General features: G+C 53.6%; 53 protein-coding genes and 1 pseudogene (1 of these 54 running past the window's edge). 17 read left to right on the top strand and 37 right to left on the bottom strand.

Annotated features, from left to right (window positions below):
• Positions 1 to 62 precede the first annotated feature (62 nt).
• The 3 genes from ACILP4_RS05890 to ACILP4_RS05900 all read left to right on the top strand — a co-directional run bounded on the left by ACILP4_RS05890 (position 63) and on the right by ACILP4_RS05900 (position 2,236).
• Positions 63 to 1,268 (top strand): type III PLP-dependent enzyme, encoded by a 1,206-nt coding sequence (locus tag ACILP4_RS05890; protein ID WP_395619879.1) that lies wholly within the window; start codon positions 63 to 65, stop codon positions 1,266 to 1,268.
• An 82-nt stretch (positions 1,269 to 1,350) separates the two neighbouring features.
• Positions 1,351 to 1,779: an MAPEG family protein gene (locus ACILP4_RS05895; protein ID WP_395619815.1), complete on the top strand. Its 429-nt coding sequence runs from the start codon at positions 1,351 to 1,353 to the stop codon at positions 1,777 to 1,779.
• 13 nt (positions 1,780 to 1,792) lie between these two features.
• Positions 1,793 to 2,236, top strand: coding sequence for an MAPEG family protein (locus tag ACILP4_RS05900; protein ID WP_395619816.1), 444 nt, complete (start codon positions 1,793 to 1,795; stop codon positions 2,234 to 2,236).
• Here ACILP4_RS05900 and ACILP4_RS05905 read toward each other — a convergent pair.
• From ACILP4_RS05905 to ACILP4_RS05925, 5 genes are read right to left on the bottom strand one after another with little or no spacing between them, the layout of a single operon-like run.
• A complete protein-coding gene (locus tag ACILP4_RS05905) occupies positions 2,233 to 3,432 on the bottom strand; it encodes a class I SAM-dependent RNA methyltransferase (protein WP_395619817.1) in 1,200 nt (399 codons plus the stop codon). The two genes, ACILP4_RS05900 and ACILP4_RS05905, sit on opposite strands and share 4 nt — an antisense overlap.
• A gap of 42 nt (positions 3,433 to 3,474) precedes the next feature.
• Positions 3,475 to 5,196, bottom strand: coding sequence for a dihydroxy-acid dehydratase (gene ilvD / locus ACILP4_RS05910; protein ID WP_395619818.1), 1,722 nt, complete (start codon positions 5,194 to 5,196; stop codon positions 3,475 to 3,477).
• Positions 5,197 to 5,231: 35 nt separating this feature from the next.
• Positions 5,232 to 5,969, bottom strand: coding sequence for an N-formylglutamate amidohydrolase (locus ACILP4_RS05915; RefSeq protein ID WP_395619819.1), 738 nt, complete (start codon positions 5,967 to 5,969; stop codon positions 5,232 to 5,234).
• Entirely contained in the window at positions 5,966 to 6,793 is an 828-nt protein-coding gene (locus ACILP4_RS05920) for a 4-(cytidine 5'-diphospho)-2-C-methyl-D-erythritol kinase (RefSeq protein ID WP_395619820.1), read from the bottom strand. The genes ACILP4_RS05915 and ACILP4_RS05920 overlap by 4 nt, the downstream gene beginning before the upstream one ends.
• 44 nt (positions 6,794 to 6,837) lie before the next feature.
• Positions 6,838 to 8,478, bottom strand: a complete 1,641-nt coding sequence (locus ACILP4_RS05925) for a 4Fe-4S dicluster domain-containing protein (protein ID WP_395619821.1) — start codon at positions 8,476 to 8,478, stop codon at positions 6,838 to 6,840.
• A gap of 114 nt (positions 8,479 to 8,592) precedes the next feature.
• Between ACILP4_RS05925 and ACILP4_RS05930 the strand changes: the two genes are divergently transcribed.
• The 3 genes from ACILP4_RS05930 to moaB are packed head-to-tail and all read left to right on the top strand — an operon-like array spanning position 8,593 to position 11,610.
• Entirely contained in the window at positions 8,593 to 9,351 is a 759-nt protein-coding gene (locus ACILP4_RS05930; protein WP_395619822.1) for a uracil-DNA glycosylase family protein, read from the top strand.
• Positions 9,348 to 11,096 (top strand): lytic transglycosylase domain-containing protein, encoded by a 1,749-nt coding sequence (locus ACILP4_RS05935; protein ID WP_395619823.1) that lies wholly within the window; start codon positions 9,348 to 9,350, stop codon positions 11,094 to 11,096. The genes ACILP4_RS05930 and ACILP4_RS05935 overlap by 4 nt, the downstream gene beginning before the upstream one ends.
• Entirely contained in the window at positions 11,083 to 11,610 is a 528-nt protein-coding gene (moaB, locus tag ACILP4_RS05940) for a molybdenum cofactor biosynthesis protein B (protein WP_395619824.1), read from the top strand. Before ACILP4_RS05935 ends, moaB begins: the two co-directional genes overlap by 14 nt.
• 50 nt (positions 11,611 to 11,660) lie before the next feature.
• Here moaB and ACILP4_RS05945 read toward each other — a convergent pair whose 3' ends face one another.
• The 5 genes from ACILP4_RS05945 to ACILP4_RS05965 all read right to left on the bottom strand — a co-directional run bounded on the left by ACILP4_RS05945 (position 11,661) and on the right by ACILP4_RS05965 (position 19,284).
• Positions 11,661 to 13,259 carry a long-chain fatty acid--CoA ligase gene (locus tag ACILP4_RS05945; RefSeq protein WP_395619825.1) on the bottom strand — a complete coding sequence of 533 codons (1,599 nt, stop codon included), beginning with the start codon at positions 13,257 to 13,259 and terminating at the stop codon, positions 11,661 to 11,663.
• Positions 13,260 to 13,326: 67 nt separating this feature from the next.
• On the bottom strand, positions 13,327 to 16,803 hold the full coding sequence (gene dnaE, locus ACILP4_RS05950; protein WP_395619826.1) for a DNA polymerase III subunit alpha: 3,477 nt from the start codon (positions 16,801 to 16,803) through the stop codon (positions 13,327 to 13,329).
• A 62-nt stretch (positions 16,804 to 16,865) separates the two neighbouring features.
• Positions 16,866 to 17,354 carry a glutathione peroxidase gene (locus tag ACILP4_RS05955; RefSeq protein WP_395619827.1) on the bottom strand — a complete coding sequence of 163 codons (489 nt, stop codon included), beginning with the start codon at positions 17,352 to 17,354 and terminating at the stop codon, positions 16,866 to 16,868.
• 15 nt (positions 17,355 to 17,369) lie between these two features.
• A complete protein-coding gene (locus tag ACILP4_RS05960; RefSeq protein ID WP_395619828.1) occupies positions 17,370 to 18,041 on the bottom strand; it encodes an ABC transporter ATP-binding protein in 672 nt (223 codons plus the stop codon).
• The gene (locus ACILP4_RS05965) at positions 18,034 to 19,284 is read right to left on the bottom strand and encodes a lipoprotein-releasing ABC transporter permease subunit (RefSeq protein ID WP_395619829.1); all 1,251 of its coding nucleotides are present in this window, start codon (positions 19,282 to 19,284) and stop codon (positions 18,034 to 18,036) included. The genes ACILP4_RS05960 and ACILP4_RS05965 overlap by 8 nt, the downstream gene beginning before the upstream one ends.
• A 450-nt stretch (positions 19,285 to 19,734) precedes the next feature.
• Between ACILP4_RS05965 and ACILP4_RS05970 the strand changes: the two genes are divergently transcribed.
• Entirely contained in the window at positions 19,735 to 20,220 is a 486-nt protein-coding gene (locus ACILP4_RS05970) for an Hsp20 family protein (RefSeq protein WP_395619830.1), read from the top strand.
• An 82-nt stretch (positions 20,221 to 20,302) separates the two neighbouring features.
• On the opposite strand, the gene ACILP4_RS05975 is transcribed toward ACILP4_RS05970, so the two are convergent.
• The 3 genes from ACILP4_RS05975 to tpiA form a co-directional block, all read right to left on the bottom strand.
• Positions 20,303 to 21,937 (bottom strand): CTP synthase, encoded by a 1,635-nt coding sequence (locus ACILP4_RS05975; protein WP_395619831.1) that lies wholly within the window; start codon positions 21,935 to 21,937, stop codon positions 20,303 to 20,305.
• Between the two features lie 99 nt (positions 21,938 to 22,036).
• Complete coding sequence (secG, locus tag ACILP4_RS05980; protein WP_395619880.1) at positions 22,037 to 22,396, bottom strand: preprotein translocase subunit SecG; 360 nt, start codon at positions 22,394 to 22,396, stop codon at positions 22,037 to 22,039.
• Positions 22,397 to 22,481: 85 nt separating this feature from the next.
• Positions 22,482 to 23,228 (bottom strand): triose-phosphate isomerase, encoded by a 747-nt coding sequence (gene tpiA, locus ACILP4_RS05985; RefSeq protein WP_395619832.1) that lies wholly within the window; start codon positions 23,226 to 23,228, stop codon positions 22,482 to 22,484.
• A gap of 153 nt (positions 23,229 to 23,381) precedes the next feature.
• Here tpiA and ACILP4_RS05990 point away from each other — a divergent pair, with 153 nt between their 5' ends.
• The 8 genes from ACILP4_RS05990 to lexA all read left to right on the top strand — a co-directional run bounded on the left by ACILP4_RS05990 (position 23,382) and on the right by lexA (position 31,612).
• Positions 23,382 to 25,322: a peptidylprolyl isomerase gene (locus ACILP4_RS05990; RefSeq protein WP_395619833.1), complete on the top strand. Its 1,941-nt coding sequence runs from the start codon at positions 23,382 to 23,384 to the stop codon at positions 25,320 to 25,322.
• Positions 25,309 to 26,784 carry an anthranilate synthase component I gene (gene trpE / locus ACILP4_RS05995; protein WP_395619834.1) on the top strand — a complete coding sequence of 492 codons (1,476 nt, stop codon included), beginning with the start codon at positions 25,309 to 25,311 and terminating at the stop codon, positions 26,782 to 26,784. The genes ACILP4_RS05990 and trpE overlap by 14 nt, the downstream gene beginning before the upstream one ends.
• A gap of 41 nt (positions 26,785 to 26,825) precedes the next feature.
• On the top strand, positions 26,826 to 27,425 hold the full coding sequence (locus tag ACILP4_RS06000) for an anthranilate synthase component II (RefSeq protein ID WP_395619835.1): 600 nt from the start codon (positions 26,826 to 26,828) through the stop codon (positions 27,423 to 27,425).
• The gene (gene trpD, locus ACILP4_RS06005; RefSeq protein ID WP_395619836.1) at positions 27,422 to 28,417 is read left to right on the top strand and encodes an anthranilate phosphoribosyltransferase; all 996 of its coding nucleotides are present in this window, start codon (positions 27,422 to 27,424) and stop codon (positions 28,415 to 28,417) included. The genes ACILP4_RS06000 and trpD overlap by 4 nt, the downstream gene beginning before the upstream one ends.
• Complete coding sequence (gene trpC / locus ACILP4_RS06010) at positions 28,417 to 29,199, top strand: indole-3-glycerol phosphate synthase TrpC (RefSeq protein WP_395619837.1); 783 nt, start codon at positions 28,417 to 28,419, stop codon at positions 29,197 to 29,199. Before trpD ends, trpC begins: the two co-directional genes overlap by 1 nt.
• Positions 29,192 to 29,659 carry a cyclic pyranopterin monophosphate synthase MoaC gene (moaC, locus tag ACILP4_RS06015; protein ID WP_395619838.1) on the top strand — a complete coding sequence of 156 codons (468 nt, stop codon included), beginning with the start codon at positions 29,192 to 29,194 and terminating at the stop codon, positions 29,657 to 29,659. The genes trpC and moaC overlap by 8 nt, the downstream gene beginning before the upstream one ends.
• Positions 29,656 to 30,837 carry a molybdopterin molybdotransferase MoeA gene (locus ACILP4_RS06020; protein ID WP_395619839.1) on the top strand — a complete coding sequence of 394 codons (1,182 nt, stop codon included), beginning with the start codon at positions 29,656 to 29,658 and terminating at the stop codon, positions 30,835 to 30,837. The genes moaC and ACILP4_RS06020 overlap by 4 nt, the downstream gene beginning before the upstream one ends.
• A 91-nt stretch (positions 30,838 to 30,928) precedes the next feature.
• Positions 30,929 to 31,612, top strand: coding sequence for a transcriptional repressor LexA (lexA, locus tag ACILP4_RS06025; RefSeq protein ID WP_395619840.1), 684 nt, complete (start codon positions 30,929 to 30,931; stop codon positions 31,610 to 31,612).
• Here the strand turns inward: lexA and ACILP4_RS06030 are convergent.
• Together ACILP4_RS06030 and ACILP4_RS06035 are read right to left on the bottom strand one after the other, a co-directional pair.
• Entirely contained in the window at positions 31,606 to 32,085 is a 480-nt protein-coding gene (locus ACILP4_RS06030; protein ID WP_395619841.1) for a hypothetical protein, read from the bottom strand. The two genes, lexA and ACILP4_RS06030, sit on opposite strands and share 7 nt — an antisense overlap.
• Positions 32,086 to 33,687, bottom strand: a complete 1,602-nt coding sequence (locus ACILP4_RS06035) for a ComEC/Rec2 family competence protein (protein ID WP_395619842.1) — start codon at positions 33,685 to 33,687, stop codon at positions 32,086 to 32,088.
• A 321-nt stretch (positions 33,688 to 34,008) separates the two neighbouring features.
• Between ACILP4_RS06035 and ACILP4_RS06040 the strand changes: the two genes are divergently transcribed.
• Positions 34,009 to 35,295, top strand: a complete 1,287-nt coding sequence (locus ACILP4_RS06040; RefSeq protein ID WP_395619843.1) for a citrate synthase — start codon at positions 34,009 to 34,011, stop codon at positions 35,293 to 35,295.
• Positions 35,296 to 35,382: 87 nt separating this feature from the next.
• On the opposite strand, the gene ACILP4_RS06045 is transcribed toward ACILP4_RS06040, so the two are convergent.
• Positions 35,383 to 36,606 (bottom strand): hypothetical protein, encoded by a 1,224-nt coding sequence (locus ACILP4_RS06045; RefSeq protein ID WP_395619844.1) that lies wholly within the window; start codon positions 36,604 to 36,606, stop codon positions 35,383 to 35,385.
• Between the two features lie 204 nt (positions 36,607 to 36,810).
• On the opposite strand from ACILP4_RS06045, the gene ACILP4_RS06050 reads away from it, so the two are divergent.
• The gene (locus ACILP4_RS06050; RefSeq protein WP_395619845.1) at positions 36,811 to 39,096 is read left to right on the top strand and encodes a hypothetical protein; all 2,286 of its coding nucleotides are present in this window, start codon (positions 36,811 to 36,813) and stop codon (positions 39,094 to 39,096) included.
• 9 nt (positions 39,097 to 39,105) lie between these two features.
• Here ACILP4_RS06050 and ACILP4_RS06055 read toward each other — a convergent pair whose 3' ends face one another.
• The 21 genes and pseudogenes from ACILP4_RS06055 to ACILP4_RS06155 form a co-directional block, all read right to left on the bottom strand.
• The gene (locus ACILP4_RS06055; protein ID WP_395619846.1) at positions 39,106 to 39,378 is read right to left on the bottom strand and encodes a DUF1467 family protein; all 273 of its coding nucleotides are present in this window, start codon (positions 39,376 to 39,378) and stop codon (positions 39,106 to 39,108) included.
• On the bottom strand, positions 39,375 to 41,018 hold the full coding sequence (locus tag ACILP4_RS06060; RefSeq protein WP_395619847.1) for a ribonuclease J: 1,644 nt from the start codon (positions 41,016 to 41,018) through the stop codon (positions 39,375 to 39,377). Before ACILP4_RS06060 ends, ACILP4_RS06055 begins: the two co-directional genes overlap by 4 nt.
• Positions 41,015 to 41,800, bottom strand: a complete 786-nt coding sequence (locus tag ACILP4_RS06065) for a type III pantothenate kinase (protein WP_395619848.1) — start codon at positions 41,798 to 41,800, stop codon at positions 41,015 to 41,017. The genes ACILP4_RS06060 and ACILP4_RS06065 overlap by 4 nt, the downstream gene beginning before the upstream one ends.
• 12 nt (positions 41,801 to 41,812) lie before the next feature.
• Positions 41,813 to 42,628, bottom strand: coding sequence for a biotin--[acetyl-CoA-carboxylase] ligase (locus ACILP4_RS06070; RefSeq protein WP_395619881.1), 816 nt, complete (start codon positions 42,626 to 42,628; stop codon positions 41,813 to 41,815).
• Positions 42,526 to 43,968, bottom strand: coding sequence for an NADH-quinone oxidoreductase subunit NuoN (nuoN, locus tag ACILP4_RS06075; RefSeq protein WP_395619849.1), 1,443 nt, complete (start codon positions 43,966 to 43,968; stop codon positions 42,526 to 42,528). The genes ACILP4_RS06070 and nuoN overlap by 103 nt, the downstream gene beginning before the upstream one ends.
• A 2-nt stretch (positions 43,969 to 43,970) precedes the next feature.
• Positions 43,971 to 45,533: an NADH-quinone oxidoreductase subunit M gene (locus ACILP4_RS06080; protein ID WP_395619850.1), complete on the bottom strand. Its 1,563-nt coding sequence runs from the start codon at positions 45,531 to 45,533 to the stop codon at positions 43,971 to 43,973.
• Positions 45,530 to 47,560: an NADH-quinone oxidoreductase subunit L gene (gene nuoL, locus ACILP4_RS06085; RefSeq protein ID WP_395619851.1), complete on the bottom strand. Its 2,031-nt coding sequence runs from the start codon at positions 47,558 to 47,560 to the stop codon at positions 45,530 to 45,532. The genes ACILP4_RS06080 and nuoL overlap by 4 nt, the downstream gene beginning before the upstream one ends.
• Positions 47,561 to 47,566: 6 nt before the next feature.
• Positions 47,567 to 47,872, bottom strand: coding sequence for an NADH-quinone oxidoreductase subunit NuoK (gene nuoK / locus ACILP4_RS06090; protein WP_125230259.1), 306 nt, complete (start codon positions 47,870 to 47,872; stop codon positions 47,567 to 47,569).
• The gene (locus ACILP4_RS06095) at positions 47,869 to 48,489 is read right to left on the bottom strand and encodes an NADH-quinone oxidoreductase subunit J (protein WP_395619852.1); all 621 of its coding nucleotides are present in this window, start codon (positions 48,487 to 48,489) and stop codon (positions 47,869 to 47,871) included. Before ACILP4_RS06095 ends, nuoK begins: the two co-directional genes overlap by 4 nt.
• 156 nt (positions 48,490 to 48,645) lie before the next feature.
• Positions 48,646 to 49,134, bottom strand: coding sequence for an NADH-quinone oxidoreductase subunit NuoI (gene nuoI, locus ACILP4_RS06100; protein ID WP_395619853.1), 489 nt, complete (start codon positions 49,132 to 49,134; stop codon positions 48,646 to 48,648).
• Positions 49,131 to 50,177, bottom strand: coding sequence for an NADH-quinone oxidoreductase subunit NuoH (gene nuoH, locus ACILP4_RS06105; RefSeq protein WP_395619854.1), 1,047 nt, complete (start codon positions 50,175 to 50,177; stop codon positions 49,131 to 49,133). The genes nuoI and nuoH overlap by 4 nt, the downstream gene beginning before the upstream one ends.
• A complete protein-coding gene (gene nuoG / locus ACILP4_RS06110) occupies positions 50,174 to 52,186 on the bottom strand; it encodes an NADH-quinone oxidoreductase subunit NuoG (protein WP_395619855.1) in 2,013 nt (670 codons plus the stop codon). The genes nuoH and nuoG overlap by 4 nt, the downstream gene beginning before the upstream one ends.
• 2 nt (positions 52,187 to 52,188) lie before the next feature.
• Positions 52,189 to 53,484, bottom strand: coding sequence for an NADH-quinone oxidoreductase subunit NuoF (gene nuoF / locus ACILP4_RS06115; protein ID WP_395619856.1), 1,296 nt, complete (start codon positions 53,482 to 53,484; stop codon positions 52,189 to 52,191).
• Positions 53,484 to 53,621, bottom strand: coding sequence for a hypothetical protein (locus tag ACILP4_RS06120; protein WP_185739784.1), 138 nt, complete (start codon positions 53,619 to 53,621; stop codon positions 53,484 to 53,486). Before ACILP4_RS06120 ends, nuoF begins: the two co-directional genes overlap by 1 nt.
• A 145-nt stretch (positions 53,622 to 53,766) precedes the next feature.
• Positions 53,767 to 54,435 (bottom strand): complex I 24 kDa subunit family protein, encoded by a 669-nt coding sequence (locus ACILP4_RS06125; RefSeq protein ID WP_395619857.1) that lies wholly within the window; start codon positions 54,433 to 54,435, stop codon positions 53,767 to 53,769.
• The gene (locus ACILP4_RS06130; protein WP_395619858.1) at positions 54,428 to 54,607 is read right to left on the bottom strand and encodes a hypothetical protein; all 180 of its coding nucleotides are present in this window, start codon (positions 54,605 to 54,607) and stop codon (positions 54,428 to 54,430) included. The genes ACILP4_RS06125 and ACILP4_RS06130 overlap by 8 nt, the downstream gene beginning before the upstream one ends.
• Positions 54,607 to 55,812 carry an NADH-quinone oxidoreductase subunit D gene (locus ACILP4_RS06135; protein WP_395619882.1) on the bottom strand — a complete coding sequence of 402 codons (1,206 nt, stop codon included), beginning with the start codon at positions 55,810 to 55,812 and terminating at the stop codon, positions 54,607 to 54,609. The genes ACILP4_RS06130 and ACILP4_RS06135 overlap by 1 nt, the downstream gene beginning before the upstream one ends.
• A 5-nt stretch (positions 55,813 to 55,817) precedes the next feature.
• Positions 55,818 to 56,507: pseudogene (locus ACILP4_RS06140) on the bottom strand (NADH-quinone oxidoreductase subunit C); the annotation flags it as partial.
• On the bottom strand, positions 56,504 to 57,040 hold the full coding sequence (locus ACILP4_RS06145) for a NuoB/complex I 20 kDa subunit family protein (RefSeq protein ID WP_395619859.1): 537 nt from the start codon (positions 57,038 to 57,040) through the stop codon (positions 56,504 to 56,506). The gene ACILP4_RS06145 and the pseudogene ACILP4_RS06140, both read right to left, overlap by 4 nt.
• Positions 57,031 to 57,405 (bottom strand): NADH-quinone oxidoreductase subunit A, encoded by a 375-nt coding sequence (gene ndhC / locus ACILP4_RS06150; RefSeq protein ID WP_296197889.1) that lies wholly within the window; start codon positions 57,403 to 57,405, stop codon positions 57,031 to 57,033. The genes ACILP4_RS06145 and ndhC overlap by 10 nt, the downstream gene beginning before the upstream one ends.
• A gap of 102 nt (positions 57,406 to 57,507) precedes the next feature.
• Positions 57,508 to 57,671, bottom strand: the 3' end of a protein-coding gene (locus ACILP4_RS06155) for an inositol monophosphatase family protein (RefSeq protein ID WP_395619860.1). Its footprint extends 655 nt past the window's final position; only the last 164 of its 819 coding nucleotides appear in the window; the start codon falls outside the window, past its right edge — the gene reads right to left on this strand; its stop codon occupies positions 57,508 to 57,510.

A 57,671-nucleotide genomic window follows, 5' to 3' on the forward strand; every position in this document is an offset into this window, starting at 1 on the left:
GGACTTCCAATAACCGCAAGGCAGCCTTGTTGTTTCATGTTATCTTTTGGGGGTCCCTTGAATTGTACGAGAACACTGACGCACTTGCTGTAGTCCGCGCCCTCCGCCCGGACGAACCAATCACGCTACTCCGCCCACATGCTGCTGCGCGCGCGGCCCGTTTCTTCGTTGAGAAGTTTCAGGGTAAATCTTTGTACGCCGTGAAAGCGAACCCATCACCTGCGTTGCTTGAAACCCTTTGGGAGGCTGGCATCACGCATTATGATGTTGCATCCTTGGGTGAAGTTCGGCTGGTCCACAAATTCCTTCCGGACGCAAAGCTTTGCTTCATGCACCCGGTGAAGAGCGAGCGCGCTATCGCGCAGGCCTATCACAATCATAATGTCCGCACATTCAGCCTCGATAGCCATGAAGAGCTTGAGAAGATCGTGCGCGCAACACATGGCGCGACGGATCTTGAACTGTGCGTTCGCATTCGGGTATCATCAGAACATGCAAAGTTAAGCCTCGCGTCGAAATTCGGCGCGGATCCGTTGGAGGTTGCTGACCTGTTGGTTGCAACGCGTCAAGTTGCAGACAGTCTCGGCATTTGTTTCCACGTTGGCAGCCAAGCCATGACGCCGGCGGCTTATGCAGAAGCCATGGAACATGTCCGCGCCGCGATTGTCGAGGCGTCTGTCACGGTGGACATTGTGGACATTGGTGGTGGCTTTCCTTCGGTTTATCCGGGCATGGAGCCTCCAGCGTTAGAAGGCTATTTCGACGTCATACATGATTGCTTCGAGGATTTGCCGATCAGCTATTCAGCCGAGCTTTGGTGCGAACCTGGCCGTGCATTATGCGCGGAATATACATCGCTGCTTGTGAAGGTCGAAAAGCGTCGTGGAAGCGAGTTGTTTATCAACGACGGTGCTTATGGTTCGTTATTCGACGCGGCCCACATCGGCTGGCGCTTCCCTGTGGCCCTTCAGCGGTCGGAAACATCAATTGGCACCCAGATGGCTGAATTCAGCTTCTACGGGCCTACCTGCGACGATATGGACCATATGGCGGGGCCTTTTATCTTGCCGGATGATGTCAAGGCTGGCGATTATATCGAAGTTGGCATGCTCGGCGCTTATGGCTGTGCGATGCGGACCGAATTTAACGGTTTTGGCGAGACGGAAACAGTGGTCGTAGAGGATCAGCCGATGGCAACGCTTTATGGTTGGGCTCCGGCCAATGATACAGGCGTTCGCGCAACGCGTTCGCAAAGCTCAAAGGTTTAAGTGGTCCTGACCCTAGGTTACATTTGACAATTTGTCTGAGGTGCCTCACCCTCCCCGTCTACATAGAGGGGGGGATTTATATATGAATATACCTATTTTGGCGCCAGCAGCTGCGTTGGTGGTCTGGTCACTTTTAATGCTGTTCTGGATGGCGGGGACACGGCTTCCAGCTATGTCCAAGATCGGGATGGACCTCAGTAAGGCTGCGCCAGGCGGCCGCGGGCAAGACATTGACCCAAATGTCCCCCCATCGGTGGCATGGAAATCTCACAATTACGCGCATCTCATGGAACAACCGACAATTTTCTATGCCACGGTTATGATCTTGGCAATATCCGGCGGGGCAACAGAGCTATCGGTCATGCTCGCTTGGGGTTACACCGCCTTGCGCGTAATCCACAGCATCTGGCAGGCAACGGTTAATACCGTTAGCATCCGCTTTATGTTCTTTTTGTTATCGACTGTCTGCCTGACCATATTGGCTGTACAGGCGCTGCTAGCGACTATTTAAGGGGAGAAATTATATGGAAAGTAGCATTTTAGGACCTGTCGCAGCGCTTGCGGCATGGACAATGATTATCTGGATTTGGATGTATGCTACCCGCTTACCAGCGATGGGCCGTGCAGGTATTGATGGAACCAAGATTGTTGGTTCCTCCAGCGGCGCGTTGCGCGATGCGCTTATCGCAAAAGGCGAAGAAAAAGCATCATGGGTTGCAGATAATTACAATCACTTACACGAGGCACCTACGGTTTTTTATGCGGCGTGCTTGCTATTAGCGATGGTAGGACAAGGCGACAATTTGAACGCGACTGTTGCTTGGGCATATGTCGGTCTGCGCGTCGCACATAGCTTGGTTCAGATTTTTTCAAACCGCGTGATCATTCGCTTTGCATTGTTTGCACTATCATCCGTCGCACTTATGATCCTTGTGGCGCATTCCGTAATGGCGGTACTGCTCCACTAACGGCTAAAATGGCCTACTAGCTCGATATGGGTTGACCAGCGGAACTGTCCCACCGGCCAGATCCGCTGCAACCTGTATCCAGCGGCAACCAAGGTTTTTGCATCCCGCGCAAAACTGGCGGGATTACAACTCACATAAGCTATATTCGGCACATTCGATGCGGCAAGCTGCGCGACCTGCTCCTTTGCGCCTGCGCGTGGTGGATCAAGCACAACAGTTTGGAATTTGTTGAGTTCATCTGCCGAGAGCGGCCGCCGGAACAAGTCGCGATGTTCGGTGAATATCGTTCGGCCAGTGCGCCCCGCCGCTGCTTTAAGAGCAAGACTGGCCTTTAGATCAGCTTCACCCGCATAGACCTTACGACCTGGCCCCATGGATAAGGCGAAAGTCCCGGAGCCTGCAAACAAGTCCGCAACAATGTTATCGTTGCCAATGATTGAATTGACAGCTTTCACCAAGGCTGTTTCACCATCGGCAGTGGCTTGCAGGAAGCCATAAGGCTGATAACCCACAGCAACACCGCCAAGTGTTACCGTAACAGGCTCAGGCTCATAAAAGGGTACAGGGCCATATCCTTCATCCAGCGACAGGCGGGCAAGATGGTGGGTCTTGGCAAATTCGGATAAAAGCTCATGTGTATCGAGGTCATTGGCAATCCAATTCTCAATCAAAACATCGACGCCTTGGTCAACCTTCGCCAGTTTGATTTGTACCTGCCGCGCTCGATTGAGCCGAGGCTCAAGCAAATTGCGTATTGGTGCGAGCAAAGCCAATAACTCTGGTGCCATTACGTCACATTGACGCAAGTCAATAATCCGGTGACTTTTCTCTGTACTGAAACCAAGCTGAAACTGCTTACCTGCCCATGCCGAACGCACCGCGATACGTCGGCGTGTCTTAGGTGGCGACAGATGTACAGGCATAACTTCGCCAATGCTTACCTGTTGCGTCGCAAGGGCGTGCGTTACGCGTTCGGCAATGAATAGCCTCAGACTGTCTTCGTCGAGATGTTGCAACTGGCAACCGCCGCACAAAGGAAAATGCTGACATGTTGGTGCGACGTGGTGCGGCCCATGAATTAGCCCGCCCGATGGGTCTACAATATCGCCCGGTGCTGCCAAAGCCACATAGCGACCATTTGCAGTGACGCCATCACCGCGCGCGGCCACCCTGATAATCTCTTCTGTTAAATCCATACCGCCCCATGCCCGTGAAGCGGCTAGCAATCAACCAGCGACTTAGATATCAGCAAATACGTGGGTTTCCTTCGCGCCACCCGGATGCGTGACCGCCCCCTTATAAGCAGGACCAACATTTTGAGCATAACGCCAGATCGCGCCAGATTGGTAATCTGTCTGACGCGGCTTCCAGCTTTTACGTCGTTCTTCAAGTACTTCCGCTGCAACATTCAGGTCGATAACGCCGGTTTCGGCATCGATAATGATTTCGTCACCATCCTCGATCAATGCAATCGGCCCGCATAACGCGGCCTCTGGCCCAACATGGCCGATGCAGAAGCCGCGCGTTGCGCCAGAGAAGCGGCCATCGGTAATGAGCGCAACCTTTTCACCCATACCCTGACCGTACAGGGCAGCAGTAGTCGACAACATTTCGCGCATGCCGGGGCCACCCCTTGGTCCTTCATAACGGATGACTATGACTGAGCCTTCACGAATTTCTCTTGCCTCAACGGCGGCAAAGCAATCCTCTTCGCAATCAAATACCTGCGCAGGGCCTGTAAAGGTCAACCGGTCCATGCCGGCGACTTTCACGATAGCGCCTTCTGGCGCAAGTGTTCCTCGAAGTCCGACAACGCCGCCAGTCGGCGTTATAGGAGCTGTCGCTGGATAAATAACCTTTTGATCTGGGTTCCAAGTGATTTGGTCGATATTCTCACCAAGTGTTTTGCCGGTAACCGTCATGCAGTTGCCAAACAACAACCCCTCGTCCAGCAACGACTTCATCAGCATGTAGACGCCACCTGCATCATACATGTCGCGCGCGACGAACTGACCGCCGGGCTGAAGATCGGCCATATATGGCGTGGTCTTAAACGCATCCGCGACATCGAACAGATCGAAATCAATACCAGCCTCATGGGCCATGGCAGGCAAATGCAAAGCGGCGTTAGTTGAACCGCCCGTCGCAGCAACAATTCTTGCTGCGTTAACGAAAGCTTCGCGCGTGCATATGTCACGTGGTCTTATGTTGTGTGCGAGCAGTTCCATGACTTGCACGCCTGCCGCATGCGCGATTTGGTCGCGCGTTGAATAAGGTGCTGGCGCCATATTGCTGTTGGGCAACGAAAGTCCAATCGCTTCCCCTACGCAAGCCATGGTGTTAGCGGTATATTGTCCGCCACATGCGCCATGTCCGGGACAAGCCACGCGCTCAAGCTCTTCCAATTCCGATAAAGGGCACGCGCCCGCCGCATATTTACCGACGATTTCGAACACATCCTTGACCGTGACGTCTTTGTCATTGTGACGGCCAGGAAGGATGGAGCCGCCATATACGAAAATCGAGGGCACGTTTAAACGCAACATCGCCATCATAATACCCGGCAGGGATTTGTCGCAGCCCGCAAAGCCCACAAGCGCGTCATAGCAATGACCGCGTACTGAAAGTTCGACCGAATCCGCAATGACTTCGCGGCTAACCAGGGAAGATTTCATCCCTTGATGCCCCATGGCAATGCCGTCCGTTACGGTAATAGTGTTGAAACGGCGTGGCATGCCACCACCCTGCTCCACGCCGACACGCGCGATATCAGCTTGAGCATCCAGCGTAGTGTTGCACGGTGCGCTGTCATTTCCAGCGGACACCACGCCAACAAATGGCCGCGCGATTTCTTCAGCAGTCAGGCCCATTGCGTAATAATAGCTGCGATGTGGGGCGCGCTCTGGCCCTACTGATACATGGCGGCTTGGCAATTTGGACTTGTCGAACTGATTTGGCATACTGACCTCCGTTAAGCCCTGCTCTCTAAGCCATATTATGCGGATAAGCCAAGCTGTTCCGAAACAAAATGGCACATTTCGGTCAATATTCGCGCGTATCTTGCTTGGCCATCAGAGTTGCTTGACAGATCCTGCCGCATCTCGATGCCAATATAAGGGATGTCATTAGCTTCAGCGTGACGGTTCATCGTCGCGTTGAGCAATTTACCGGAATAAGGCAGTTGGTCGCCCACAAGATATCCTGCATTTTCAAGAAAAGGGATAGCCAGTTTAGACGCTGCTTCCTGTTCATTATAAAGCACCCCAATCTCCCAAGGCCGTGCCTCATGCGGTTTACTCTCCAAGGCCGGTGTAAAGCTGTGGAGCGACAAAATGAGTGCCGGGCGATGCTGGGATAGCAATTGCTGCAAATGGTCGTGATAGGGCCTGTGGAAACGTTCTAGTCTTGCAATTTTTTCCGATAGCCCAAGGTTGTTGCCGGGTATCAGAACACCGTCGCTTTGTGCGGGGATCGCCGCTGCATCATCAACATCGCGGTTTAAATCGACAACAAGACGCGAATACCCACCTAGATAGGCCGCAAAGCGCGCATCTTGTGTGATCAAGCGCGCAACCTCTGCAACGCCAATGTCCCAAGCAATATGCCCGCGAAGGAACGCAGGCTCGATCCCTAGATCAATATCATCGGGAATGCAGTTCGACGCGTGATCCCCGATGATCAGGAACCTGCCTTGCAGCGGCGTTCCTAATATTTCGAACGGAGCATCGGTCATCGCAACATACTGGCCATAGACCACCAGTCTGGGTCAAGTGTCGCTCTCGCTGCCTCAAGGGTTTCTGCATCATCAAACAAGGCAAAGCATGTGGCCCCAGAGCCGGACATGCGCACGAAAACAGGGTTTGCGAGCGAAAGTCGGTTAATTATATCCGAAATAACCGGACAAAGGCCCGTAGCAATCGGTTCCAGGTCGTTTTGACCTTTCATCGCGGCGTCCCAAATATCGCTCTGATCAACTGCTCCGCCGTCAACGCCACTCCATGACTTGAATATCGCTGCTGTAGAAACGGATTGCAGCGGGTTAACAAGTAAAACATGCCGCGCAACGATATTGCTATCGTCTAGAAAAGTCAGGGCGGTTCCGGTGCCGCTGCCGAAACTCGGGCGGCTGAAGACGCAAGCGGGAATGTCTGCCCCTGAAGGGGCAAGAATATCCGCCAGTTCCTGTTCTGAGGCACCCAAACCCCAAAGGCGGTTAAGCAGCCTTGCTGTGGCTGCTGCGTCGGCTGATCCCCCACCAATGCCTGAAGCAACGGGTAGGTTTTTGTCGAGGCGAATGGCCGCGCCTTGCGTAACGCTAAAGTGTGCCTTCAACAACAAGGCCGTTTTCAGGACCAAATTGCTTTCATCAACCTCTAGCCCAGAAGCAAAGGGGCCATAAATTTCCAGTGACAGCTCATTTGCAGGGCATGCGGTTAGAACATCCCCGTCCTGAACAAAGGCGAACAGCGTTTCGATGTCATGATAGCCATCAAGACGCCGTTTCCGGACGTGTAAGGCGAGGTTTATCTTTGCAAAGGCTATTTCAGAATGTTCCACGACACAACCTTACCCCATGGGCGGCGACAAAAGCGCCACCCGCATTACATATTGGGGTAATTAGGCCCACCGCCGCCCTCTGGCGTCACCCAATTGATATTCTGGTTCGGGTCCTTGATGTCACAAGTCTTGCAATGGACGCAGTTTTGCGAATTGACTTGATAACGGGCGTCCTTACCCTCTTCTTCAATCCACTCATACACACCGGCAGGGCAATAGCGCGTTGATGGACCAGCAAACTCCATAAATTCGCTGTTTTTCTGAAGGTCCATATCTTTGACCTGCAAATGGATGGGCTGATCTTCTGCATGGTTCGTGTTTGAGAGGAAAACCGAAGACAGACGGTCAAAGCTGAACACCCCATCGGGTTTTGGATAATCGATCCGTTCGGCGGTGCTTTTCTTCTTCAGCGCCTTGTGGTCCGGATGATGCTTCATGGTGAAAGGCAAGCGTATACCGAAATTCTCCAGCCACATATTGACACCAGCAAGCGCGCTACCCAGCAGGTTACCGTATTTTTCGACGAGCGGAAGAACGTTGCGTACCATACGCAATTCTTTGTAAATCCAGCTATTTTCATAGGCCGTCTGATATGCGGTAAGCGCATCATGTTCGCGGCCCGCAGCCAGCGCTTCAACAGCAGCTTCAGCCGCCAGCATGCCAGACTTCATTGCCGTATGCGTGCCCTTGATACGCGGTACGTTTACGAACCCGGCCGAGCAACCAATCAATGCACCGCCAGGGAATGTAAGTTCAGGTACCGACTGCCAACCGCCATCGCTAATCGCCCGCGCGCCGTAGGATACACGGCGGCCACCAGCGAGTATCTTCTTAACCTCTGGATGGGTTTTCCAACGCTGCAGTTCTTCAAAAGGCGACAGATAAGGGTTTGAATAATTCAGCCACACAACAAACCCCAAGGCAATTTGGTTGTTCGCTTGATGATAGAGGAACGCGCCGCCATTGGCATCGGTCAAAGGCCAGCCCTGACTATGAATAACGCGCCCTGCAGAATGCTGCTCCGGCGGAATGTCCCACAATTCCTTCAAGCCGATACCGTAAACCTGCGGCTCACAATCCTTATCGAGCGCAAATTGCGGTTTGAGCAATTTAGTCAGGTGGCCGCGCACGCCTTCGGCAAAGAATGTGTATTTTGCATGCAATTCCATGCCCCGCATATAATCGTCTTTATGGCTACCATCGCGCGCAATGCCCATGTCGCCGGTGGCGACACCCCTAACCGAGCCGTCGCTGTTGTAGAGAATTTCTGCAGCCGAAAAGCCGGGAAAAATTTCTACACCGAGATTTTCAGCCTGCCCCGCCAACCAGCGACAAACATTACCAAGCGAGCCGGTGTATGTGCCCTTATTGTGCATGAAACCGGGCGTCAGGAAATGTGGCATGTTGAACTTGCCGGTCTTAGTCATGATCCAATGCTGATTGTCATTCACTGGCGTATCGGCCAGCGGGCAACCCATGTTGCGCCAGTCAGGCAGCAGCTCATCAAGCGCTTTGGGATCAATGACCGCACCCGACAATATGTGCGCGCCCACTTCGGAACCCTTTTCAAGGATGCAGACGCTGGTATCCGGGGATAATTGCTTTATGCGAATTGCGGCCGAAAGTCCTGCTGGCCCGGCACCAACAATCACAACATCATAGGGCATCGACTCACGTTCACTCATTGCCTTTATCCTTTACCCGGCATATAATTCCAGCTGTCCCGTTATTTGAACAGCCTGTGGGAATTGCCATGCCAAGCAATTGACCCTGCCGTCAACTGGTGACTGAAGGGATTTATGGAAGATAGGGGAAAAATTACCGCATTTGCTGTGGTTGAATCGCTATCTGGTTGGTGGGAGCTAGCCGGGGTTGATTCTGCTGTGCGTTATAACACGGTGGATTTGCTAACACAGGGCACCGTCGACACATCTCCGAACATTTCTGACCCTGCCCCATACAAGAAAGAGCCGGGTGAAGTACCCGCGACGACCACAATCATGTGGCCGAGAGATATTACCGCCCTTCGCGAGATGGTGACGAGTGGAGCCCATCTGCCTGGCAATGCTTATGGCCCCATTCGCTTTCCGCCGATTGGTCCCGACTGTTGCGATGTCATGATCATTTCTGACTTGCCAGACATATTGGATAGGCCTGAAACCCCAGCGTCATTAAATGCCGCTCTCTTGCATAGAATGCTCGCCGCAATCGGCATAGAAACCGCGCATTGCTATTGTACATGGTTAGCGACGAGCATCCCATCAGCAGGCGAGGTTCCCGAAAACGACTTGCCCAATCTTGCTGCATTTATGCTGCATCAAGTACAGTTGATTAAACCAAAATCGCTGATGATACTAGGCTCTGCTGCATGCAAAGCTCTGTTGGGCGAAGAACTCATGCATGCGCGCGCAGAGTTACGATATATCCACCATGAAGGCCTCAACCTACCAACGATGGCGACATTTCATCCACGTACCCTTATTGCGCGGCCTGCCATGAAAAAGCAGGCTTGGAGAGATTTGCAAATCTTTGCGAAAAAGGCGGTTCAATGCGCATGAAAATACATAAGTTGGGCGCGCTCGCCTTTGCCGTGGCTTGTACATCCTTTGCGACAGCTCATGCAAACACCAGCGGCGGGTTTCGTGCTATTGCCTCTTCCCAGCCAGCACCCAATGTTCTGAACGCTCAAGAAAAGGCGGTTTTTACTGCGATCTATGAGGCTATCCGGTCAGAAAAATGGGATGAGGCGGCGCGCATGATTGATGCAGCCCCCCAAGGCCCGATGTCGGCGATGGCGCGCGCAGAATTGTACGTTGCACCCAATAGTCCAAAGGTTGAGGTAGCGCAGCTCCAAGCTCTGCTGGAGGCGGCACCCTATTTACCGCAAGCTGAGCAATTGGCGACTATGGCGCGGAAGCGCGGTCTAGAGACGATCCCCAGTCGCCCAGGCATACGCCGCTTTTCATGGCTAGGTGGCGCACCAAAAAGAGATTTACCCGCAAATGAAGCAGGCGATAGCGTGCGTGCCGAATTGCAGGTGTTCATTAAAAATGACCAACCCTTTGCCGCTGAACAATTTTTGGAAAGCAAAGCATTGGAATTGTCGCCCGAAGCGCTAACGGAATTACGTTATCGTGTCGCATGGTCTTATTATATCGAGAATGACGACATATCAGCAAAGCGTGTTGCCACTATCGCGCAAGTTGCGGGTGGAGCTTGGGGCACACAGGCCAGCTGGGTGCTTGGTCTCGCTTCTTGGCGGCTAGGTGATTATACTGCTGCTTATGGTGCTTTTGATCTTGTAGCCCGCTTGGCAAGCAACGATGACTTAAAAGCAGCAGGCCTGTTTTGGGGCGCACGTGCAGCAATGGCCGCAAAACAGCCGCAATACATTCAGCTCAAGATGCAAAAAGCGGCGCAGCTATCGGAGACATTTTACGGCCTGCTCGCCAGTGAAGCGCTTGGAATGGAACAGATCACTCGCAAAGTAGCAAAAGTGGTCAAACTTGATTGGGCAAGTTTGCAAAACCAGCCAAACGCCGTCTTAGCGGTTTCTCTTGCCGAAATTGGGCAGAATAAACTGGCCGATGAGGCATTGCGTCATCAGGCAAGAATTGGAGATGTACGGCAACACGCAAACCTCGCCCAGTTGGCAGGCGCGTTGAACTTAGCCTCAACGCAATTCTGGTTCGGCCATTATGGTCCCTCGCGCGATCAGAGCAACGCCACGGCACGTTACCCCCTGCCCAATTGGGAACCCACCGGTGGTTGGCGTGTCACTCCCTCCTTGATATATGCCCACACGCTGCAAGAATCCAATTTTCGCACCGACGTAATCAGCCCGGCTGGCGCACGCGGACTCATGCAGGTACGCCCCGGAACGGCCCAGGACCTCGCGCGCGCCCGCGGCGCGTTTTTTGCCGCATCTGATTTGGACCGTCCGGCAGTTAATCTGGAATATGGGCAATCCTATCTAGAAAAGCTGCGCGATCTACCCACAACGGGCGGGCTTTTGCCCAAGGTGATCGCTGCCTATAATGCGGGTCCTTCACCGGTGGCTCGCTGGAACAGTGAAATACGCGACAATGGCGACCCATTATTGTTCATTGAATCTATCCCATTTTGGGAAACGCGTGGTTATGTGGCAATCATTCTTCGAAATTACTGGATCTACGAGATGCGCGAGAACAAGGCCTCAGGAAGCTTGAAGGGCCTGGCCCAATATATGTGGCCGAAATTCCCGGATGCCAATGGCACCGTCACAACGCGCAGGATTACAGGAGGCGTCATTGCCGCTCGATGAAAACAGAACGTTCAAACCGGTAAATATCGCACTGCTGACGGTGTCAGACACCCGTGATGAAGGAAACGATACAAGCGGTGATCTTCTAGCCGAACGGATAGCCTACGCCGGGCACAGAATCGCTGATCGCGCCATTTTGCGTGACGATACTGCATTAATCACCGCACGGTTACAAAACTGGATCGATGATGAGAACATCGATGTTGTCATCTCAACCGGTGGTACCGGCTTAACCGGACGCGACGTAACCCCCGAAGCCCTTGAGCGCGTAAAAACCAAGGATATTCCTGGTTTCGGCGAACTCTTCCGCTGGTTAAGCTTCGCAAGCATTGGCACATCCACCATACAGTCACGGGCTTGCGCTGTACTAGCCGAGGGAACCTATGTTTTTGCCCTCCCAGGTTCAAATGGTGCGGTTAAAGACGGTTGGGACCAGATCCTGGTGCATCAACTCGACAGCCGTCATCGCCCCTGCAATTTTGTGGAACTAATGCCGCGCTTGCGCGAGAGATAATATAGGCGGCGAGAACCACCTACACTACATCAAGGCCAGCGGTGACAATCTTAATCCTCGAGTACAAAATCCTGAAACTGCGCGCGCAACGCTACTTTCTGAATTTTACCAGTGCCTGTGTGTGGCAATTCATCTACAAACAGCACCCGGTCTGGCATCCACCATTTGACGATGCGTTCCGCCAAATAGGCTTTTACCGTCGCCTCATCTACCTCCGCTCCGGGTTTCTTTACGGCAATCAGAACGGGGCGTTCATCCCATTTGGGGTGCGGAACGCCAATCGCGCCCGCTTCTGCAATACCGGGGCAGCCCACCGCAATATTCTCAAGTTCAACTGAGCTGATCCACTCCCCGCCGGACTTAATGACATCTTTCACACGGTCCGTGATCTGCATCGTGCCGTCGGGATGCAGAACAGATACATCACCGGTGTCAAACCACTGATCTGCGTCCACTGCGTCGGCATCTGCCTTGAAATAGCGTTTAATGACCCATGGCCCGCGGATTTGAAGCGCACCGGACGTCACACCATCGCGCGGGGCCACGTTGCCGTCCTTGTCAATCACGCGCAGCTCAACACCAAATGGCGTGCGGCCTTGCTTGCACACAATGTCAATTTGCTGCTCAAGTGTAAGATCATCCCAATCAGGTGTCGGGGCCCCCATGGTACCAATAGGCGATGTTTCAGTCATGCCCCATGCGTGTGATACGCGGACGCCCGAAGTCATTAGGCGTTCGATCATAGCACGCGGCGCAGCCGACCCGCCAATCGTCACCAAGCGCAGTTTGCCGAGCGTAGCGTCTCGACCCGCTGCTGCCTCTGCGTCCAAATGCGCGAACATCGAGAGCCACACTGTTGGCACACCGGCGCTATGGGTGACGCCTTCTTTGAGCATCAGACCATGCAAGGTTGGCGCATCATTGGTTGTCGAAAATACAAATTTGACGCCAGCAGCGGCGCCTGCGAAGGGTAAGCCCCAGCTTGCGGCATGGAACATGGGAACAATGGGCAGCAGCACCGATTGTGGACTGAGGTCGAAAATAGCAGGGGCTATTTCGGCCATAGCATGCAACATCGTCGAGCGGTGCTGATATAGCACACCTTTTGGATTACCCGTCGTGCCGCTGGTGTAACACAACATACAAGCGTCGCGTTCGTCGCCGGTTGCCCATTCATAATTGCCATCTTGCTCGGCGATGAATGCTCCGTAGCTGTCGTCGCGGTCAAACACGACATAATGCTCAACGGTCTTCAGATGCGGCTTCAACCGGTCAACTATCGGTTGGAACATTACGTCATACATCAACACCTTATCTTCGGCGTGGTTCATGATGTAGATCAGATCTTCGTCGAAGAGCCGCACATTCACGGTATGGATGACACCGCCAAAACCAATAGCGCCATACCAAGCTGCCAAATGCCGGTGATGATTCATCGCGAAGGTGGCAATCCGGTCCCCCTTTTGCAGGCCTAAACCGACAAAGGCTTGTGACAATTTGCGCGCTTCAGTGGCTACACCAGACCAGTTTGTGCGCTCTATCGTCCCGTCGGTCCAGCGTGTTACGATTTCGCGCGTACCATGTTCGCGGGCTGCGTAGTCGATCAAACGCGGAACCCGAAGGTCCCAGTCTTGCATAGTGCCGTGCATCAAAATCTCTCCCTCTTCACCGCTGCAGGATACTGCAGACGCAATTTCTGTCTACGATTTTCGCAGTTCAGTGCACCAATGCCAAAACAGGCCCCAATGGTGCAAGCTCTACATTTTCAATGCCATCAATATTGCGCAATTGGTCCAACAGAGATGTATCTATCTGGAAACGGCGACCGAGCGCGATATGCACCCAGCGACCATCGGCGGCGCGGGTTTTTATGACCAATTCGCTACGACCACCATGTAATGGCGCAACGATTTCAGCGAGCCGCGACATGGCTTCTTCATGTGTCACATCTAACTGCATTTTTAGTCGTGACACGCTGGTTAAGCCTGAGAGGGGCTTTGCGCTTTTAACCGTAAAACTCGGCATTTCATCGCCTGGGCGCATATCCATTTCGCAATGAAGCAAAAGGCACTCCGCGTCTTTTGCCCACTCGGCAAGCTGAATGCCGACCGCCTCATCAAAGCATCGCACCGAAAATTGGCCGCTATTGTCTGAGAAATCAGCAATCATGAAGCGCTTGCCCTTGCGCGATTCACGCCAACGAACGCCTTCAATCAAGGCTGACATGGTAGCCACGCGACGAACACCTTCGGGTATCGGTCCGCTGTCGAGCCAAATCGCATAAGGTTTTGCGCCATGGCTACTGGCCAATGCATCATATTGTGAACAGGGATGCGCCGAAAAATAGAATCCAAATGCATCCTTTTCTTGATTCATTTGTTCGCCAGGTGCCCATTGCAGGCTGTTGTCGATCCGTATTGCTGCCATGTCGGACCCAGCCTCACCAAATAAGCCGCCCTGCCCGCTTTCGCGCGAATCCCGCGCCGATTGCGCTGCTGCCAAAAGCGTTTCCGCCGCCGCATATACAGCGCCGCGGTTTGGTTCCAACGGATCAAAAGCTCCAGCAGCAGCAAGATTTTCAAGGCTTCGGCGATTAATCTGGCTTGGGTCAACGCGGTTGGCAAAGTCATCAAGGCTTTTGAACAAACCCGCCGCTCCGCGTTCTGCGACCAATATTTCCATTGCCCGTTCGCCGACATTTTTAATGCCGCCCAATGCGTAACGTACCGCGTGCTCCCCATCCGCATTGGTCTCGACGGTAAATTCGGCTTCGCTGCGGTTGATGTCCGGAGCCAGACAAGTAACCTCCAGGCGGCGCATGTCGTCCATGAAAATAGCGAGCTTGTCGGTCTGATGCATGTCAAAACACATGGACGCAGCGTAAAATTCTTCGGGGTGGTGCGTTTTCAACCATGCGGTTTGATAGGCCAACACAGCATAAGCCGCGGCATGGCTTTTGTTAAAACCGTAGCCTGCAAATTTATCGATTAAGTCAAACAGCTCATTGGCGCGGTTGGGCGTAATGGCGTGCGCAGCGCAGCCCGTGACGAAACGTTCGCGCTGGGCATCCATTTCGGCCTGAATCTTCTTACCCATGGCCCTGCGCAGCAAATCTGCTTCCCCAAGGCTGTACCCAGCCAAAATCTGCGCGGCTTGCATAACTTGTTCTTGGTAAACGAAAATCCCGTAGGTCTCGTTCAAAACTGGCTCTAACAAGGGGTGCGGATATTCAATATTCTCCTCCCCATTTTTGCGACGGCCAAACATTGGAATATTGTCCATTGGACCCGGGCGGTACAGCGACACGAGCGCGATAATGTCCCCAAAGTTGGTCGGCTTCACCGCCGCGAGCGTGCGCCGCATGCCTTCGGATTCCAATTGGAATACGCCCACGGTGTCGCCACGTTGCAGCAGTTCGTACACAGCAGGGTCATCATGCGGCAGCAGGTCGAGATTGATCTCTACGCCACGCTTAGCGAGCATTTGGCTACCTTTTTGCAGCACAGAAAGGGTTTTAAGACCCAGAAAGTCAAACTTAACAAGGCCAGCGCTTTCGACATATTTCATGTCGAATTGAGTCACCGGCATGTCTGAGCGCGGATCACGATATAATGGCGCCAATTCCGATAATTCGCGGTCACCAATCACGACACCGGCGGCATGTGTTGAGCTGTGGCGCGGAAGGCCCTCCAGCTTCATCGCAAGATCGAACAAGCGCTTAACCTGCGCATCACGCCGATATTCCTCGCGTAACTCCGCCACGCCAGAAAGCGCACGTTTCAAATCCCACGGGTCAGCGGGCAAATTTGGAACTTGCTTACACAGTCGGTCCACTTGGCCATAGCTCATCTGGAGCACGCGTCCGGTGTCGCGCAAAACTGCGCGTGCTTTCAACTTTCCAAAAGTGATAATCTGCGCAACTTGGCGGGAGCCGTATTTCTTCTGCACATAACGAATGACTTCGCCACGGCGCGTTTCGCAAAAGTCGATATCGAAGTCAGGCATCGACACACGGTCAGGGTTTAGGAAGCGTTCAAACAGTAACCCAAGTTTAATCGGGTCAAGATCGGTTATTGTTAACGCCCAAGCGACCAGCGAACCTGCACCCGACCCGCGACCCGGCCCGACCGCAATATCTTGTTCCTTGGCCCATTTGATAAAATCGGCAACGATCAGGAAATATCCAGGAAAGCCCATGGCGCAAATGACATCGGCTTCAAATTTCAACCGGTCAAAATAGACTTGCCGTTCCGTAGGATCCGTTATCCCCGCAATCTCAAGGCGTTTTTCCAGACCAAGCCGTGCATCCTCACGCAATTGCGCGTCTTCGGCGGTTCGATCACCTGCAAGGCTTGGTAAAATTGGGCTTCGATAAGGGGCGAGAGCGGCGCAGCGCTGCGCGATTACAAGCGTATTGGACAATGCTTCAGGCACATCAGCGAATAACTCCGCCATTTGCTTGCCTGTTTTGATCCATGTATCGCGGCTGCTCCTGCGGCGATCCGCGCTTTCGATATAGGCGCCGTCTGAGATGCAGAGCATTGCATCATGCGCGTCGAAGAAATCAGGTTCGGCAAAAAACGCAGGATTGGTGGCGACCAGCGGTACATCATGGGCGTATGCAAGGTCGATAAGTGCGTTTTCGGCAGCTTCCTCAACCGCGTCATTGCGCCTGCTGAGTTCGATATACAAACTATCGGAAAACAGCGCCTGTAGACGCGTCAGGTAGCTGAATGCGGCATCATGTTGCCCCTCGCTCAGCAAACGGGTCAAAGCGCCCTCTGCACCACCTGTAAGGGCGATTAGGCCGTCCTTATGGTTGGCAAGCTGTTCCAGCGTCACATGCGCATCAAGGTCCTCTGGGCGGTCCAGATGCGCCATAGAAACCAATCGGCAGAGATTATTATAACCACTTTCGTTTTGAGCAAATAAGGGCAACCAATCCCGGATGAACTTTCCGTCGTTCGTCGGTCGCCGGATTCCAAGCAACGCGCCGATGATCGGTTGCACACCGTAATATTTCGCGCCGTCTTGAAACGGCATAACGCCATAAAGGCCATTGCGATCACAAATCGCTATGGCAGGAAAGGCTAGTTTCTTCGCGGTTTCGCCAATGGCCTTAGGCTCAATCGCACCTTCCAATATAGTGTATGCAGAATACACACGGAGAGGGACGAAGGGTACATAAGCCATGCCCCATTGTTAGTTGACGTTCCTGATTCGACAAAGTCTGATTCAGGCTAAGCTGTGGACAATCAGGCTGGCGCTGCGAGCAACTTTTCAATGTCCTTGGCCAACGCCTCTGGCTTTACCTGTGGGCCATGACGGGCGACAACATTGCCTTTGCGATCGACAAGGAATTTGGTGAAGTTCCATTTGATACCGCGGGAACCCAAAAGGCCAGCTTGCTGCTGCTTCAAATAATGCCACAACGGATCTTCATCCGTTCCGTTGACATCGATTTTGTCCGCCAAGGGAAAGGAAACATCATAAGTCAGCGAACAGAAATTCTGAATTTCTTGCGCGTCGCCAGGTTCCTGCGCACCGAACTGATTGCATGGGAATGCCAAGATTTCGAGCCCTTGGTCCTTATACTGCCGATAGAGCGCCTCTAGGCCCTTATACTGCGGCGTGAAGCCGCATTTGGACGCGGTGTTTACCACCAAAAGAACCTTGCCCTGATGAGCCGCCATCGCCGCGGTTCCGCCGCCGGGCATTTTTACGGTGAAATCATAAACTGACATATCGCGTCCCCTCATTTAGCCCAATTTGCCATCATGCAAGCGCACGATGCGGTCCATCTTTGCCGCCAATCGCTCATTATGCGTTGCAACTATGGCAGAAGATCCAACTTCGCGCACTAGCGCCATAAATTCGCCGAGAACGATATCGGCCGTGTGCTCATCCAAATTGCCGGTTGGTTCATCGGCCAAAACCAGCTTTGGCCGGTTCGCCAACGCCCGCCCCACGGCAACCCGCTGCTGCTCACCGCCGGACAATTTTGAGGGCCGATGGTGCAGCCGTTCGGACAGGCCCAACTGCGTCAGCAAATAGGTCGCCCGTTCTTGCGCAACATCGGGCGCAACATCGGCAATCAACTGCGGCAAAATAACATTTTCCAACGCGTCAAAGTCAGGGAGCAAATGGTGAAACTGATATACAAAACCAAGTTTCTGACGGCGTATCTCGGTTTGGCGGTCCACGCCCGCTGTGCTGACTTCTTCGCCGTCCAATTTGATGGACCCCGAAAATCCACCTTCCAACAAGCCAACAGCCTGAAGCAAGGTCGACTTGCCGGAACCCGATGGCCCAAGCAATGCAACAAGCTCACCCTTGCCAATGCGCAGATCAACCCCGCGCAGGACCTCTATGGTAACATCGCCTTGCACAAATTTACGCCGAACATCAATGAGTTCCAAGATATTATTCATAACGCAGCACCTGAACTGGGTCGGTACTTGCGGCCTTTAAAGCCGGGTACAAGGTTGCAAGGAAGCTGAACAGCAAAGCCAGTCCGCAGATCGCCAATACTTCAAACGGGTCCGTGCGCGATGGCAGCTCGGTCAAGAACCGGATAGATGGGTCCCACAAATTCTGTCCGGTAACAAATTGAATGAAGTTCACGACCGACTGACGGAAATACAGGAATATCGCGCCCAATATCATGCCCAAAACAATGCCGGATGAACCAATTAACAAGCCGACTGTCATGAAAATCTTCAGCAGTGATTTTCGCGACGCGCCCATCGTTCGCAATATGGCAATGTCACGGGTTTTGGCACGCACTAGCATGATGAGTGACGACAATATGTTGAACACGGCAACCAGCACGATAATCGACAGCACGACAAACATGGCAACCCGCTCAACCGCCAAAGCTTCGAACAAGGATGCATTCATGCTTTTCCAGTCTACAATCTGACCTTTATTCTCAAGCTTCGGCAATAATGGCAGGAGTATCTCGTTCACCTTATCGGGATTTTCGGTCTTAATCTCTATCATGCCGATTTCATCACCCATCAGCATCAGGATTTGCGCGCGTTCGATGGGCATGATGACAAACGCTTTGTCATAATCATACACGCCCACCTCAAAGATAGCCGCAACCTCATAAGAAATCTCACGCGGTACAGTGCCAAAAGGCGTGGTACGTCCGGCGGGGTTGATAATCGTGACACTCTGTCCGACCTGAACCCCAAGATTTTGGGCAAGCCGCGATCCAATCGCAACCTTATCCTCATTGGCGTTTAACCTGCGTAAATCACCCGCGACAGTCTTTCCCTTCAACGTGTCGTTTCTTAGGATATCATTCACCGACATGCCGCGCGCCAATATGGCCTCAACCCGGCCATTGAAGGTTGTCAGCAAGGGTTGTTCGATCAATGCAGTGGCATCAGTGACGCCGTCAGTCTGCTTCGCTTCGTTAAGGATTTGCCGCCAATCTTGTAAGCGACCGCCGTAGCCCTGAATAACAGCATGGCCGTTTAGGCCGACAATTTTATCAAATAACTCGGCACGAAAGCCGTTCATCACACTCATCACAATGATCAACGCCGCGACACCCAACGCAACCGCGACCAGGCTGATACTGGCGACGAGGAAAATAAAGCCCTCCCCTTTACCCGGAAGCAGATATCGGCGTGCGACCATGCGTTCATATCGCGACAATATCATGTGCGGACACTCATATATGATTTCGGCATAAGCGTTTCTTAGGTTCCGCCATGAAGACTTGCAACTATTGTTGCAGGGACGCCACAGCATTGGAAAAAATGTGAGCGAGTGTTTGGTTCCATTTGCAAAGCGAATGCCAAAAGATGATGCAGACAAGGAATGCATCGATAGCCGAATATGGCCGATGGTTCAGGGAGAAAATCAGACCCGCCGGTGGGGACCGGTAGAGGCCTGAAACCACGCGGCAAAAAAGCCGCAACGCGAGGCCGTTCGGAAACTCCGAGCGGCCTTGTTTTTGTCGTGGTCAATTTTGCTGCCTTTTTTGCTCTTGCAATTTTTTTGCCGCATACCATCTTGCCTACCGGAGGCCGAAGGGCTCCAAAACGAACATGCTGGCCGCTGCATCTGCGGGGTTATCGACGAACCAAATTGCTTGATGGAGAATTTGAAATGAACCGTTTTGATTTTACACCTTATCGCCGGAATACTGTTGGCTTTGACCGCCTTTTTGAGCTGCTCGAAACCACAGGCCGCGCCGCGCAAAATGAAAATTACCCACCATTCAACATCGAACGCACGGGCGAAAATGACTATAAGGTCACTGTTGCCGTTGCCGGATTTAAAATCGATGAGGTCGATATCGTTGCGCAGCAAAATCTGCTGATTGTCACCGGCAGCAAGCAGTCCGAAAACAATGATAATCGCGATTTCCTTCATATGGGCATCGCAAACCGGAATTTCGAGCGTCGGTTTCAGCTCGCCGATCATATTCATGTGATTGATGCAGACATGGCCGATGGCCTTCTCATCATCACCCTTGTGCGTGAAGTGCCCGAAGCGTTAAAGCCGCGCAAAATCGTGATTGGCGCAAAAACTGCGTCCAATGTGATTGAACATGATGCCGTGCCCACGAAAAAAGGGCCGCAAGCCGCTTAAGCTAGAGAGATTGGGGCGGACGATACAGACGCGCCGCCCCTTCACTTTCTGCATAAGCGTTCAGAAATACCTGAAGCGTGCCTTATACCAAGCGGCTCTGTTGCAACGCAGCTTTCACGAAGCTGGCGAACAAGGGGTGCGGCGCAAATGGGCGTGATTTCAATTCTGGGTGGAACTGAACGCCGATGAACCATGGATGGTCGGGACGCTCGACAATCTCCGGTAATTCCCCATCGGGTGACATGCCGCTAAACACCAGACCGCCCTGCTCCAGCGCGTTCTTATAATGAACATTCACCTCATAACGATGGCGATGCCGCTCGGATATGTCCTGTGTGCCGTAAATTGACGCGACATGGCTATTGCCAGCCAGCACGGCATCATATGCGCCAAGACGCATTGTACCGCCCATGTCACCGCCCGTTTCACGCTTTTGAATACCCTCTTGGCTCATCCATTCCGTGATGATTCCCACGACCGGTTCATTTGTGGGACCAAATTCCGTGCTGGATGCGCCCGATAGGCCTGCGGTGTTCCGTGCGCCCTCAATACAAGCCATTTGCATGCCCAAGCATATGCCGAAAAAGGGCACCTGACGTTCGCGGGCGAATTTAACCGCCGCAATCTTGCCTTCAGAGCCGCGTTCGCCAAATCCGCCAGGAACCAAAATGGCGTTCATGGGCTCAAGCGCTGTGGCAATGTCATCTTCGGATTGCTCGAACAATTCGGCGTCAATCCATTTGATGTTAACCTTCACACGGTTCGACAGGCCGCCATGGGTTAAAGCCTCGTTGAGTGATTTATAGGCGTCAGCAAGGCCGACATATTTGCCGACAACGCCAATCGTCACCTCGCCCTCGGGGTTTGATTGCCGATCTATGATATCGTCCCAACGGCCAAGGTCAGGCTCGCCTTCCGATTCAAGGCCAAATGCCCGCAGCACTTCATTATCAAGCCCTTCGGCATGATATTGTAGGGGCACAGCATAAATGCTCTTTGCGTCCAACGCAGGAATAACTGCCTCTTTACGCACATTACAAAACGCCGCGATTTTCGCGCGCTCTGTTTCTGGCAACGGATGTTCGCAACGGCACAGCAACACATCGGGTTGAATACCCAGCGACGTCAATTCGCGCACGCTATGCTGTGTGGGTTTGGTCTTCAACTCACCTGCGGCGGCGATATAGGGAACCAAGGTCACGTGAACGGATAAGGTCCGTTCGCGCCCCAGTTCATTCCGCAACTGGCGAATGGCCTCAATAAACGGCAGCGATTCGATATCGCCTACCGTGCCGCCGATTTCGCACAGAACGAAATCCAGGTCCTGTGTCTCGGCCTTGGCGAATTCTTTAATGGCATCGGTAACGTGCGGTATGACCTGCACCGTTGCGCCAAGATAATCACCGCGACGTTCCTTTTGGATAATCGTCTGATAAATTCGGCCCGAAGTGATGTTGTCCGACTGACGCGCCGAAACGCCAGTAAAGCGCTCATAATGGCCAAGATCTAGGTCGGTTTCCGCTCCGTCATCAGTCACATAAACTTCGCCATGTTGATAAGGCGACATCGTTCCTGGGTCGACGTTCAGATAAGGGTCGAACTTCCGGATGCGGACGCGATAGCCGCGCGCTTGCAAAAGGGCAGCAAGCGATGCCGCCATAAGACCTTTGCCAAGCGAGGAGACCACGCCACCGGTGATAAAAATGAACCGTGTCATGGGAGAAAAGGCCTAAGCTATCTTTTCACCAAAACACAAGCGTGCGAATCCGGCAGATGAAAATTAACCTGTGTAAAACGGCGTTTCCGACCGCAACAATTATTTGTCGAGCGGCACTTCGGTTGCAGGCGTAGGCACTGCAGGCGTCGCAGCAGCCGGAGCATTCGTCACAGGCGCAGTCGGCGCTGCAGGCACTTCGGTGCGTTGCAAGCTGTTGTCGATTTCACCGGTACCGCCCTTTTTTGCCGCAACAAATGCCAGTGATATCGACAGAAGGATGAACACGGTTGCCAAGATCGTGGTTGTGCGGGTCAAAAAGTCGGCTGCACCGCGGGCGGACATGAGGCCCGATGGGCTTCCCCCCATCCCCAAGCCACCGCCTTCGGAACGCTGCATCAAGATGACGCCAACGAGCGATGCCGCGACAATGGCCTGAAGGACGATGAGAAAATGAAAAATACCCATGACAGAAATTCCGAATTTGAAAGGCAAAGCGCCAATGTTTATCGCGCCCACATAGCGAGCGCATAACAATTCTTCAATGCTATTCGCCTTTAGCTTGGGCCGCAGCCAATATCGGCTGGAATTTAGCGGCAGTGAGGCTCGCCCCGCCAATCAATCCACCGTCAACATTTGGCACTGCCAATAAGATCGCGGCATTGTCGCCGTTCATGGATCCGCCGTATAAAATGCGGATCTTTTCGCCTTCCGCGCCGAAACGCGCAACCAGAGAAGCGCGAATGGCGGCATGCATTTCTGCGACATCGGCGGGTTCCGCAACACGGCCCGTTCCTATGGCCCATACAGGTTCGTAGGCGACGCTAAGCCATCCGCCTGCCGCAGCGTCGGGTAAGGAATGCGCAACTTGACCGAGGACAATCTCCAACGCTTTGCCAGCTTCGCGTTCTTCAAGCGTTTCGCCGACGCATAGAATGGCCTTCAAACCCGCTGCCTGCGCCGCTTCAGCTTTGGCGCGGATGTCGCTGTCCTGTTCCTGCTGCGCTGCGCGACGTTCGCTATGACCAATGATGGTCAGCACAGCGCCTGCATCGGATAACATGTCGCCGGAAACGCATCCTGTATGCGCGCCTGATTTATGCATGTGACAATCTTGGCCGCCGATCGGAAACGCGCCAACGGCTTTTACGGCGCGTTCGATAAGCGTGGCCGGAACACATAAAGCCGAATCCACAGAAGTATGAAGCTGCGCCACGGCAGAAATTGTGACTATCTCGTCCAGATCACAGGACAAGCCGTTCATTTTCCAATTGCCGATAATAAACTTACGCATCTGAAACCCTCTATAACCCTGCGGTACGAATCTTTCTTGGCTATCCATGCTTTCCGCCATTTGGGCAAGTCTATCCCTTGATTGCCAGCGCCTTGCCGCCTAAAGCGGCACACAGAAGGCATTTAGCCCCGCATATGCAGGAAATTCTAGTTCATGATTAGCTCCATCCGTTCGCTCATTAATTCAAAATTCGGCGCGCTTTTCGCGCTTTTATTCGTTGGATTGATCGCCATTGCCTTTGCCCTTGGCGATGTTAGCGGTTCCGGTAATTTCGGCGCATTAAGTGGCGGTAACGTGGCCAGCGTAGGCGACAAGAACATCACCTTAAGTGAACTGAATGACTCGCTTGAAAACCAATTGCGGGCGGAGCGTCAGAACACACCAACGCTGGATATGACTCAATTTGTTGATGGCGGCGGATTAGATTCCACTTTGGAACAATTAATTAACCGTTATGCCATTGCGGTTTTCGGCGAAGAGCATGGCATTGCAGTGAGCAAGCGCCTGGTAGATTCCGAAATACGCAAAATCCCGGGCGCCATGGGGCTCGATGGAAAATTCAGCGCCGACGCGTTTCGCGCCTTTGCCCAACAAATCGGCGTCAGTGAAAAAGCAATTCGCGATGATTTAACTCAAAATTTGTTCGCACAGCAGATTTTGCCCGCAGCCGCCAGCGGTCCAGCTGCGCCTGACGGCATGGTTTTGCCTTATGCCTCTTTATTGTTGGAGCAACGCACCGGACAGATTGCGTCCATTCCGGCGACAGCATTCTTGCCAACGCGTGCGCCAAGCGAGGCCGTGCTGGCAAAGTTCTACAGCGCCAATGCCGTCAAGTTCACTATCCCCGAAAAGCGCGCTATCAGCTATGCAATCTTTGGGCGCGACATCATTGCACAACGCGCCAAGCCAACCGAGGCGGACATTGCGGCTTATTATAAAGCAAATGCCGCGCAGTTTGCAGCCTCACAAACACGAAATATCAGCCAAATGATTGTGCCAACAGAGGCCGCGGCCAAATCAGTTGTCGCGCAGGTTGCTGCGGGCAAGTCGCTTTCGGCAGTTGCTGGAGAACTGGGCCTATCGGTGACGACATCGATAAACGTCAGCAAAGACAGCCTGACGAGCTTAACAACGCCAGCAGTGGCGAATGCGGTATTCGCCGCAGCGCAGGGCAGCGTTGCAAAACCAGCACGTGGCAAGCTCGGTTGGACGGTGGCCCGTGTCGATGCCATCAATAATGTTGCGGCAAAATCGCTTGCAGCCGCGCGCGCCGACATTGAGAAGGAATTGCTCAAAACGCGCAGCGAAGAAATGCTGACCGAAATGACGGCCGAGATCGAAGATGCGTTCGCGGACGGCGCAACCATATCCGATGTGGCAAAGCAAAATGGGTTAACGATCAACACCTCCCCTAAACTGCTTGCGACTGGCCAGGACATCAGCAATCCATCCTATAAACCAATCGCAGAAATGGCAGCCATGTTGCCGGCAGCGTTCCAAATGGAAACCAGTGGCGAAGCGCAATTGATTGAGCTAATTCCTGGTGAAAAATTCGCTATGATTGCAGTTGCGGATTTCGACGAAGCGGCACCTCCGCCTTTGAATAGCGTCCGTAGCATTGTGCAAGAACAATGGGCGTTTTCGGAAGGTGCAAAGGCCGCGCGTGCTGCTGCCGATGCCTTGCGCAAGGCCGTAGATGCGGGGCAGCCGCTTCAGACGGCGCTTGCCGCCGCCGGTATCAAGGGCGCACAGATTGAGCGCCTTAGCGGTACCCGCGCGGATATCTCTCGCGATGGTCAACCTGCGCCACCGCCATTGTCGATGATGTTCGCCATGAAAAAGGGCACAGCAAAAATTCTTGCGGCGCGTGAGAATCGCGGTTGGTATGTGGTACATCTTACCGACGTAATAAAGGGGGATGCGGGTGGTAACGCGCCCATGCTGATGGCGCGCAAACAGGAGCTTTCAGGCATTTTGCAGCAGGAATATGCCGCACAGATGATATTATCTGCAGCGAAAAACGCTGGCGTTGAAAAGAATGAAGGCGGGATTGAAGAACTCCGCACCCGCCTGACAAGTCGTGACGGCAATTAAGCCGCAGCTCATTTGGCGAAAGCGCATCGCCGACACCGAAACACCGGTGTCGGCTGCGCTAAAATTGTTTGAGGCAGAGCGCGGCGATTTTATTTTGGAATCGGTCGAGGGCGGCGAAACACGCGGTCGCCATAGCCTAATTGGCATAGCGCCTGACCTTGTCTTCCGCGCCGCTGGCAACAAGGCAGAAATCAACAGCCAATGGATGACAGATCGGGATGCGTTTGTTCCCTCCCCGTTGCCGTCGCTCGACGCATTGCGAGCCTTAGCGGCAGAATGCCGGATGGATGTCTCTGAAGAACTGCCACCTGCACTTGCCTGCCTTGTTGGCTATTTCGGCTATGAAACTATTGGTTTGGTCGAGAAACTTCCCCGTGCACCGCAGTCGGCGCTGGAATTGCCCGACATGCTGTTTGTGCGGCCAACGGTCATTCTTTTGTTCGATCGCCTAAAGGACGAGATGTTCCTTGTGGCCCCAGTTTGGACGGGCATGGCAGACGTGCAAGCCATTGCACTGGCCCATGAGCGCTTGGATGAGGCAGAACGGTTGCTCGATGCGGGGCATGTCGCCCAGGCAGAGCCAACGGCGCAGAAAGATGGGCAAGAGCTGCAGCTGCAGCCCGTCCTTCCCGCCGGACGCTATGCAGACATGGTCACCGCAGCCAAGGATTACATACAAGCGGGCGACATTTTCCAAGTTGTTCTGGCGCAGCGGTTCACCGCGCCATTTGATTTGCCACCAGTGCATCTGTACCGCGCTTTGCGGCGGATTAACCCTTCCCCATTCCTGTATTTCATCGACCTTCCGGGATTTGCGCTTATCGGTTCAAGCCCGGAAATCTTGGTGCGTGCACGTGGCGGCGAAGTGACAATACGGCCAATTGCGGGAACACGGCCGCGCGGCAAAAGCAGCATTGAAGACGCAGAAAACAAGGCATCCCTGCTGGCCGACCCCAAAGAGCGAGCCGAACATCTCATGCTACTCGATTTGGGTCGCAACGATGTGGGCCGCGTAACCAAGGGCGGCAGCGTTACAGTTACTGATAGCTATATGGTCGAATTTTACAGCCACGTAATGCACATCGTGTCCAACGTGGTAGGTGAATTGGCTGATGATAAAGACGCGATTGACGCCTTATTTGCCGGCTTTCCGGCAGGCACAGTTTCCGGCGCGCCCAAGGTCCGCGCGTGCGAAATCATAGCGGAGCTGGAACCTGAAACCCGCGGGGCTTATGCGGGCGGGGTCGGCTATTTCTCGCCCAATGGCGATATGGATAGTTGTATCGTCCTGCGCACGGCGGTGGTCAAAGACGGCATTATGCATGTGCAGGCCGGCGCTGGCATTGTTGCCGACAGCAACCCCGAATATGAACAACGCGAATGTGAGGCAAAGGCGGGCGCACTCATTGCCGCGGCGCGCGAAGCCATTCGTGTGGCGGGTGAAGCTAAATTCGGGCAATAGTGCCTCTTCCACCCACGCGGCAAAGTCGCTAGGGACGCCGCATGATCTTAGTCATCGACAATTATGACAGCTTTACTTGGAACCTTGTCCATTATCTGATGGAACTTGGCGCTGAGGTAGAAGTTGTCCGCAATGACGATATTTCCGCAGGGCAAGCTTTGTCATCGGGTGCGCAAGCGTTCCTGATTTCCCCCGGACCAAAAACGCCAAATGAAGCGGGCGTAAGCCTTGATCTCGTCGCCGCTTGTGCCGATGCTGGTAAGCCACTGCTCGGCGTCTGCCTTGGCCACCAGACGATTGGGCAACATTTTGGCGGCACCGTCGCGCGCGGCGGTTTAATGCACGGCAAAACATCACCACTGACCCATGATAATAGCGGCCTGTTCGCAGGATTGCCCTCCCCGTTTCAGGCGACGCGCTACCACTCGTTAATTGTGGAAAATGTCCCCTCGAGCTTGGTTGTTAATGCCACCAGCGACGACGGCCATGTGATGGGTTTCCGTCACGCCACATTGCCAATCCACAGTGTGCAGTTTCACCCCGAAAGCATTGCGACCGAGCATGGGCACGCGATGTTGGCCAATTTCATGCGTATTGCGGGGTTGGCGGTCACGGATAAAGTTCAAAGAGAAAATACGTGAGCCGCTTTGTTATGTTACCCGACCCGCGGAATCCGTTCGACCATGACGAGGCGGCTCAGGCCTTTGCCGACATATTAGATGCCCGTGCGTCAGAGGAGGAGATTGAGGCCTTTCTGATTGCGTTAACCGCGCGTGGTGAGACGATGGTTGAAATCGCGGCTGCGGCGCAGGCGATGCGCAACCGACTGATCCCCATAGACGCACCAGAGGGTGCAATAGATGTTTGTGGCACGGGTGGTGATGGTCATCATACGTTGAATGTCTCCACAGCCGTGTCTTTGGTTGTTGCGGCGTGCGACGTGCCAGTCGCCAAGCATGGCAACCGCGCCGCATCGTCGAAGGCAGGTGCAGCGGACACGTTGGAGGCGCTTGGCCTCAACATGGAACGCGCGGGCCAGATGGCGGAAGAAACGCTCAAGGATTTGGGTATCTGTTTCCTGTTCGCCGCCAATCACCATCCCGCGATGAAACATATTCAGCCGATCCGCCAACGCATTGGCCAACGGACAATTTTTAACCTGATGGGCCCTTTGGCCAATCCTGCGGGCGTTAAACGGCAGCTTATCGGCATTGCGAACCCGGCTTATGTTCCTGTTTATGCAGAGGCGCTGCATCATTTGGGCACCGAACATGCGCGGGTCATTTCGGGCGACGAAGGCTTGGATGAATTGAGCCTTGCAGGCGGCAATGCAGTTGCTGTGGTTGATGCAGGTGGCGTTCGCTACCAGCGCACAACGGCGGCGGATGCCGGCCTTCCTTCTTATCCTGTTGAAGCCATTCGTGGCGGCGATGCGCAGCATAATGCTCTTGCCTTGCGCAACCTGCTTCAAGGCGAACATGGCGCCCATCGGGACGCTGTGTTGTTCAATGCGGCTGCAGCTTTGGTCGTCGCCGGGGTTGTTGAGACTATGCCAGAGGGCGTGGAAGAAGCAGCGGAAGCCATTGACAAGGGTCTTGCAAATGCGCTGCTCAATTGTTGGGTGGCCTATTGATGGCGGACAAGCTCGCAGAAATTTGCGCGACCAAGCGCGTCGAGGTTTCAGAACGTAAGCCAAAAGGCTTCGCGCATTGGCCAACGCCGTCGGCTCCTCGCGGATTTGAAGCGGCGCTGCGGCGCAAAAGCCAGACCAGCATTGCGCTGATTGCGGAGATCAAAAAAGCAAGCCCTTCCAAAGGCCTGATCCGTGCGGATTTCGACCCAGCGGCGCATGCAGTGGCCTATCAGACAGGCGGCGCAGCGTGTCTGTCCGTTTTGACCGATGCACCTTATTTTCAAGGGCATGAGGATTATCTGATCGCGGCGCGCAGCGCATGTGAACTACCCGTGATCCGCAAGGATTTCATGGTCGACCCGTGGCAATGTACAGAAGCGCGCGCGATGGGCGGTGATGCGATATTGATTATCGTAGCCGCGCTGGACGATGTTGTGATGATCGAGATTGAGGATGCCGCGCGGCGCGAAGGTCTCGATGTGCTGGTGGAGGTCCATGACGAGGCCGAACTTGAACGCGCGCTCAAACATTTGAAATCCAAGCTGGTCGGCGTGAACAACCGCAATTTGAAAACCTTTGAAGTGGATCTGGCCACAACAGAACGTCTGGCGAAACTGGTGCCGGATGACATTTTGCTCGTCTGCGAAAGCGGGATATCGACGCATGCCGATTGCCTACGCATGGCAGAGGCCGGCGTTAACACCTTCCTTGTCGGGGAGAGCCTGATGCGGCAAGATGATGTTCAATCCGCAACACAAAGGCTTTTGACGGGTCATGGCTGATCTCACGCATCTGGACAAGGATGGTGGCGCGCATATGGTCGATGTGTCGGCCAAAGCGGACACTGCGCGGGAGGCGGTTGCCGTAGGCCGGATATCCATGTCTGCCGAAGCATTAGCAGCGATACGCGCCGGTAATATGAAAAAAGGCGATGTGTTGGGCACGGCGCGCATCGCTGGCATATTGGCGGCGAAGAAGACGAGCGATCTCATTCCTTTGTGCCACCCGTTGATGTTGTCCAAAATAAGTGTCGATTTCGAATATGAAGCCACGTCGATTCGTGTCGAAGCGCGGGTGCGCTTGAACGGGCCAACGGGTGTGGAGATGGAGGCCTTGACCGCGGTCAGCGTGACCTTGTTGACCCTTTATGATATGGCCAAGGCGCTGGATAAATCCATGATCATTTCGGACATACGCTTGCTGTCCAAAACAGGCGGCAAATCGGGCGACTATCGGGCATGATCTCGGTTGCAGAAGCGCAGGCCAGGTTGCTGGCTTTGGCCTCTCCTTTGCCCCCGATTGAACAAGAATTGCTGCAGGCCATACGGCATTATTTGCACGCACCACTGGTGGCCAATCGCACGCAACCGGCTGCAGATCTATCAGCCATGGATGGCTATGCCGTCGCTGTAGCAGACTTTCCCGGTCCATGGCGCGTTATTGGCGAAAGCGCCGCCGGGCATCCCTTTAATGGCACCTTGCAAAGTGGCGAAGCCGTTCGCATTTTTACAGGCGCTTATGTGCCGCACAATGCGGACAGCGTCTTGATACAAGAAAATGCTTTGCGCGACGGCGACATAATGCGCATATCCGAAAACCACGCACTAAAGATCGGGGCCAATATCCGCCGACTTGGTAGCGATTTTCAGGCAGGTGACGAAATTCTGCCCGCAGGTTCCTATCTCGACGCAGGCGCGATTGCCGTAGCTGCGATGGCAGAGCATGGAATGCTCGCTGTTGGTGGCATTCCGCGCATTGCGATTGCCGCCACTGGCGACGAATTGGTACCCGCTGGTGCAGTCGCTGGTCTAGGCCAAATCCCCTGCTCCAACAGCCCTATGTTGCAAGCTATGCTGGCTGGCCTGCCCTGCGATGTATCGGACGCTGGTATATTGCGTGATGATTTGGACGCGTTGGAAACCAGCTTATTGGCGCTTTCCGGACAAGTGGATATCATCGTCACAACAGGCGGTGCATCGGTTGGCGATCATGATCTGGTGCAGACTGCGTTGCTGAACATCGGCGCCCAGATGGATTTCTGGAAAGTTGCAATGCGTCCCGGAAAGCCCTTGATGGCAGGCAAGATTGGTAATGCGGTGGTCCTCGGCCTGCCCGGCAACCCATCTTCTGCCTTCGTCACCGCATTTTTGTTCCTATTGCCGCTCATAAAGCACATGGCCGGCTGCACATCGCCATTGCCCGCATACTTTGCGGCGGCGACCGCGCACGACTTACCCGCAGGGGGAGACCGCGCCGAGTATGTGCGCGCAAAAGCCGAAGGCGGCCATATTTCCCCGCTTATGGTGCAGGACAGCGGCCTGACGCACACTTTATCTCAAGCCAATGCTTTGCTCATTCAACAGCCATATGCTCCACCAAGACCCAAAGGCACAATGGTTCAATATATGCGCCTGTTGTAAATTTTGGACAGAAAATGCGCGATTGTTCTTGACTTAACCTCTTTTGTTCTCTAATCGTTCCATTCATGTTCAACAGGATGGAACCCTGAATATGCTCACGGCGAAACAGCACGAACTACTTGTGTTCATTAACCAGCGACTGGATGAAAGCGGCATCTCTCCCTCTTTTGAGGAGATGAAAGCGGCGCTTGATCTGAAGAGTAAATCCGGGGTGCACCGTTTGATCGGCGCGTTGGAAGAACGCGGTTTCATTCGGCGTTTGGCAAACCGTGCGCGCGCGCTTGAAGTGATGAAAATGCCCGAAGGCGGGAGTTTTGGCAGCAACAATGTGACGCGCCTTGCCCCCGTGAAGGAAACCAAGCCGCAAATTCAAATTCCTGTTGCCGCCAATGATGTCATGGAAATCCCGCTCCACGGCAAGATTGCCGCCGGTGTGCCGATTGAGGCGCTTGAAGGTCAGAATTCATTGTCCGTGCCGATGGCATTGTTGGGTGCTGGAGAGCATTATGCACTTGAGGTGTCCGGTGACTCGATGATTGAGGCGGGAATATTGGATGGCGATTACGCCCTGATCCGTAAGGCAAATACCGCGCGCGATGGCGAAATTGTGGTGGCGTTGGTGCGCGGCGAGGAAGCGACGTTGAAATATCTGCGCCGTGAAGGTCAGCAGATCCGTCTTGATCCCGCCAATGGCAGCTATGAACCGCAATATTATGCACAGCATGAGGTTGAGGTGCAGGGTAAGCTGGCCGGACTGCTTCGCCGATATCATTGACGGGATGCATCTGCCGCGCGTGCAACATTCGCAGCCTGAACCCAAGGTAAATGGCGGCTATTTTCATTCGCGGTTACCACGCGTTGTGCCTCCAGATAAAAGGCCAGGCCGCCCGTTTGTTCAAGCAATTGGCGGTCCGCCTTTATCCATCTTGGACGGCATGATTTCGGCAACCATCTGTCACTGACGACGATATCAACACGTTTACACGCCGCGGCCATTTCCATCGACGGGATCGGGTTGCGTGTTCTGGTGGCTAACAATGTCCATGAACGCTCCCTCCCCATCAGGGTAACCACGCAATTGTCGGCGGTGCACTGGGCACCTGGCCAATCCTCAATCTGTGATGCTTCTGTGTCGCTACCGGCTTTTTCAGAAATCATCCCCCGCACAAACTCCCCCGCCCTGCCGCGTAGCAATGCGATATCGCCATCTGCACTGACCAAGGCCAAATGCTTGCCATCGCCCGTCACCTATATGTCCGGACGTGGTGCCATCACCATGGCGAAGATGCCAAACAGACAAAGCGGGACACCACTGTAACGGACACTGGTTGTCAGTAAACCAAATATCAACGCGCCAACAACAAACGCTCCAAAGGCCCATATTGGCATCTCAGGCAGCATCGTGACCGCACCGGGCAGGCCACTGACATAATGCGCGAGTGTTAGTATCGCCGCGATACCCTGCCCCGCCAGCCACCAAAAGGGTTGACCCAAGCCCACCACATCAAAAACCAGTGCTAATGCTTCCAAAGGCATGATGATGAAGGTCGTCATCGGAATGGCCACGACATTGGCCAAAGCCCCGTAAAGCCCGGCCTTATGGAAATGAAACAGGGCAATGGGGGTCAGGACAAGCTCAATGGCGATGCCGGTTAGGATGAGCGACACCACTGCCCGTGCGCCCTTTTTGAAAAAACTTTCGTCACGCCTTTCGGTGAAGCGTTTAACAACGGACAGATCATGCATGACCACGATTGTCGCAACAGCGGCAAAGCTAAGCTGAAAACTGGGGCCAGCCATTGCTTCCGGCCAGAATATCAGCACCACCAACGCACCAAAGGCCACCAATCGTAGGGTGAGCGCTTCGCGCCCCATCGCCAGCGCAATCAGGATGAGGATCGCCGCAATACAGGATCGGACAGTGGGTACTTCGGCCCCCGTTAACAACGTATAGCCAAGCGCACCCAAAGCTGCCGTTCCTGCGGCAACGACGGGGATGGGAATGCGCAATGCCAGCCAAGATGACAAGGACAAGAGGCGACTGACCGCGATGAAGATGAAGCCAACAACCGCTGTTACATGCAGGCCGCTAATCGATAAAAGATGGGCCAAGCCGCTGTCGCGCATGGCCTGTGCATCGGCGGGGCTGATATGCCCCTGATCACCGGTGACCAGTGCCGCGCCTATTGGGCCACTCCCTTGCGGCATGGATACCAATATATGCTCTGTCAGCACGGTGCGCTGCGTCGCGAACCATGCGCTGCCATCGGCTTTCCGAAAAAGCTGCAATTCCCCCAAAGCTGTCCCTGTTGCCCCAATCTGTTGAAACCACGCCCGTCGGGCAAAATCATATCCGCCGGGCAATGTCGGCCCAGCAGGCGGTAACAGGCGCGCACGTAAGCGAATTATCGCACCAGGTTGAAAGTCGTCTTGATATTGTTCCGGCGACAGGTTCACGCGCACAAAAGGCGGTAAGTCCGAATTGCTGCCTGTCGCGAGCCTCAGCCGATAAACATTGCGCGCGGAGATTTTTTCGACAGCTTCAATCTGTCCATAAAACTCCCCAATCCATATCTTCCCTAAAACGGGCTGGGCGACGGTCGTTGAACGAAACGCAATCAGGAAAAAACCAAGCAATATCGCAACAGCCGCCATATGGGCCAACTGCCGCAACCGGCTATAGGGCGGCGCTAAGTTCCCGAATAACATCAAGGAAGCACATGCTATGGCCAATCCGGCCCAAGCAGAGGTGCCAAAAAACTGCCAGAATGCAACGCCGAATCCGATACCAACGGGCAGCCATAAGGGTGTTTGATCACGTTCGCGGTCGAGCCAGTTTTCTATAACCACAAACAACGTTCTTCGCGCACTGAACCGGGCATCTTCGCCCGCGGTCAATCTGCCAAATTCCTGTTCCACCACAGACATTTAGCACCATCAGGCGAAAGAACAATCTATCCACGAAGAAGAAGCTATTGTTTGCCTTGACGGCCGTCACATTTCCTATCATTGGGCTAGGCAACGACATAGCCATTTTCTCCCCATGAAATAGTGGCACTTAAAGGGCCTTAGATTGTCGTTACGGGCGTCTCCCGCGTACCGTATCATTAAAAAAACATGCCTTTCTAAAGGGCAGCCCGGTAAAAAGCTTATTAGATTTGGAGTTTGAAAATGGCCGATAAAAACGCAACGCTCACCGTTGGCGATAACAGCTATGACTTGCCCATCATGCAGGGTTCAGAAGGTCCTGACGTGATCGACATCCGCAAGCTCTACGCGGCCTCAGACCATTTCACTTTTGATCCTGGCTTCACCTCGACCGCAAGCTGTGAGTCCGCCCTTACGTTTATTGATGGCGACAAAGGCATCCTTCTGCATCGCGGATACTCCATCGAAGAGCTGTCCGAACAGTCTAGCTTTATGGAAGTGTCCTATCTGCTGCTGAACGGTGAATTGCCAAACAAGGCACAACTCGACCAGTTCAGTCACACAATCTCGCGGCACACCATGCTGCATGAGCAATTGGCAACTTTTTACCGTGGCTTCCGTCGTGACGCGCACCCCATGGCCATCATGTGCGGCGTTGTCGGCGCGCTTTCGGCCTTTTACCACGACTCAACCGACATCAGCGACCCAACCCACCGGATGATTTCAAGCCATCGTTTGATCGCAAAGATGCCGACAATTGCCGCCATGGCGTATAAATATTCGGTTGGTCAGCCTTTTGTCTATCCCGACAACAACCTGTCTTACACCGGCAATTTCCTGCGCATGACCTTTGGTGTTCCAGCAGAAAAATATGTCGTAAACCCTGTCATTGAACGCGCAATGGACCGGATTTTCATCCTCCATGCTGACCATGAACAGAACGCGTCTACCTCGACCGTCCGTCTTGCTGGATCGTCAGGTGCCAATCCCTTTGCATGCATCGCCGCCGGTATCGCTTGCCTTTGGGGCCCTGCCCATGGCGGCGCCAACGAAGCTGCATTGAACATGCTGCGCGAGATTGGCACGCCCGATCGTATCCCGCATTATATCGAGCGCGCGAAAGACAAGAATGATCCATTCCGTTTAATGGGCTTTGGACATCGCGTTTACAAAAATTATGACCCGCGCGCTTCGGTCATGCAACAGACCGTGCGTGAGGTTCTTGCCGAACTGAACATCAGCGATCCTATTTTCGACGTTGCGATGCAGCTGGAAGAAATGGCGTTGAATGACCCCTATTTCATCGAAAAGAAGCTGTTCCCGAACGTAGATTTCTACTCCGGTATCATCCTGTCGGCCATTGGTTTCCCAACGGAAATGTTCACCGTGTTGTTTGCGCTATCGCGGACCGTGGGTTGGGTTGCACAGTGGAACGAAATGATTTCGGATCCAGCACAGAAAATTGGTCGCCCGCGTCAATTGTATACAGGACCAAATCATCGTCCTTATCCAAGCTTAGACGCGCGCTAAAATTTAGTGGAAGGCGAGGCGTAAAGATTGCGCCTTCGCCTTCTACAAACAAATCTGGCTTGATAGGGCGTAAATAACGCTTTCAATTTAGTTGGACGCTTGCCCTTCGGCATCGCGCTGCATGCTTGCGATAATCAGGACGCTTAACTGCAATACCATCAACCATTGTAATGCCGCCGTTATCCCAACAGTCGCGGCCCCAATGATAGCAAGTAACGCCAAAGAGGCGGGTGAATGCAAAACTTGTTTCGCCCAGCCAGTAATCGCCATTTTGTCGGCCAGATAAGCGAGCGAAGCCACGGCAAACGCCGCGAATAGGCCATTGTCATTATAAGACGCCGCCGCATAAACGCTGCTGAACATGGCCAATATGATCAGTGCCCATGTGACAACAGACAGGCTTTGCACGTGGTCACTGCCATCTGGGTCATCTGTCACCGTCAAACGTAGCGCGTTCGCCGCGATAGACAATAATGCCGCAACACATGCTGCTGTGGCAAAGTTTCCAAAGCCCAATGCAACCGCCGCCAACGCTAGCATTGGGCTTGCGAATTTGGTCACGGTCACCGCTGCCGGGCTTTGCCAGATAAGTGGAACGATGCGGGCAAAAATCGGTCCAAACACATATGCTTCAATATAGCCTGCCCTGTGGGCCACACGACGCCGGAGTATTTGGCGATTGAGTTCTGAAAAGTCTTGCGCGCCCGTCAACACGGTCAGCGTACCATTTTGAACATGCTGTTGCGACAAAGGACGAAACGGGACTTTTGCCAGCAAGGCCTGCCGAAGTAGCGATGATATGATGCTCCAATCTTCGGGTAAGTCCCGGAGCATAGAAATAGCGTCATATCCAACAACCGAGACACCGGCCCAGCGCGTATTGATATCTATACGTTCAAACGCGCGATTTTCGTCTCGGCCATCGATTGTTGCGATGAAATTGTCGGTGAATTTGAGAAGTGTCTCAATCAAACCCAGCTGCACATATAATTGTCCAGATTGCACCCATATGCGGTCTTCGGCATCGATGTGGCGCAGGATATCCACGCCCGTTTGGACAAAATTGACGGTCATTTTGCGCAAGCGGCAACGGTCGGCCAGCGCGATTAACGAACCGTCAATATTTTCCACTTCAATTAAGAACCGTTGGATACCGGCACGCGCAAGCATCATTATCTGATACTCAATCAAGGACAGGCCGGCCAAGTCGGGACGCCGGACACCATTTGGCGCATCCTCCTCAACGCCATTGTCGCCCGCGGCCGAGAGCAAAGCAATTGTAGGTAAATTCGGATTTCTAACAGAGAGCATGATTCCGATATGAATGTTAACGCCGTTTTGCCAACAGAAATATGAGATGCCTGCCGATACACAGGCGCTAAAATGTTCAATTACGATTATCACTTTGTCATCGCCGGCGCTAAATTCGCCTTAGCCGACGGTCATTTCATTTCCGGTTCTGAAATTTGATAAGTTTGCGTTTCTCTCGCCAAATAATGTGTTAAATAGGCCTTTATGACTACACGCAACAAAATCGTCGGCCTGAACCGCGAAATCACTGAAACCGATCCCGAAACGGCTGTACCGCCCGTCAGCAGCCATGGGGACGGCGCTGCCGAAGATGATCATGCAGTGGATGATTATGATATTGCCGACGAAGTGCTGCACCGCGTGGGTGCTGGACGATATCTTACCCCTGCCCTCTTGTTGATCGCGTTTGCAGGATGGTCGACATTTTTTGGCATGACCTATTGGTCTGAAGCGCAATTCAGCATGACCAATGATCGGATCATCACGCTGATCGTGACATGGGCCATTCCCACGCTTTTAGTTGCGGTGATGTGGTTGCTTTCCATGCGTAACAGCAGCCGAGAAGCATTACGCTTTGGCAAGGTCGCGAGCATGTTGCGGGCCGAGAGTGATGCGTTGGCATTACGGATGCGGACGGTGAACGAAGAAATATCGCTCGCACGTCAATTTTTATCGCAAAATGCACGCGAACTGGAAACATTAGGGCGCCAGTCTTCCAAAAACCTTGTCGACTCTGCACAAATGCTATCGGCGGCTCTTGCCGATAGCGATGAAAAGGCAAAGACACTGGAGTCGGTGAGCAACGCGGCCAATACAAATTTGGAACAGCTCCGCAAACATTTGCCCGTTGTGACCAGCGCCGCGAAAGATGTTAGTAACCAGATTGGAAGCGCTGGCAATGATGCGCAGGTTCAGATTAAGGCGCTGATTGCTGCCCTTGAACGCGTAAGTGAAGCAGGCAAGTCGGTAAGCGAATATGTCGAAAATGTCGAAACGCGCGCTGATGCCTTGTCCGTCCGGCTCGAGCAGTCGCTGGGCAACAGTGTGCAGCTGCTTGACGACAAAAGCGCCGACGCACTTGGCCGGAGCACTGAAATGGCCACGCTTATGGACAAGGCCGCACAGACGATTTCCAATGGCATCGCGCAGACATCAAGCGATATCGACGCGCTCATTACCCGCAGCAACGCAAAGATCCTGTCTAACCTTGCCGATTTACGTCGGGCCTTGGGTAATATTGAAGCTCAATCCAGTCAGGAAGAAGCGCGTATTCAGGCTATGATTGCGAATATTAGCACGCATATTCAGAGCAGTGCAGCGCAGATTTCAGAGATTGACCGCGCAGCCAGCGATCAAACGGCAAAGCTCGCGCTTGCGGTGTCGGCTTTGGGCGAAAGCACCCGTTCAGTAGGAAGCGCCCTGTCCGATAACCAATTGACCACCGCCAACTTACTGGATCAATCGGAGCTATTAATAGGATCGCTCAGCACGGCAAATCTAGAGATTGGTCATAAGATTCCCGCCGCCATGGACAGCGTAAACGCGCGCATGACCCAAGGCATAGAGCAAGTGAACGCAGCGCTTGCCGCCGCGGAATCCCTCAACAATATCAGCGACGGAACGCTGGAAAAGCTTAACAAGATTGAGCAAGTAATCGCCACTCAACATGACGCGGTTGGCGCACTGATGGCCGAGAGCGATGCACATTTTGCCGCACGCCATGAGCAAGCGGACGCCCTTGGTGCTGCGCTGAAGCAAACGCAGGCTTTACTGCGGGATATGTCAGATGAGGCAAATGGCAGCTTGGTTACATCTTTGTTGCGCGTGCGCGAAACAACGCGCGCTGCCGCAGAAAACAGCCGCAAGATCCTCGACGAAGAACTGGCGCATATCGCCGATCAATTGACCGAACAAAACCGTGTCGCATTGGCCAATGCATTGGACGCGCAGGTCGCGTCGATGAATGAAGCAGTGCAAGAAGCGATCTCGCGTAACATCGCATTGTCCGAAACCGCATCTTCCTTGGTCGCCAAGCAACTCGGCGAACTCAATGAAATGACGACGACACTTGAAAGCCGAATTGCGGATACCGTTAACAGCTTTGAATCGGTGCAGGATGAGAGCTTTGCCCGGCGCATGGTGGTTTTGACCGAATCTTTGAACTCCACCGCTATCGACGTCACCAAAATATTGTCCAACGACGTAACCGACACCGCTTGGGCAGCTTATTTAAGGGGCGATCGTGGCGTGTTTACCCGTCGCGCCGTGCGCTTGCTGGATTCGCGTGAGGCAAAGATCATTGCCAAGCATTATGGCGATGACAGCGCCTTCCGCGAACATGTAAACCGTTATGTGCACGACTTTGAAGGCATTATGCGCCTGTTGCTCAGCACGCGCGATGGCAACGCGATTGGCGTTACCTTGCTATCGTCCGATATTGGCAAGCTTTACGTTGCGTTGGCACAGGCCATTGAGCGGCTTCGTAAATAGGCCTTGGCTTTAGACTGGCGGGTTAAACAATCCGTCAAAACTGTCGCGATTGACCCAGTCAAAGCTGTAATTAGCATAATATAGAGCAAACAAGGCTGCCGACAGCAGTGTCGTTCTCAGCAGTATTTTCCGTGGCTGAAAATTACCTGGCGCGCTATCCGCTTGGCCAGGTGTCTTTGGAAGGCCGAGTTCGTCATGCGTGCGCACCCCGATGGGCAAGATGACGAACGCCGTCATCACCCAGAACAGGAGGTAAATGGCAATAATCGAGGTCCAGGTCATGCGGTCTCCACTATCAAAATATCAACGATCGGTTTCTTGCCCGTCCAGCTTACCGCAACACGGCGCACAGCCAAACGCACAGTTTCACGCAACTTGTCATAATCACCGCGATGGTCCTTTACCGCTTTAACAGCAGCCGCCGTGGCTTCTTCAAGAAAATCCTCAAGATCTTCTTCAATCGGCACACCGTGCAAACGAATCTCGGGGTAGCCCAGCATGCGGTCTTTAGCATCTAATGCAAAGGCAACGGAAATCAGGCCATACCATGACAGGCGACGGCGTTCGTTCAATGTCGCGCCGTCCGCAGCGATGATGGTGTCTCCATCGAGTATCAAGCGGCCAGTGCGTTCCTTGCCGATGATTTTTGGCTCTCCCGGCGCAAGCCGCACCACATCGCCATTGGATTGAACGACCGATTTGGGAACGCCATGCGCCCGCGCAAAACGCGCCTGTTCAGCCATATGACGGCGTTCGCCATGGACGGGAATAAGAATTTCAGGCCGAACCCAGTCATAAAGAGCGGCAAGTTCCGGTTGCCCAGGGTGGCCGGAGACATGCACATGTGCTTGCTTTTCGGTCACTGTCAGGATGTTACGTTCCGCAAGCTTGTTCATGATCACACCAATGGCAATTTCATTGCCCGGTATCTGCTTGGACGAGAAAATCACCGTGTCGCCTTCTTGCAGCTTCACCGGGTGATTGCCCTCGGATATGCGCGCCAAAGCGGCACGCGCTTCGCCCTGCCCGCCAGTCGCGACCACCATAACGTCGCGTCGTGGAAGGCTGTCAACGCGCTCCATATCCACCGTCTTAGGCATGTCGTTCAAATAACCATTGGCCTGCGCTGCTTCAATAATCCGGTGAAGCGAGCGCCCTGCAAAACATAAGGTGCGCCCGCTTTCGCGCGCTACATCGGCCAAAGTCTGCAACCGCGCGGCATTAGAGGCAAAGGTTGTGACAACAACCCTGCCCTTGGCTGCCTTTACAGACTTCAGCAGGTCATCTTTAACGCTGCCTTCGCTACCGCTGGTTTCAGGATTGAACACATTGGTGGAATCACACACCATCGCTAACACATTGCTGTCGCCAATCGCGGTCAGTGCCTCTTGCGTCGACGGCGTACCTAATACAGGGCTTGGATCCAGTTTCCAGTCGCCTGTATGGAAAATCTTTCCATAAGGCGTGGTGATCAGGCAGGCGCTCATCTCCAATATGGAGTGCGCCAAGGTGACGAATTTGAAATCAAACGGACCCAAGGAAAACGCACCTTCCATCGGGATCACGTTAAGCTCCACAATGTCAGCGATGCCTTCTTCTTCCAACTTGCCCCGAATGAGGGTCGCCGTGAACGGTGTGGCATAAAGTGGCACACCCAAGTCGGCAGCAAAATAGGCAACTGCGCCGATATGATCTTCATGGCCATGGGTCAGCACAATGCCCAGAAGGTCCTTCTTGCGCTTTTCAATAAATTCCAGATCAGGCAGAACAAGATCAATTCCGGGATATTCGGAATTCGCGAATGTCAGGCCCAAGTCGACCATCACCCACTTGCCCTCGCAACCGTATAAATTGACGTTCATCCCAATTTCGTTGGACCCGCCAAGGGCGAGGAAAAGCAGTTCATTTTTTGGGGTCGTCATGAGTTAATGTCTCTATTCCTGTATAAAAGCGCCAGCCCCTGCAGCGTCAAATCGGGCTCTATCCGGTCAAATAAATGGCCATGTTGCTGAAACAAGATAGCCAAACCACCGGTTGCAATGACCGATAATGGTTCGCCAATTTCAGCTTTCATCCGTGCGAGGATCCCTTCGATCATCGCCACATAGCCCCAATAGATGCCAATCTGCATTTGTCCAACAGTCGTTGTGCCAATGACGCTATCATTTGGTGGTGGTTCAATTGCAATTCGTGGCAACATCGCTGCCGCGGCATAGAGCGCATCGAGTGAAAGGTTGACGCCCGGCGCGATGCTGCCACCGCGATAGGAACCATCAGGTCCGATATAATCAAATGTTGTGGCTGTACCAAAGCTGATGACGACCTTGTGCCCTTCGGCCAATGATTGCGCGGCAATGGCGTTCACAGCGCGATCAGCGCCAACGGCATGCGGTTCCGCAACATGCAATGGAATACCCCAACCAACAGCCCCGCGTCCGGCAACCAAGGCTTCAGTTCCAAAATAGCGTGTCGCCAGCAACTGCAGATTGTGCAAGGCGCGCGGAACGACCGTGGCAATGATAACCGCTTTTATATCTGTGCGGCGAAACCCAGCCATCTGAATCAACTGATCCAACCAAACCGCATATTCATCTGCCGTGCGCCGTGCATCGGTCGCAATGCGCCATCGCTGCACTATTTCGCCAGCGTCATTGACCAATGCAAATTTCACATTGGTGTTACCTGTATCAATTGCGAGAAGCATAGCTGTTCCCTGCTAGATTAGAAAAACATCGGCTGCGTGAATGGCACGAATTGAACCATCCGCCAAGCGAAGCTGCAACGCACCGTCGTCGTCTAGCCCAGCATATAGACCATCGACTTGTTCGCCATCAGGGAGTTTCGCCGACAAGGCTGTACCGCGAGGGTGGGCGTTCGCCTCCCAGTACCGGACGATAGCACTCAGCCCCGACTGCCGCCAGACATTGAGGTAGCGTGCGAACGCTTCGGCCACGATCTCCAGTGCCGTTTGGGCATCTGGCGGAGTCGCGCCGAGTGTCCGCAGATCGGATACCTTGCGCTCCAAATTTTGCGGGTGCCAGGCAAGGTTCAGGCCAATGCCCACCACCACAGCGTCAGACTCGCGTTCCAACAATATCCCGCATAATTTCGAACCATCATGCGTCAGAATGTCATTGGGCCATTTGAGGAATATATCCACTTGCGGTGCCATAAGTCGGATAGCGTCATATGCAGCAACGGCAGTTACAAAAGCCAGCCCCGCGGGCGATGGGTCCGTATCGCGCAAGCGCACAATAACACTGGTGAAGAGGTTGCCCTTGGGGCTTTCCCAAATACGGCCAAGACGCCCTCGGCCGCCATCTTGCGCGTCGGCACGAAGCCATAGCCCTTCGGGAGCGCCTTGCGACGCCCGTATCAGGAGATCCGCGTTCGTTGACCCAGTGAGCGCGACTTCTTCAAAGATGGGTGTCAGAACAGCGCCCTCGCGGCATAAGCCGTCCAGAGGCCAAGCGCAGGTATCGCCAAATAGCCGATAGGTGAATTTGCAGCAGCCAAAACGCCGCCGGTCCAGACAAGAACCTTATCATCGCTTTCGACAATCACATCCGCCGCATCATCAAAATACATGACTTTGACGACCTTCAGATAATAAAATGCACCAATCACCGATGCTGTAATGCCGATGACGGCCAGAGGCAGCAAGCCAGCAGCAACCGCGGCGTTAAACACCACAAGCTTGCCCCAGAAACCGAATAATGGCGGAATACCGGCAAGGCTGAACATGAAAATAGCCAAAGCCGCAGCAAGCGCGGGCCGCGTCTTTGATAAGCCCGAAATATCGGCAAACTCTTCCCGATAACCGCCGTCTTTATCCTTTAACTGCATCAAGCAGATAAAGCTGCCTAAAGTCATGGCAACATAGATGACCAGATAGACCAGCATAGCAGAAATTCCCTGCACCGTCCCAGTGGCAAGGCCAATCAGAATGAAACCAACATTGTTGATCGAGCTATAAGCCATCAGGCGTTTCAGATTTTGCTGACCAATGGCGCCAACGGCGCCGATGATGATCGACATTAACGCGACCGCAATAATGATCTGCTGCCACACCAATATTTGCGAGCCAAATGCCTCCAGCACGATGCGGATGGTCAACGCAATTGCGGCCACCTTTGGTGCGCTGGCAAAGAATGCGGTGACGGGTGTTGGTGCGCCTTCATACACATCCGGTGTCCACATGTGGAATGGTGCAGCGCTTATCTTGAACGCAAGACCCGAAAGAATGAAAACGATGCCGAAGATCAAGCCCAAGCCAACCTCAGTATCCATGGCTTCACCGATAGCCGCAAAGCTTGTCGATCCAGCAAAGCCATATACCAACGATGCACCGAACAAGAGCATCCCACTGGCCAAGGCGCCGAGGACGAAATATTTAAGCCCAGCTTCGGCGGAGCGGCCGTCAGAGCGTACAAAGCTTGCAAGGACATAAGCGGACAAGCTCTGCAGCTCTAGCCCGATATAGAGAGAAATCAGGTCCGTTGCAGACACCATCACGCCCATGCCGATGCAGGACAATAAGATAAGCACTGGATATTCGGCGCGCATGGCACCGGCATTTTCCAGGAAGCGTGGCGCAATCATCAAGGAGATTGCAGCCGCGATGAAGATCAGTATCTTTGAAAAATTGCCAAATGCATCATTGATTAAAAGACCATCAAAAGCCGATGCATCAGTGGCACTCATCATTGAAATGATTACAAATGCAGCGGCTGCACCAAGCGCCGTCACCGCTAATATACTGATCAAGCGTCCGGCCTGTTCACGCCACGCAGCCAAAAGCAGCAACGCGAGCGCAGAGAAGGTCAAGATGATTTCCGGACGGAGTAATGCGAGAGAAGCGTTCAGTTCCATTATCAATGGCTCCCCTCAGCCATGTTTTTTTCTGCATCATGCACAACGCGGTAACGCGCGGTTGTTGGGTCGACTAATTTCAGCTTGCTGTCACCAACCGGTGCAGCGCGTTCAATGCGGGCGACAATCGTTGCCACATCGCGGCGGATGGGTGCGAGGAATGTTTCAGGGTAAACACCCATCCACAAAACTACGACAGCAATAGGCGCCAAAAGCCACATTTCACGACCATTGACGTCCGACATCGCAGCGGCATCGGCATTGACCTGTGGCCCAAATGCAATGCGGCGGTAAAGATACAGCATATAGCCAGCACCAAGGATAATACCCGTGGTCGCAATGAATGTAGCCCAGGTAGAAACCTTATACGCGCCGGCGAGGCTCAAAAACTCACCCACAAATCCGCTGGTACCGGGCAAGCCAACACTCGCCATAGTAAACAGCATGAACAATAAGGCATATTTAGGCATGTTGACGCTGAGGCCGCCATAACGGCTGATCTCACGCGTATGCAGGCGGTCGTAGATGACGCCGACGCATAAGAAGAGCGCGCCGGACACGAGACCATGGCTCAACATCACGATGATCGCGCCTTCGATGCCTTGTTGATTGAAGGTGAACAGGCCAACGGTCACAATCGCCATATGCGCGACCGACGAATAAGCGATGAGCTTTTTCATATCTTGCTGCACCAAGGCAACAAGCGAGGTGTAGACCACCGCGACCATCGACAGGCCAAAGACCAACGGAATGAAGTCGGCGCTCGCCTCCGGGAACATCGGCAAAGAGAAACGTAAGAAGCCATAGCCGCCCATTTTGAGCAAGACGCCCGCCAGAATGACCGAACCAGCGGTCGGGGCCTGCACGTGGGCGTCAGGCAACCAAGTGTGCACGGGCCACATGGGCATCTTTACCGCAAAGGATGCGAAAAAGGCGAACCATAGCCATTTCTGGGCTTCTGCAGGGAAATCCGTGTTCAACAGGGTGGGGATATCCGCGGTCCCGGCAAATTGGATCATCCACAACATCGCGATCAGCATCACGAGTGAACCAAGCAAAGTGTAAAGGAAGAATTTGTACGATGCGTAGATGCGGTCCTGCCCGCCCCAGATGCCAATGATGAGATACATTGGGATTAGGCCAGCTTCAAAGAAGATGTAAAACAGCAACAAATCCTGCGCCGCAAAAACACCAATCATCAGCGTTTCCATCAGCAAAAACGCCGCCATATATTCGCCGACGCGTTTCTGAATAGATGTCCAGCTTGCACCAATACAGATCGGCATCAGGAACACCGATAACATGATCAACGTTAGCGAAATGCCGTCAATGCCAAGGCGCCAGCCAATAGGACCGAACAGATTAGCACTTTCAGTGAACTGCCACTGCGCACCCGCGGGATCATAATACAGCCAGAGCAGGACACCAAGAACCAGATTTAATAATGTCGCCGACAGTGCAATGATGCGCGCAAGTTCTGCGCGGACAAACAGGCACAAGGCCGCCGCGACTACCGGAATGGCCAGCATGATCGAAAGAACAGGAATATCTGCGGCGTTCATCATGCTCTCACCATCATCCAGCTAACCGCGATGACTAAGCCAAGAAGCATCACAAGCGCATAAGTATAAAGATAACCCGACTGCATCCGCACAGCCAATTTGCTGCCGAACGACACTAAAGCAGCCGAACCATTGGGGCCAAAACGGTCAATGATCCCGATATCACCTTGTTTCCAAAACAGGCGGCCGAACCAGAATGCGGGGCGCACAAACAGGAAGTTGTAAAGCTCGTCAAAATACCATTTGTTCAGGAAGAAACGGTAAATCGGCGCAAAGGTTGTGGCCAGACGTTGTGGCGCATCCTTTGACAATTGATACATGAAATAGGCTGTCGTCAGGCCAATGAGCATGGCCACCGTTGACGACAGTTTTACCCACAATGGCACTTCGTGCATCGCATGCATCAAATGCGTGTTGAAATAGAGCGTGCTGTTTGCCCAAAATGCCGCGCCAGCCTCGGCATCGATAAAGGCATTGTGGAAGACGAAGCCTGCAAAGACGGCGCCTAGTGTCAACAATGCTAAAGGTATTAGCATCGGCCATGGGCTTTCATGGGGATGATAGCCCGCCGTTCCGTCACTGGACGTATCATGGGCATGGGCATGGGCGTCATGTTCATGATGTTCATGCACTGCGTGCTGGATATGCTCGGATTGTTCCCAGCGCGGCTTTCCAAAAAAGGTCAGGAACATCAAGCGCCAGCTGTAGAAGCTGGTGAGCAATGCCGCGATGACGCCGATGACAAAGCCATACATATGATAGGTTGATTCACTCGCGAACGCGGCCTCGATGATGGCATCCTTGGAATAAAAACCCGCAAAACCGCCAACGCCCAGAATTCCTACGCCCGTGATCGCCAGTGTGCCCGCCATCATGGCCCAGAATGTCAGCGGAATATGTTTCCGCAAGCCGCCATAATAACGCATATCTTGTTCATGGTGCATCGCGTGGATCACTGACCCCGCGCCCAGGAACAACAACGCCTTAAAGAAGGCGTGCGTGAACAAGTGGAACATCGCCGCGCCATAGGCGCCGGTGCCGGCTGCGAAGAACATGTACCCCAGCTGCGAACAAGTCGAATAAGCAATAACGCGTTTGATATCCGTTTGCACAAGGCCAACCGTGGCGGCGAAAATCGCAGTTGTAGCGCCAACAATCGTGACGACATCGAGTGCAAACTGGCTCGTTTCAAATAAGGGTGACAGACGGCACACCATGAACACGCCAGCGGTCACCATGGTAGCAGCATGGATCAGAGCCGATACGGGCGTTGGCCCTTCCATCGCGTCCGGCAACCATGTGTGCAGGCCGAGCTGCGCCGATTTGCCCATCGCGCCAATGAACAGCAAAATGCACAGCAAGCTCATGGTATCAACGCGAAGGCCCAAAAAGCCTATACTTGACCCAACCTGATCAGGAGCTGCAGCCAATATTTCCGGAATAGAAACGGTGCCAAACAACCAGAAGATACCAAATATGCCGAGCATGAAGCCAAGGTCGCCAACGCGGTTGACGACAAATGCCTTAATCGCCGCGGCATTTGCGCTTGGTTTTTTGTACCAGAAACCAATCAGTAAATAAGACGCGAGGCCAACGCCTTCCCATCCAAAGAACATTTGCACCAAATTATTGGCCGTCACCAACATCAACATCGCAAAGGTAAACAGCGACAGATACGCAAAAAAGCGCGGCTGATCAGGATCCTCCTCCATATAGCCCCAGCTATAGAGATGAACGAGCGCCGATACGCTGGTGATTACCACGAGCATAACAGCCGTCAGCGCATCAACGCGCAATTCCCAATCAAAGCTCAAGTCACCCGACTGCACCCATGTCATCACGGGTTGGACATAAGCGGTTTCAGTGCCGTTCAGGAAACCGATGAAAATGGGCCAACTGAGAAATGCGGCAATAAACAGGCCTAGGGTGGTAATTGTCTTTGCTGCCAACGCGCCAATGAAGCGCTGCCCAAGCCCAGCTATAAGCGCAGCAAGAAGCGGAAGGAAGACAATGATATGGATTGCGGTCACTGGATGTTACCCCTTCATCCGGTTGACGTCGTCAACAGCAATGGTGCCACGACCGCGGAAATAAATAACCAATATTGCAAGCCCAATCGCAGCCTCACCTGCCGCAACGGTCAACACGAACATGGCGAAGATTTGACCCGTTAGGTCACCCAAAAATACGCTGAACGCCACCAGGTTGATATTCACCGCAAGCAGTATGAGCTCAATCGCCATCAGAATGATGATCACATTTTTGCGGTTCAGGAAAATGCCCAACACGCCCATAACGAACAGAATGCTGCTGACCACGAGATAATGTTCGATACCAATCACAACTCAATCCCCTGCCCGCTGGGCTGATTAATATTGCGCGTCGCGTCTTGCGGACGGCGCTGAACTTGGCTGCTAATATTCTGGCCGCGTGTGCCGTGGCTTCGGCGGTGTGTCAGGACGATGGCACCAACCATCGCGACCAAAAGGATCAGGCCTGCCGTTTCGAACAAGAAGACATATTTGCTATACAGCAAGACGCCAATTGCCTTGATATTTGGTACTGTCGCCGATATGGTAGCCACCCCAGCCTCAGGCGTTCCCAGTTTCACAGCACCAGCCTGATACGCGCCGATACCCAGCACCAGTTCAGCCACCAATACGATTGCCAGTAACAAGCCAAGCGGTACATTTTTGATGAATCCTGCACGCAATTCGGCAAAATCAATGTCGAGCATCATAACGACGAACAGGAACAACACGGCAACCGCGCCGACATAGACAATGACTAATAACATCGCGATGAACTCTGCACCGATTAGTACCATAAGGCCTGCGGCATTGAAGAAAGCCACGATGAGCCAGAGGACGCTGTGTACCGGATTGCGGGCAAAAATAACCATCGCGGCAGACGCGATGACGATGCTTGCGAAGATGTAAAAAGAAACAAGTTGGATCATGCCAACACCTCAAATTGTATCAAAGCGTCGCACCAGCGTAGGCTGGTGCCTATCTCACCTCCCGTTTTCGACGGACAGACGTAATGGGCCCCAGCCTGCGCTGGGGCGACGATATTTCTGTTGATGAAGGTCAGCCCTTGAGTCATGCCAGCGCCCTTAACGATAGGGTGCATCGGCGGCAAGGTTCGCGGCGATTGCCCGTTCCCATTTCGCGCCGTTGTCGAGGAGCTTGGCCTTATCATAGAGCAGTTCCTCTCGGGTTTCTGTCGCGAACTCGAGATTTGGACCTTCGACAATAGCGTCAACCGGGCACGCCTCCTGACAAAAACCACAGTAAATGCACTTAGTCATGTCGATGTCATAGCGCGTGGTACGGCGGCTGCCGTCGTCACGTGGTTCGGACTCGATGGTAATGGCCAAGGCAGGACACACTGCTTCGCACAGCTTGCACGCAATGCACCGCTCTTCCCCATTGGGGTACCGCCGCAAAGCATGCTCACCGCGAAAACGTGGGGAAAGCGGGTTCTTTTCAAACGGGTAGTTGATGGTCGCCTTACGCTTGAAGAAATATTTCAAGGTCAGCAAGTGTGCCTTGACGAATTCCCACAACGTGAAGGTTTTGATGAGATGGGCGATCGTGGTCATGCGAAATGTCCTGTGAACATAAGATAGCCGCTCACCAAAAATACCCAGAAGAGCGAAATCGGCAGGAACACTTTCCAACCTAGACGCATCAACTGGTCATAACGGTAACGCGGTACAGTCGCCTTTACCCATGCGAAGATGAAGAACATCAGCAGGATTTTGGCAAAGAACCAGATAATGCCTGGGACGGCGTACAATGGTGCCCAGTCAACCGGCGGTAAATATCCACCCCAAAACAGGATAGCATTCAGCGCGCACATTAACAGGACGTTGGCATATTCACCCAACCAGAACAAAGCGAAAGCCATAGAGGAATATTCGGTTTGATAACCGGCAACCAGCTCGCTTTCCGCTTCTGTCAAATCAAACGGCGCACGTGCCGTTTCCGCCATCGAGCTGATGAGGAACATCACCGCAATTGGGAATAGCAAGGGATTGAAGGCATAAGCGTTAATAAAGCCGAAAACATGATTGCGCTGCCCCTCGATTATGCCGCCGACGTTGAACGTGCCCGCCCAAAGGACGACGCAGATCAAGATGAAGCCAATGGACACTTCATAGGAAATCATCTGCGCAGCAGCGCGCATAGCCGAATAGAATGGATATTTGGAGTTGGATGCCCAACCCGCAATAACCACGCCATAGACACCAAGGCTGCTTATCGCGAGGATATAGAGCAAGCCGACATTGATGTTCGACAGCACTACACCATCAGCAAAAGGAATAACGGCCCAAGCCATCAACGCGACGGTGAAGGTGATGATTGGCGCGATCAGGAACAAGCCGCGGTTCGACGCACTTGGGATGATGGTTTCTTGCAAGAACACCTTCAAACCATCAGCGAAGGATTGCAAAATACCGAAAGGTCCAACGACGTTGGGTCCACGGCGTAGTGCGAATGCAGCCCATAATTTACGTTCCGCATAAATGACCATCGCCACCGCGAGCATCAATGGCAGTGCAATAAGCAGTATGCCTGCAATGGTCGCTGTGAACCATGCGGCCTCGTAACACATGCCGAGATTTTGGAAGAAGGATGTCATTCCGCCGCCTCCAAAAATTGCGTGCCATGCACCAGTTCGGCCGAGCATTTCTGCATCGTTTCGGACGCGCGGCAAATCGCGTTGGTCAGGTAGAAATCCTTGATCGGATAATCTGCAATCTTGCCGCTGACATCGGCCGAAAGCGATGGTTCCGACCAACCATAATCCGCCAAGCCTTCAACGCCCAAAGCAGGCACGACCTTTGCCATTTCAACACGTAAGGCGTCGAGGCTGTCAAATGGCAGGCGTTTGCCCAACACATCGGATAAAGCGCGGAATATTGCCCAATCTTCGCGCGCGTCGCCGGGTGGGAATACCGCGCGCTCGCCACGTTGCACGCGGCCTTCTAAATTTACATATGTGCCAGATTTTTCGGAATAGGCTGCGCCTGGCAAAATAACATCGGCATGATGCGCGCCATTGTCACCATGGTGACCGACATAGACTTTGAAACTATCCGCAAACAGGCTGTAATCCACCTCATCCGCGCCAAGGAAAAACGCCAGCTTCGGCTTCGCAATGGCCAGCGTCTTGATACCGCCGTCATGCGCATATCCAAGCATAAGGCCGCCCATACGCGCCGCGGCAAAATGCAAAACGTTGAAGCCGTTCCAACCACCAGTATCATTGGCGCGGACCAGCTTATATTTCTTCGCAAAGGCCAACGCCGCACCGTGGACACCAGCATAACGCAGCGCACCACCGCCGACGATAATCGCTGGACGTTCCGCCGTCTTCAACGCGTCGGCCAAAGCCTTCGGCGCTTTGGTCAGCGCGCTCAGGTCATCACCAAGCCACTCGACCTTATAGGTCAGATCGGTCACGGGACCGATGGCAAAAACCTTCGCGCCGCGCTTGCGAATAGCCTTTTGAATGCGCGTGTTCACCAATGGTGCCTCACGCCGCAAATCGCTGCCGACCAAGAGGATCACATCGGCATTTTCGATGCCGACAATCGTCGTGTTGAAATTCACCGCCGAAAGCGACGATGTATCATAAGCAAGACCAGTTTGGCGGCCCTCAAGCATGGACGCGCCAGCCAATTCACGCGCGGCGAACATGGTTTCACAATCAACTTGATCACCCGCCAGAACCGCCGCCATACCAGTCCAATGCGGCTTGATGGCATCAAAAGCTTCAGCCCAGCTTGCTGCGACCAGCTTCCCATCCTTGCGAATATAGGGCTTGTCCAAACGGCGGTGCGTCAGGCCATCGACGGCATGGCGTGTTTTATCCGACGCCCATTCTTCATTCACATCGTCATTGATGCGCGGCAATGCGCGCAAAACGGCCCTGCCCCGGCTGTCGAGACGGATATTGGTGCCCACGGCGTCCATCACATCGATGCTTGGGGTCTTTTTCAATTCCCATGGCCGCGCTTCAAAAGCATAAGGCTTCGCGGTCAATGCGCCCACAGGACATAGATCAACGACATTGCCTGAAAGCTCGCTTTGCATGGCGTGCTCAAGATAGGTCGTGATTTGCATATTTTCGCCGCGCCCGATCGCGCCAACTTCTTCAATGCCAGCCACTTCCTCGGCAAAGCGGACGCAGCGTGTGCACTGAATGCAACGCGTCATGGCCGTTTTAACCAGCGGCCCCATATATTTTTCGGTAACCGCGCGCTTATTTTCCTCAAACCGCGACGCGCCGCGACCGTAAGCAACGCTTTGGTCCTGCAAATCGCATTCGCCACCTTGGTCGCAAATCGGGCAATCTAGCGGGTGGTTGATGAGCAGAAACTCCATCACCCCTTCACGCGCCTTTTTGACCATTGGCGTATCCGTGCGGATGATCTGACCTTCCGTTGCCGGCAAAGCGCAAGACGCCTGCGGCTTTGGTGGACCAGGGGCTACTTCGACGAGGCACATGCGGCAATTGCCGGCGATGGACAGCCGTTCATGATAACAAAAGCGCGGAATTTCCTTCCCCGCCATCTCACACGCCTGCAGCACAGTCGCGCCTGCAGGGACTTCGAGTTCTAATCCGTCTACGGTGACTTTAGGCATGATTACTCCGCCGCCTCCAGCATATTGGCGCCCTTGGCGTCGTGAATACGGCGCTCCATCTCTGGGCGGAAATGCTTGATCAGCCCCTGGATCGGCCAAGCCGCAGCATCGCCTAGCGCGCAGATGGTGTGACCTTCGACCTGCTTCGTCACATCGTATAATGTGTCGATGTCGCCAATGTCGGCATCGCCGGTGCGCATCTTTTCCATCACGCGCCACATCCATCCTGTGCCTTCACGGCACGGCGTGCATTGGCCGCAGCTTTCATGCTTGTAGAAATAGGAAAGACGCGAAATAGCGCGTACAATGTCGGTGGACTTGTCCATAACGATGACCGCGGCTGTGCCGAGGCCAGAGCCAACTTCTTTACAGCCGTCAAAATCCATCGGCACATCCATCATCATTGCAGCAGGAACCAATGGCACCGACGAACCGCCCGGGATAACCGCGAGGAGATTATCCCAACCACCTCTTATGCCGCCACAATGCTTTTCGATCAGCTCCCGAAACGGGATGCCCATTTCTTCTTCGACAACGCATGGCTTTTCAACATGGCCGGAGATTTGGAACAGCTTAGTGCCATGGTTGTTTTCGCGACCAAAGCTTTTGAACCACGCCGCACCGCGCCGCAGGATCGTCGGTACGACCGCGATGCTTTCGACATTATTCACCGTCGTTGGGCAGCCATAAAGCCCTGCACCTGCCGGAAATGGTGGTTTCAGACGCGGCTGACCCTTTTTGCCCTCTAGGCTTTCAATCATCGCAGTTTCTTCGCCGCAGATATAGGCCCCCGCGCCGCGATGGACGAAAACGTCAAAGTCATAGCCCGACTTCGCTGCATTCTTGCCCAACAAGCCTGCAGCATAGGCTTCGGCGACTGCTGTTTCGAGTATCTTGGCTTCAAAAATATACTCGCCGCGAATATAGATATAGGCCGCACGGGCGCGCATGGCGAAGCCAGCGATCAGCGCGCCTTCGATGAGCTTATGTGGATCATGTCGGATGATCTCACGATCCTTGCACGAGCCAGGTTCGGATTCATCAGCGTTGATGACGAGAAAATTCGGACGCTCGGGCGTCGGCGCCTTGGGCATGAAGCTCCACTTCATCCCCGTCGGGAAGCCTGCGCCACCACGACCACGCAGGCCGGACGCTTTCACTTCCTCAATAATCGCGTCCTGCCCGACCTTCATCAGGTCAGCAGTCTTGTCCCAATCACCGCGTTTTTGCGCCGCTTTCAGGGCAAAGTCCTGATAGCCGTATAGATTGGTAAAAATGCGGTCTTTGTCAGCGAGCATCAGCCCAAACCTCCAAGAAAAAACCAAGCTGCTCCAGCGATGAGCAAACCAATAACGGCGAGCTTAATGACGCCCTTGAGCAATTTCCAAGCGACGAAAGCCGCAATGAGAATGCCGATGAGGGGAAGAAATTCCATTAGTTCCATGCCCCAAACTCAACAGAACACGCCCCGTCGCACCAGCGCAGGCTGGTGCCTATCTCGCCTGTCGTCCGAGACTGAGAGACGTAATGGGCCCCAGCCTGCGCTGGGGCGACGGAATTGGATGGGGTTAAGGCGAACATCAATATTCCCCCCGATAGTCATGGTTCTTATCCACCATCGCGTGCAAGGTCGTTACACCACCATAAGGCTCGACTGTGTGACGTCCCGGCAATTGCGTGCCTACCTTCGGCTGCTTGCCCTCGGCCAAGTCGTTGAGAATGGCGGTCATGCTGCCATAATCGAGATCTTCGTAATTATCGTCGTTGATTTGAACCATCGGTGCAGACGCGCAATTGCCCATGCATTCGACCTCGTTCAGCGTAAAAATGCCGTCGGGTGTCGTCGCACCTTTTACCAGCCCACGCTTCTTGCACGCCGCGATGATGTCATCCGACCCGCGCAACATGCATGGTGTCGTCCCGCACACTTGCACATGATAGCGGCCCACGGGCGCGAGATTGTACATTGTGTAAAAAGTCGCAACTTCATAAGTGCGCATATAAGGCATGCCGAGATAGCTCGATACATACTCAATCACAGGCACAGGCAACCAACCTTGGGTCTGTGTCTCTTCGCCAACCTGACGCTGCGCCAAGTCAAGCAAGGCCATCACAGCCGATTGCTGACGTCCCGCGGGATAGCGGCCGATATACATATCGGCCTTTTCCTTATACTCAGGTGAAAAGGCAAAGCTGCCCCATTTAGCGCGGGTTTCGGCCTCATCCGGGATGTTTACTGCGTCAGCCATGTGCTTCTTTCCGTCCCCAAATCCGCCCAATATATGCGCCAAACATCATGGCTGCGGCGGTCGAACCTACTTCCTTTGCCGACACATCGGCATGAAACAAATAGAGATAGGCCGCCACCAACGCGACCGAACCAAACGCCGCAGATGCCAAGAACAAAAGCTCGCGGGTCATCAGCGGTCACACTCCCCGAACACAATGTCGAGCGCACCCAAAATCGCGGTCGTATCCGCCAACATGTGTCCACGGCTCATAAAATCCATCGCTTGCAGATGCGAAAAGGCCGTCGGACGGATTTTGCAACGATAGGGCCTATTGCTGCCGTCGGCGACCAGATACACGCCGAACTCACCTTTCGGGCTCTCTGTCGCCACGTAGACGCTGCCAGCGGGAACTTTAAAACCTTCAGTGTACAGTTTGAAGTGATGGATCAAGGCTTCCATCGATTGCTTCATTTCGGCACGCTTGGGCGGTGCGACCTTGCGGTCGTCGCTGCAAACCGGACCTTCGGGCATTTGTTGCAGACACTGCTTCATAATGCGGACCGATTGGCGAACTTCTTCAACACGGACCATGAACCGGTCATAGCAATCGCCACGCGTGCCAACAGGAATGTCGAATTCCATTCGGTCATAGACATCATAAGGTTGGCTTTTGCGGATATCCCAGGGGATGCCTGCGCCACGGATCATTGGACCGGAAAAGCCCCATTTGATTGCGTCTTCTTTTGAAACAATCGCAATATCGACATTGCGTTGCTTAAAAATACGGTTGTCGACAACCAAAGACATCGCGTCCTCAAACAATCGCGGCATGCGATCATCAAGCCACTCGGCGATATCGGTCAATAACTTCAGCGGCACATCCTGATGCACGCCGCCGGGGCGGAACCATGCAGCATGCATGCGTGCGCCGCTTGCCCGCTCATAAAAGGCCATGATGTCTTCACGGATTTCATACAACCACAATGGCGGAGTCATCGCCCCTACATCGATAATGTGGTGCGCAATGTTCAGCGTGTGGTTTTTGATCCGCGTCATTTCAGCGAACAATACCCGCAGATATTGCGCGCGAAGTGGCACTTCCAAATCCAACAATTTTTCAACCGCGAGCACATAGCTATGCTCCATCGCCATCGGCGAAGCATAATCCAATCGGTCGAAATAAGGCAAAGCCTGCAAATAGGTTTTATATTCAATTAGCTTTTCGGTGCCACGGTGCAAAAGGCCGATATGCGGATCAAGCCGCTCGACGATTTCGCCATCCAGCTCCATCACCAAACGCAAAACGCCGTGCGCCGCAGGGTGCTGTGGCCCGAAGTTAATCGTATAATTCTGGATGACTTCGTCGCCGGTGGTCGGGGCGAGATCTTGTTGCATGCTCATGCCTTGTCTCCCGCCGCCTTTGGCTTGCGGACGGTGCGCTTGGCCGTTTCTTTGGCCGCAGGCTGCTGCGCGCCTATTTCGCCGGTTTTCTCATCACCCGGCAGGACGTAATCCGCGCCTTCCCATGGGCTCAAAAAGTCGAAATTGCGGAAATCCTGCGCCAATTGCACAGGCTCATATTTCACGCGCTTTTCTTCTTCGGAATAGCGTAATTCAACATAGCCGGACAACGGGAAGTCCTTACGCTGCGGATGCCCCGCGAACCCGTAATCGGTCAATATGCGGCGTAAATCGGCATTGCCGGAGAATAACACACCATACATGTCGAACACTTCACGCTCCAACCATCCAGCAACTGGCCAAATACCAGTGACCGATGGAACAGGCTGATCGTCATTTGTAGTCAAATGCACGCGAATACGGTGGTTTTTGGTGAGGCTCAGCAGGCAATACACAACTTCAAAACGCGGATCGCGATCGGGCCAGTCTACGCCGGCGATTTCCATGAGCTGCTGATATTCGCAATCATCACGCAATCGGATCATGCATTCAACCAAGGCATCGCGGTGAATGTGCACGGCGACTTCGTGATTGGCTTCTTCAATAGAAACCAGATGCTTACCAAGCGCTTTTGAGATCGCTTTTACAGTACCGTCAGGCGTTTGAATAAGGGGTGCGGAGTGGCTCACCGTTCGATCGTCCCCGTCCGGCGGATTTTGCGCTGCAACTGCATAATGCCGTAAAGTAAGGCTTCGGCGGTTGGCGGGCATCCGGGTACATAAATGTCGACAGGTACAACGCGATCACAACCGCGGACAACGCTATAGCTATAATGATAATAGCCACCGCCATTGGCGCAGCTGCCCATTGATATAACATATTTGGGTTCAGACATTTGGTCATAAACCTTGCGCAACGCAGGTGCCATTTTATTACAAAGCGTGCCCGCGACAATCATCACGTCCGACTGACGCGGTGACGCGCGTGGCGCAATGCCAAAGCGTTCAAAATCGTAACGCGGCATATAACCATGGATCATTTCCACCGCGCAACAGGCCAGACCAAAGGTCATTGGCCATAAAGAGCCCGTACGCGCCCAATTGAACAGGTCTTCCGTCGACGACACGACAAAACCCTTGTCGTTCACTTCGCTTTCAATGTCCTTGAAAAACGCAGTCTCTGGCGCTTGCACGTCAGACAGTGATGGCGTGATTACTCCCATTCGAGTGCTCCCACTTTCCATGCATAGATAAATCCGATGACCAATTCGAACAGGAACAGCATCATTGTGCCCCATCCAATCCAGCCTGTTTCACCCAGGCTGACCGCCCATGGGAATAAAAAAGCCGCCTCAAGGTCGAAAATGATAAACAAAATCGCAACGAGGTAGAAGCGGACATCAAATTGGCTGCGCGAATCTTCGAACGCGGGAAAGCCGCACTCATACTCGGTGAGCTTTGCCTCGGTGGGCTTGTGCGTACCAGTCAGTCGCGACACACCCATGGGCAAGAACACAAATGCCGACGACAATGCGAGCGCCACCACCAAGAAAAGCAGTATGGGTAAATATTGCGACAAATCAGTCATATCAGACTCGTTTCCGAAACCCCGTAAGTTGCGGCGCTTTTAGGCAGAAGAGTCCCGACCTGCAAGGCCAAGAATCGGCATTTTTTCTCGCATTTTCGACGATTATTTTATGGCGCCAACCAACAACTTATGCAGCTTGCTATGCAATATGTCATTTGCTGCCAAAACCTGTGCATCTGCGATATGTGGGCTGCGTCCCCGATAGTCGGTTACAAAACCGCCAGCTTCGCGCACGAGCAAGCAACCAGCCGCCGTATCCCAAGGAG

It is taken from the genome of Sphingorhabdus sp. (genome assembly GCF_044239045.1).
Taxonomy (GTDB): domain Bacteria; phylum Pseudomonadota; class Alphaproteobacteria; order Sphingomonadales; family Sphingomonadaceae; genus Sphingorhabdus_B.

Excerpts from the sequence above, each read along its gene's own strand:
- nuoF (WP_395619856.1), bottom strand. The coding sequence starts at position 53,484 with ATGCTCGCTGACAAAGACCGCATTTTTACCAATCTATACGGCTATCAG.
- ilvD (WP_395619818.1), bottom strand. The coding sequence starts at position 5,196 with ATGCCAAATCAGTTCGACAAGTCCAAATTGCCAAGCCGCCATGTATCA.
- nuoG (WP_395619855.1), bottom strand. The coding sequence starts at position 52,186 with ATGCCTAAAGTCACCGTAGACGGATTAGAACTCGAAGTCCCTGCAGGC.
- moaC (WP_395619838.1), top strand. The coding sequence starts at position 29,192 with ATGGCTGATCTCACGCATCTGGACAAGGATGGTGGCGCGCATATGGTC.
- ACILP4_RS05990 (WP_395619833.1), top strand. The coding sequence starts at position 23,382 with ATGATTAGCTCCATCCGTTCGCTCATTAATTCAAAATTCGGCGCGCTT.
- ACILP4_RS05895 (WP_395619815.1), top strand. The coding sequence starts at position 1,351 with ATGAATATACCTATTTTGGCGCCAGCAGCTGCGTTGGTGGTCTGGTCA.
- ACILP4_RS06095 (WP_395619852.1), bottom strand. The coding sequence starts at position 48,489 with ATGATCCAACTTGTTTCTTTTTACATCTTCGCAAGCATCGTCATCGCG.
- ACILP4_RS06145 (WP_395619859.1), bottom strand. The coding sequence starts at position 57,040 with ATGGGAGTAATCACGCCATCACTGTCTGACGTGCAAGCGCCAGAGACT.
- trpC (WP_395619837.1), top strand. The coding sequence starts at position 28,417 with ATGGCGGACAAGCTCGCAGAAATTTGCGCGACCAAGCGCGTCGAGGTT.
- nuoH (WP_395619854.1), bottom strand. The coding sequence starts at position 50,177 with ATGACATCCTTCTTCCAAAATCTCGGCATGTGTTACGAGGCCGCATGG.
- ACILP4_RS05955 (WP_395619827.1), bottom strand. The coding sequence starts at position 17,354 with ATGTCAGTTTATGATTTCACCGTAAAAATGCCCGGCGGCGGAACCGCG.
- dnaE (WP_395619826.1), bottom strand. The coding sequence starts at position 16,803 with ATGGCTTATGTACCCTTCGTCCCTCTCCGTGTGTATTCTGCATACACT.
- ACILP4_RS05965 (WP_395619829.1), bottom strand. The coding sequence starts at position 19,284 with ATGATATTGTCGCGATATGAACGCATGGTCGCACGCCGATATCTGCTT.
- ACILP4_RS05960 (WP_395619828.1), bottom strand. The coding sequence starts at position 18,041 with ATGAATAATATCTTGGAACTCATTGATGTTCGGCGTAAATTTGTGCAA.
- ACILP4_RS06125 (WP_395619857.1), bottom strand. The coding sequence starts at position 54,435 with ATGGCTGACGCAGTAAACATCCCGGATGAGGCCGAAACCCGCGCTAAA.
- ACILP4_RS05925 (WP_395619821.1), bottom strand. The coding sequence starts at position 8,478 with ATGAGTGAACGTGAGTCGATGCCCTATGATGTTGTGATTGTTGGTGCC.
- ACILP4_RS05970 (WP_395619830.1), top strand. The coding sequence starts at position 19,735 with ATGAACCGTTTTGATTTTACACCTTATCGCCGGAATACTGTTGGCTTT.
- ACILP4_RS06020 (WP_395619839.1), top strand. The coding sequence starts at position 29,656 with ATGATCTCGGTTGCAGAAGCGCAGGCCAGGTTGCTGGCTTTGGCCTCT.
- lexA (WP_395619840.1), top strand. The coding sequence starts at position 30,929 with ATGCTCACGGCGAAACAGCACGAACTACTTGTGTTCATTAACCAGCGA.
- ACILP4_RS06080 (WP_395619850.1), bottom strand. The coding sequence starts at position 45,533 with ATGATGAACGCCGCAGATATTCCTGTTCTTTCGATCATGCTGGCCATT.
- ACILP4_RS06040 (WP_395619843.1), top strand. The coding sequence starts at position 34,009 with ATGGCCGATAAAAACGCAACGCTCACCGTTGGCGATAACAGCTATGAC.
- ACILP4_RS06065 (WP_395619848.1), bottom strand. The coding sequence starts at position 41,800 with ATGCTTCTCGCAATTGATACAGGTAACACCAATGTGAAATTTGCATTG.
- ACILP4_RS05915 (WP_395619819.1), bottom strand. The coding sequence starts at position 5,969 with ATGACCGATGCTCCGTTCGAAATATTAGGAACGCCGCTGCAAGGCAGG.
- ACILP4_RS06130 (WP_395619858.1), bottom strand. The coding sequence starts at position 54,607 with ATGACCCGCGAGCTTTTGTTCTTGGCATCTGCGGCGTTTGGTTCGGTC.
- ACILP4_RS06045 (WP_395619844.1), bottom strand. The coding sequence starts at position 36,606 with ATGCTCTCTGTTAGAAATCCGAATTTACCTACAATTGCTTTGCTCTCG.
- tpiA (WP_395619832.1), bottom strand. The coding sequence starts at position 23,228 with ATGCGTAAGTTTATTATCGGCAATTGGAAAATGAACGGCTTGTCCTGT.
- ACILP4_RS06135 (WP_395619882.1), bottom strand. The coding sequence starts at position 55,812 with ATGCAACAAGATCTCGCCCCGACCACCGGCGACGAAGTCATCCAGAAT.
- ACILP4_RS05975 (WP_395619831.1), bottom strand. The coding sequence starts at position 21,937 with ATGACACGGTTCATTTTTATCACCGGTGGCGTGGTCTCCTCGCTTGGC.
- ACILP4_RS06050 (WP_395619845.1), top strand. The coding sequence starts at position 36,811 with ATGACTACACGCAACAAAATCGTCGGCCTGAACCGCGAAATCACTGAA.
- ACILP4_RS06055 (WP_395619846.1), bottom strand. The coding sequence starts at position 39,378 with ATGACCTGGACCTCGATTATTGCCATTTACCTCCTGTTCTGGGTGATG.
- ACILP4_RS05945 (WP_395619825.1), bottom strand. The coding sequence starts at position 13,259 with ATGCACGGCACTATGCAAGACTGGGACCTTCGGGTTCCGCGTTTGATC.
- ACILP4_RS06060 (WP_395619847.1), bottom strand. The coding sequence starts at position 41,018 with ATGACGACCCCAAAAAATGAACTGCTTTTCCTCGCCCTTGGCGGGTCC.
- nuoN (WP_395619849.1), bottom strand. The coding sequence starts at position 43,968 with ATGGAACTGAACGCTTCTCTCGCATTACTCCGTCCGGAAATCATCTTG.
- ACILP4_RS05900 (WP_395619816.1), top strand. The coding sequence starts at position 1,793 with ATGGAAAGTAGCATTTTAGGACCTGTCGCAGCGCTTGCGGCATGGACA.
- ACILP4_RS05935 (WP_395619823.1), top strand. The coding sequence starts at position 9,348 with ATGAAAATACATAAGTTGGGCGCGCTCGCCTTTGCCGTGGCTTGTACA.
- ndhC (WP_296197889.1), bottom strand. The coding sequence starts at position 57,405 with ATGACTGATTTGTCGCAATATTTACCCATACTGCTTTTCTTGGTGGTG.
- ACILP4_RS06120 (WP_185739784.1), bottom strand. The coding sequence starts at position 53,621 with ATGGAATTTCTTCCCCTCATCGGCATTCTCATTGCGGCTTTCGTCGCT.
- ACILP4_RS05930 (WP_395619822.1), top strand. The coding sequence starts at position 8,593 with ATGGAAGATAGGGGAAAAATTACCGCATTTGCTGTGGTTGAATCGCTA.
- nuoI (WP_395619853.1), bottom strand. The coding sequence starts at position 49,134 with ATGACCACGATCGCCCATCTCATCAAAACCTTCACGTTGTGGGAATTC.
- ACILP4_RS05905 (WP_395619817.1), bottom strand. The coding sequence starts at position 3,432 with ATGGATTTAACAGAAGAGATTATCAGGGTGGCCGCGCGCGGTGATGGC.
- ACILP4_RS06000 (WP_395619835.1), top strand. The coding sequence starts at position 26,826 with ATGATCTTAGTCATCGACAATTATGACAGCTTTACTTGGAACCTTGTC.